The following is a 57671-nucleotide window of genomic DNA, read 5'->3' on the forward strand; positions in this document are numbered from 1 at the left end:
GAGCCAGCTATGGCCGGTAACTGGTCGCAAGCAGGCGCAGTGGCCAGACATGGCCCAGCGGGCTATTGGTGGGCAGCCATCCCGCAAGACCGTTGGCCGACGGATCCCGAGTCCGTCGAGGACATTCGCGCTAAATGGGAAAAGGACGTGGGCGACGCACGACAAGAGCTCGTACTCATCGGCATGGACATGAATGAGCCAGCGCTGCGAGCCAGCTTTGATGCATGCCTCCTCACAGATGATGAGATGGCTCTAGGCCCGAAGGGCTGGATGAAGCTTAAAAACCCGCTTCCTGGCTGGAATTAAATTGTAAGAGCCCTCCCGTGATTGGGAGGGCCAGTAACCTGCGGATAAAGAACATGAGTGCAGCACTTCCCGACGTTTCCGTCACCGACATTGCTCCGACACTTGGCCCCCTGGAGTGGGTTGGTATGCAAGGAATCGACCTCCCAGTCACGATTGACGAGCCAGGCTATCATCGCGAGCTTCACGCCAGAGCAGACGTGCAAGTCGACTTGCCTGCGCCCCAGGTGAAAGGCATCCATATGTCTCGCCTCTATCGATTGCTGGACAGCTGGGGACAAGAGGCGCACATCTCGCCGGAGCATGTGCATACATTGCTGAGCAGCATGATCGACAGCCACCACGACTGTGATAGCCGAAGTGCACGGCTTCGGCTCGATTTTGATCTTCTCATCCGCCGCCCAGCGCTCGTGACGGAAGGTTTATCGGGGTGGAAGTCATACCGTGTTCAAATGAACGCATCGCTGGTGGGAGATAAATTTGCGCTGAGCGTTGAGTGCACTGTTGGCTACTCGTCTACATGCCCTTGCTCCGCGGCGCTGTCTCGCCAGCTGATTGAGGCGAGTTTCCTCAACTCATTCTCAAACCAGCCACTCGTTGACCCGGCAACCGTCGCGAAATGGTTGCGAGCGAACGCGTCAGTTGCAACGCCGCACAGCCAGCGCAGCGAGGCACGCGTATGCGTTTCGGTTGAACGCACTTCCACCAGCCTAGGGTTGCTATCTTTGATTGAAGCTGTTGAGAATTCTCTAGGTACTCCAGTCCAAACCGCAGTCAAACGGGCTGATGAGCAAGCATTCGCAGCACTTAATGGCCAGAACCTGATGTTCGTCGAGGATGCCGCTCGCCGGATTCGCGCAGCACTCACCGAACACCAGAATCCTAAAGTTCATGTGCGGCACCTGGAGAGCCTGCATCCTCATGATGCAGCTGCCTGGTCTTCACCTTTTGACCAGGGTTCGCACCATGAGCAGTGAAGCACGCAGCTCGCTGATCCCCGTCACACTGCTGACTGGCTTCCTCGGCAGCGGCAAAACGACATTGTTAAACCAGTTGGTGAGACAGCCGGAATTTGCCAACACGCTGATCATCATCAATGAATTTGGGGCGATGGCACTCGACCATCTTCTCGTCACCCACAGTAACGAGAACATCGTCATGGAATTGGGCAGCGGCTGCGTCTGCTGCACAATTCGTGGAGACCTCGTCCAGACATTGCGGGACATCACGTGGCGTTTCTCTCGGGAGGGGAACCGCCAGTTTGACCGCGTATTGATTGAAACCACCGGCCTAGCAGATCCTGCCCCGATCATTCACACCCTGATGACGCATGCACAGATCGCCCCCAAATATCGACTGGATGGTGTGGTAGCGACAGTAGACCTAGCCAGCGGCATGGCTACGCTTGATCACCATCAGGAGGCGATCAAACAAGCTGCTATGGCAGATGTACTGCTGTTGACCAAAGGTGACCTGGTGAGCCCCGAGCATAGGGCAGAGCTTCTCCAGCGCCTGTCAGACATCAACCCTGCAGCACCTCGCTGGGAAATCAAGAACGGCCATCTGGAGGCAAGCAAGATTCTGGGCCTTGGCCTCTTCACTCACGAGGGTAAGTCACCCGATGTTGAAGGCTGGTTAAACGAGCATGCATACGAGGCCACCTCTACCCCTAAATTCCAGATCACGCCTCAACCTGAAAAGAGTACGAGTCAAGGGTTGTTCTCTGCAGGCTTGCGAGCACCGCAACAGGACGTAAACCGTCATGGCGACCGGATTCGTGCGTTCTGCTTCACCATCGACAGCCCAATCAGTGAGCTTGCTCTGGAGTGCTGGCTAGAGGTGTTGATGACGTTACTGGGAAGCAACATTCTCCGGGTTAAGGGCATCCTCAACATTGAAGGGCGCGACACGCCGATCGCCCTGCACGGTGTTCAGCACATCTTCCATCCGTCCGCTCCACTACCCGCCTGGCCGACTGACGACCGGCGTTCCCGTTTGGTTTTCATCACTCAAGACGTCACACGAGAAATGATCGAGGCGACCTTCAGGGCCTTCAAAAACAAGGCGGGACATATCGAAGGCATCAGCGTATGACGTCGTCCATCAAACTTCACAACACGCTCACTCGAGAGAAAGAGGCACTGCGCACTGAGCGGCCTGATCGGGTGACCATGTATGTCTGCGGCCCTACCGTCTACAACTACGCCCACATCGGGAATGCTAGACCAGCCGTTGTCTTCGACATCCTTGCCAGAGTTCTGCGCCATGAATTTAAGGAAGTCGTTTACGCGCGAAACTTCACGGACGTGGACGACAAGATCAACGCGGCAGCAATTGCGTCAGGCTCTCCAATCGGGGACATCACCCGCCGCTTCATCGATGCCTACCATGAAGACATGGCAGCCCTTGGGATCGCCTCGCCCGATCTGGAACCACGCGTTACGGATCACATCCCAGAGATCATCGCGCTGATCAAACGATTGGTCGACCGGGGCCACGCCTACGTCGAACAAGAGCATGTGCTGTTCCACGTCCCTTCCTACCCTGCCTACGGTCAACTGTCAGGACGCCTGCCCCAGGACATGATGGCTGGAGCGCGAGTTGAAGTTGCCCCCTATAAGCGCAGCCCGCTGGACTTCGTTCTATGGAAACCTTCGACTCCTAAAATGCCCGGCTGGAGCAGCCCTTGGGGACGAGGTCGGCCAGGATGGCATGTTGAGTGCTCTGCGATGATTGGGCGACACCTGGGGCACACCATCGACATTCATGGCGGAGGCCAAGACCTTATTTTCCCTCACCACGAAAATGAGATCGCTCAGGGTACTTGCGCCAATGGCACTCTCTACTGCCGCACGTGGGTACACAATAGCTTCGTTACCGTGGATGCGCAGAAGATGTCCAAATCACTCGGCAACGTTTTGCTAGTCCGAGACCTTCTCGCTCAGGCACCTGGTGAAGCTATTCGATTCGCGCTGCTCTGTACCCACTACCGACGCCCAATGGACTGGAACACACAGCGCTTGCACGCTGCCGTACAGACGCTATTCCGATTTTACTCATCGCTGTCGAAAGTCAGCTCTTTGGCTGTCCCTGTCGACGTGGCACCGGATGAACTGGTGCTGGAATCACTTAAGAATGACCTAGGGGTGACCGAAGCACTTGCTCGGCTGCATGTGCTCAGATCGGAGCTCGATCAGGCGGTGACAGATGAAATGCGAATGCTTGCTAAAGCAAGGCTGATCAAGTCCGCCGGACTGCTCGGCCTCCTGCAGCAAGAGCCACATGTCGCGCTGGCTGCGCTTAGGCCTCCAGTACAGCCTGTTGAGCAACCGCTCAGTCATCGACAGCATCTTGAGTCATTGCTGGAAGCAAGAAACCAAGCACGTATTGCGCGCGACTTCTCCAGAGCCGACGCTCTGCGTGACGAGTTGCTAGAAGCTGGCTTTAGCATCGAAGACAGTCCAGAAGGCTCCACGCTGCGCCCGACAGCAAGGAGCGTGATATGAGGCGGTGGCCGAACTCTATTCTGATTGCGTTGGTACGCGGCTACCAACTGTTCATCAGCCCCGTCATAGGCAATCGATGCAGATTTCACCCTTCTTGCTCGCAGTACTCAATCGAAGCACTGCGGACTCATGGCGCCCTGATGGGCAGCTGGTTGACGCTGCGCCGGCTCTTGCGTTGCCACCCACTGCATCCCGGTGGATTTGACCCCGTACCGTCGAAAGGCAACAAGGATAAAGGTGGCCCATGCTGATTCGGAAACTGTTCAAATTCGAAAACGCCCACATAGTTCGAGGCTGTAGCACCCGTCGTTGCTCTCACTCGATTCATGGGCACTCGTACAAAGTCGAGCTGCTCTTGCGCGCCGACGCCCTTGATCACGGCCAGATGGTGTATGACTTCGGGCTACTCAAAGGTGACGTTCGGGACTTGATCGACGCTTTCGATCACGCCGTCGCGATCTGGTCGCAGGATGATCCTGATTACATTGCCTCAATTCGGAGGCATTCAGAGCGCTGGGTACTCATCCCCGTGTCACCGAGTGCTGAGCAGTTCTCCAGATTAATCTTCCGCCTGGTGGAAGCCGCCTTGGAAAACACCCAAATGAAGAACGGTGAATCCGGTGTTCAGCTCCACTCTGTAATCGTGCACGAAACCGAAACGGGGTATGCGCAGTGCTTCCGCGAGGATGTTGTGAACCCCCGTATGGGCTTGATTGACCTCGACCTCATTGAGTTCTCTCCCGCGATTACTGCCCAGTGGGCTGATCCCAAGCTGTACGAACGGCTGAAGCCGAAGCCCACCATGATCCAGACCGAGCTGGAAGGTTTGTGTAGCCGATGCCCTGCGCGAGTAGCTGTGCTCGCAGCTAGAACTTGCAGTCCACCCAATTTATGACCAGGGCGTCCGCTAGCGGACGGCCCACAGTATTTTAAGACCGAGAAGCCTGTAACGATGCCAGATAACGCACACCCCTCCCCTGTTTCCATCACGCTGCCAGATGGATCAATTCGTACCTACGATAACCCCGTCACTGTCCACGACGTAGCAGCATCCATCGGCGCCGGTTTGGCACGTAGCACGGTGGCAGGAAGGGTTAATGGTCGCTTGGTGGACGCATGCGAGATGATTGACCGCGATGCTAAATTGCAGGTAATCACCCCTAAAGATGATGAAGGCTTAGACATCATCCGTCACTCATGCGCCCACCTGGTTGGCCATGCACTCAAACAGCTCTACCCGACTGCCAAAATGGTCATTGGCCCGGTGATCAATGAGGGCTTTTACTACGATGTAGCGTTTGAAAGGCCATTCACCCCGGCAGACCTCGAAGCCATCGAAGCTCGCATGCGCGAGCTGATCGCCAAAGAGTACGATGTCGTCAAGCGCATGACGCCGCGCGATGAGGCCATCCAGATCTTCAAGGCACGAGACGAAGATTACAAACTTCGTCTGATCGAGGACATGCCAGATACCCAGGAGATGGGGCTCTACTTCCACGAAGAATACGTGGACATGTGCCGCGGCCCTCACGTACCCAATACTCGCTTCTTGAAGGCATTTAAGCTGACCAAGCTAGCGGGCGCGTACTGGCGCGGTGATGCAAAAAACGAACAGCTACAGCGCATCTACGGAACGGCTTGGGCCGATGCAAAGCAGCTGTCAGCCCACCTCGTTCGACTTGAGGAAGCCGAGAAGCGTGACCATCGCAAGATCGGAAGAGAACTCGACCTTTTTCATTTCGAGGATGACGCACCAGGATCAGTTTTCTGGCACCCGCGGGGATGGACGGTGTTTCAGTCTCTCATCGCCTACATGCGACGCAGACAGAATGACGCGGGCTATGTCGAAGTGAACACGCCAGACGTCATGGATCGCGGCCTGTGGGAAACGTCCGGACACTGGCATAACTATCGTGATCACATGTTCACGACCGAAACCGAGGATGGTCGCGCCCTAGCTCTCAAGCCGATGAATTGCCCCGGCGGCACCCTCCTCTATCGACACGGCCTCAAGAGCTATCGCGACTTGCCGATTCGCATGGGCGAATTCGGTAAAGTCCATCGGTATGAGCCCTCAGGCTCTCTCCATGGGTTGCTTCGGGTGCGTCACTTCACCCAAGACGACGCGCACATTTTCTGCACCCCCGAACAAATGAACGAAGAATGCCGATCCGTCGTGGGTCTAGTACTGGACATCTATCGCCAGTTTGGCTTCGAGGACGTGCGCATCAAGCTGTCCACTCGACCCGCCAACCGAATCGGCAGTGACGCAACCTGGGATCAACTCGAAGGAGCGCTTATCCACTCCCTCGAAGAAATGAACCTCGAGTACCAAGTCAATCCAGGTGAGGGGGCGTTCTACGGGCCCAAGCTTGAGTTCGTGCTGCGCGACGCTATTGGCCGTGACTGGCAGTGCGGCACACTTCAGGTCGACATGAACCTTCCTGAACGATTCGGTATCGAGTACGTCGACGAAGATGGCCTTCGCAAGCGACCAGTCATGCTGCACCGCGCCCTCTTCGGCTCTCTGGAGCGTTTCACGGGCATCATGCTAGAGCATCACTCTGGCAAGCTTCCAACTTGGCTTTCACCCATCCAAGTGGTCGTTTGCTCTATTTCGCAACAGCATACCGACTATGTTCGAGATGTCGCCACACTGCTGCGCTGCAAGGGCCTTCGGGTTGAAACTGACACCCGCAATGAGAAAATCGGCTACAAAATCCGAGAGAAGACACTTCAACGGATTCCATTCCTCCTTGTCGCAGGCACCAAGGAGCAGGAGCAAGGAACCATCGCAGTGCGCACCAGAGACGGCAACGACCTTGGCGTGATGGACTTAAAGTCCGCAATTGAATGGTTACGAAAAGAAGCTAGTTCGCCGGATGAGCTTTCGTCTGATCACATTGTTGAAGAGGTACATAACCGCATCGCGTCCCGACTTCCATTAAATACCTGCGACGTTTGATTGTAGTTTTCCGCTTTACAAAAAAGCGCAGTTCAGCCACTGAGCTGCGCCTTCACACACGCCTACTGACCTCCTAATAAATCAGCGTTAGTCAATTCGTCCTAAGCCACTTTAAATCTTGATGGAGAGTACTGATCACACGACTGAACTCTAATTCCTCAGGGAAATTTCCCGCACTCTCATCGAGAGAGGGAGAGTTTCATGCCTCAAGAGTAATATTGATCTCCCACAGCCCAAGCAGCTCCGCCTGGGCGAGAATATCTTCTGGCGATGCATCAGGCATCACTATCCAGCTTTCGCTATCACCATAATGCAACTCAATTAGATGAATTGCTGCCTCGTGATCACTAAGAAATTTTTCTTCGAGAACCACCTGATAGCCCTTAGGTTCATCATTCAGGCGGTAATTCAGAGTAAAAATTGTCATCCATAACCTCCTAAAGCGTAAGCATCGTGATAACCGTGCTGAATACTTTTTCTCTCGCTCTGCAGGCAACGCCCGGTTCGGCATAACTGACGCGCGCACCTTTTAGTCCTGCCTTGCAGGGACATCCAACTGGAAGCCCCCTTTTCAAGTTTAGACAGCTAAATAGCTAACGAAGCGTTCTAAGCCATTAGACAAAACATGTTGTTACGTTAGGGATGTACAGCCCAGAGCTCTCCCGACTGAGACGCCGCCTATTCTACTCCCATCACGAATTTGCAGCCCCCAAATGATGAATTCCACCGTCGCTATGGGCAGAGGCGATACTCAACCCTGCGCTCCCGACACCACCTTTGATCCTGGAGAAATCAGAAAAAGTACCTGATCGAAGCACCAAGCGTTGTAGAGGGCTGCGGTACAATCACAAGTCCACCGCTCGTACCATAGGCAACTTCAGTCCCGTAGCGATGCGGTTGGAAGGTACCATATACGCTAAACTGGTAATCGCTATAGTCGTAGCTGGCCCTTAGATCGTAACGGGTATAAGGCGGCATCTCATTTTTTTCAGTCCCTATGTAGTAGGGAATGCCATCCAGGTGATAAACGTCAGCGTTAAGAGTGACTTGACCCGCCATGAATCTGTTGCGGTACTGAACCCCTGCCTTGTAGGTGTGCTCTGGGACTGAAAGGAGTGCACCGGTACCCGGCGAAGGATTATTAATCTTCGCGTCAATTATGCGCCCGTAACTGGCATACGCACTGACTGTCGATGTTGCTTGGTAATTGAAGCTAGTTTCTGCCCCCCTTCGGGTAGTACTGCCGACCTGCTCGTAAACACCTGCTGAGGTCTGAACAGTTTCATTGTCGTTCTCGATGTAGTAGAACTCTGTGGTGCTCGATAAACGGTCAGAAGGACGTACTGTGAATCCAATATCGTAGGACTTTACCTTGCTTGGCCGAACACTGCTATTGACTTGGCCTCCAGTTTCACTAGGCGCTAAGGCACTGCTGCTGCCAGAGCTAATATACTCAGCCGCAGGTGAGCGGAACCCTTGAGCTACATTCGTAAAGATTTCCAGTTCTCGAATGGGTGTCCAAGCCAAGCCAAACTTAGGTGTCGTAACAGAACTATTATAACCCGTGTCAGCATCACGGAATTTCAGATTTTCGATATCATAGTCGAACCGATCATACCGAACCCCTGCCATCAACTTAACTGAATCGGTCGGCTTGTATTGACCTTGTGCAAACACCCCATATGTGATGAGATCCATATCGAAGTCGTAATAGAAATTTGGTGTAGGCTCAAAGTTTCTATACTGCTGGCGAAACGCAATTCCTTTGTCGCGCCGGACATCGGCTCCTACCATCAATGATGCCGATTCATTCGCAACGAAGTTATAGGCTAGTCGACCCCCATATATATCGCGATCATCTTTTCCGTAATTATGAGTATTGGTGCCATTAGAAATTGCTCGAACCCGTCTAAAATCCTCGTAATACGCTGTGTAGTACAGGCCCGCTTCGTCATAAGCCGGAGCACGATTGAATACGTAGGTGTTCCTATTAGCGTTGCCGAAGCCGTACAGATTATCGGTATCTCGGCGACCAATCGTACCTGCTCGAAGCGCGGGCAAGTTGAGATAACCGTCATTTTTGAAGTCCGATTCGTAATGACTGAAGCGCGCAGAATATTTAACGTCGTCGATAACCTTACTCAACTTCCAGAAGTAATTGTCTCGATTGGTTTCAGCGGCCTTGCGGTATCCGTTAGTTTTGTAAATGTCGACGATGAACAGCGATTCTAAGCCCTCATATTCACCGCCCAACACCAGGTTAGTACGACGCCCATCGAAACTGGCAACGTCCAAACCGATACTGGAAGCCACGCTGCCACCATCCAGTGTCTCGATTTCCACCGCTCCAGCCCGATTCTGATCACCATACAGAGCAGACACCGGCCCTTTAATGACATTAGCGCTCCTGATCATTTGGGGGGTCAACCATTCCAGAAATACGGGGCCATGACCTGCTCCGCCTTGGCTGGACGGAATGTTCTGAGGTATACCATCAACGTAAACGGCGACGTCGGCACCGTGCGTACCATTGGTAGCAAAGCCTCGCATGCGAAATCCATTACCGGTATCGCCCTGATCGATGTTGTTGGCCACTACTCCGGGTACACGCCGGTAAATATTGGAAATATCTCGGTCAACGTTAAGCGTTTGTATGTCCTCCTGCGTGATTGAAGTCACACCCGCAGGCAGACTCTCAACAGCATTGCTCACCTTCCCGCGCGATAGTGGCTCGATGGGCTTTCTGTTTCCTCCCTCACCAGTAACCTGGATCGCCTCGAGCTCTGTGATCCCGCTTGCAGCTTCCAATTCTTCAGCCGAAATCGGTTCGGAAACGCCTAAACCTGTGCTCAACGCGGCACCGGTAAAAGCCCAAGCCCAAGCGGGGCGTCTGGAACGATACATAATGACATCCAAATGTTATGTTATAGTGTATCTTTAACCATACAGCATTGCAGTGTGCAGCACCATCGAATCCATGCTTCAAGCTAAGCGGCTGATTTCTTAGGGGCGTGATGTCGCTCATAGGTAGAACGCCTTCCCCAACCACGACAAGGTAGCTCCATGAGACTCCCCCTATCCCTCGCAACCGCCATCAGTTTGCTCAGCATCCAGGCAGTCGAAGCCCACGGCATCTGGACTGAAAAACGCTACGGCCAGCTTGAAGTGATTTACGGCCATGGTGCTGAAGATGACCCGTACGCGGCGGAAAAAATCAAAGAAGTCTGGGCGTATGATCTGAAGGGCAAAACTATCCCCGTTACTGTACAGCGCGAAAGCGATCACGCGCGCTTGTCCCCCCTCAGTAAGCCCGCGGTTTTAACAGTCACGTTGGACAACGGCGTCTGGAGTCAAACAAAAGACGGTAAGTCCGTTGACGCCTCTAGGGCAGAGGTTCCAGGTGCGATCAGCACCTCGCACAGCTTCAAATACAGCTTGGCAATTTTGCAGCCGGATGCCGATATCCCTGCCAACCTGCGTCTGAGGATGGTCATTCGCCCCTTGCGAGACCCAACCGAGGTGGGCGTAGGACATAGCCTTCCCGTGGAAGTAACCATTGATGGAAAGCCAATTGCAGACTTAGCACTGTTTGATGACTATCGAGGCATGCCAGATGCTACACCAGTAAAAACGGATGCAAGAGGCCGAGCGACTGTCACTGTTCGCAATGCCGGCCTTAATGTGATAGCAGCACAAGCCAAACTACCGAATGAGGGCGAAAATCAGGTCTCACAAACGAGCCTGTCTGCTACCCTCACGTTCGTTGGAGAAGCGCACCAACACTGATTGAACCGAAGGGGTGTGGTACCAAGGAACGGCGGAGTGAGCCGAGCCGCACCCCTCCCTAAACCGCAATCAAGTCACGGCATGCCGCAAATTCAGCTAACCCTCATGATTTGCTCAACCGCTCGCTGCAGCATGGACATGTCGATCCGCTTCTTCGACTCAGGATTTCGAAGCGCTCGGGCTGATAGCCCCTCGAAAAGTGCGGCAACGATTTCGCAGCTAGATTTTACCTCGGCGGAACTACCACCAAATAGTTCATTGAAAGACGCACTCACGCTCACATCGTTCTCTTTGAGGAGCGACGCAACCTTGGGGTTGCGAGTAGATTCTGCGAGGATCTCAATCGCCAGTGCTGCATTGCTACTATCCAAGTAGCGCTCAGCGCACTTCGGCACAAGGTTGACCAGGGCCGTGATCGGGTCATTCCCATCACTTGCTACACGCACCTCATCGACGAAATCACCGAGCTCACTATGCTCTCGGGCAACGACCCCCTCGATAATGCCCTCCTTCCCTCCAAAAAAATGATGGATGTGACCAGAGCTCATGCCCGCCGCAGCTGAAATTTGGGACATGCTCGTCCGATGAAAACCCTCTCGGCGCACGCACTCTGCCGCCGCGGCCAGCACCTGCTCTTTACGGCGCAACGCCACTGCGGAATCGCCGGATTTCTTACCAACCATTGAGCTCTCCAACAGTCATTGACCTGCAAGCGGATTCTGAGCTTGCCTCCTACCAACCAGATCAGTGTACACTAAAAATAGGTGGGTCGGGCGACCTAGATTTTTTGAAAACCGCTCTCCTCCTATGAGTGCGCTCGAAGCTGCCATCAAAGGCAGCGGGGTGTAGGGACAAATTATAGGTGGGTCAAGCCACCTAGACTGGTGATACATAAAATGAGATTCGACAAACCGCTGGTCATCGGCATTACCGGCATCGCAGCGTGCGTAATGCTCTCCGCTTGTCGTGAGGGCGAAAGCGTAGCGGCTAGACAACCAGAGCCGGAGGTCAATGCGATAACCATCCAAGCAAGACCAGTCCAGCTCTCGACGACTCTCCCTGGTCGGACACGCGCCAACGTTGTTGCGGAAATCCGTCCTCAGGTTGGTGGCGTTCTGATGAACCGAGCGTTCCAAGAAGGCGCTGAAGTAAAGCAAGGTCAACTGCTGTACAAAATTGATCCCGCTCCATACCGCGCAGCGATGCTGCGAGCTCAGGCAAGCTTTGAATCTGCCAAAGCGCTGTTGAGACGCTATGAGACATTGGTGAAGTCTCGAGCTATCAGCCAACAGGAATATGACGATGCGCGATCGCAGTTCCTTCAAGCGCAAGCAGCTTTGGAGAGCGCGCGAATCGATTTGGGGTACACAGACATTACTGCCCCGATCTCTGGGCGTATCGGTCGATCAACCGTCACTAAAGGAGCGCTTGTTACTGCCAATCAGTCAGCTGCGCTTGCGACCGTTCAGCAGCTCGACCCCATCTATGTGGACATCGTTCAACCATCGATTTCGCTTCTACAACTGAAGCAAGACATTGCTGACGGCCTTCTCAAAACAGATGATGAAGACCGAGCCAATATCCATCTCGTATTGGAAAATGGTCGCAAGTACGAATATACAGGAAAACTCCAATTTTCAGAGGTCAGCGTCAACGAAAGTACGGGCTCGGTCACATTACGCGCTATTTTTCCAAACCCAAACGGAACGCTGCTGCCTGGGATGTTTGTACGTGCCGAGCTTGAAGAGGGTACTCGTGAAAACGCAGTACTCGTGCCGCAGCGAGCAGTATCCCGTGATAGCCAAGGCATGGCTTCAATATATGAACTCAACTCTGACGACACTGTGAAATTAAGCGGCATCAAGACTGAAAGGTCGATTGACGGACAATGGCTTGTATCTAGTGGGCTAGTCCCTGGCGCCAGAGTGGTGGTCGACGGGATCCAGCACGTTCAGCCCGGCATCAAAGTGAAAGTTTCGAATACTGCCCTTGAAAGTAAACTGGCAACCACCCAACACGGTGAATAACGGCGGACTACATGTCAAAGTTTTTTATTGATCGCCCAGTTTTCGCCTGGGTCATTGCAATCGTAGTAATGTTAGCCGGCGGACTATCGCTTCTTAAGCTTCCCGTCAATCAATATCCTGATGTAGCCCCTCCTGCCATCGGGATTATTGCCAGTTACCCTGGAGCATCTGCACAAACCGTTCAGGACACTGTTACCCAAGTCATTGAACAGCAATTAAATGGCTTAGATGGGCTGCGCTACATCCGTTCGGAGAGCAACACGGACGGCAGCGCGACTATCGTAATCACATTTGAGCAAAATGTGAATCCGGATACCGCTCAAGTACAAGTACAGAATAAGCTCGCGCTAGCTACACCGATGCTACCAACATCAGTACAGCAAATCGGTTTGCGCGTAGTTAAGTATAAGCTTAACTTCATGATGGTAGCAGCCTTGGTGTCCGAGGATGGTCGCCTTGATAATTACGCGCTTGGTGATCTGGTAGTATCTCAACTCCAAGATCCTCTGACTCGTACGCCCGGGGTTGGGGACTTCATGGTGCTGGGCGCTCAGAACGCAATGCGCGTTTGGCTCGACCCTATTAAGCTCAACAACTATAACTTGATGCCTGGCGACGTGATTGCGGCTATTCAAGAGCAAAACGTTCAAATTTCCTCCGGCCAACTGGGTAGCCGCCCACTAGCGGGTAAAGTACAGCTGAACGCCACGGTCATTGGAAAATCCTTGCTGCGCACTCCCGAAGAATTCAAACAAATTCTTTTGAAGGTGAATGCAGATGGCTCGCAGGTAACATTAGCAGACGTCGGCGAAGTGGCCCTGGGTGCTGATGACTTCTCCATTAGCGCCATGTCGAATGGCAAACCTACTGCAGGCATTGCCCTTAGACTAGCAGCTGGGGGTAACACGCTCGACGCCGTAGCTGCTGTCAAAAAAACCCTAGATCGGATCGCACCTACGCTCCCTGCCGGCGTTAAAGTCGTCTACCCCTATGATACAGCTCCCGTTGTCAGCGAATCTATCAAGGGTGTCGTCCATACCTTGACTGAAGCGATCGTGCTCGTATTTTTGATCATGTATCTCTTCCTTCAAAATATTCGCGCCACGATAATTCCTACACTGGCAGTGCCTGTCGTACTTCTTGGCACATTTGGTGTCATGGCAGCATTTGGGTTCACGATTAACATCTTGACCATGTTTGGTCTGGTATTAGCGATTGGCCTACTAGTCGACGACGCAATTGTGGTTGTTGAGAACGTAGAGCGCATTATGGAGGAAGAAGGCCTTTCACCATTAGAAGCTACCCGCAAATCGATGGAGCAGATTTCAGGGGCATTGGTGGGCATCGGATTAGTATTGTCAGCAGTATTTATTCCGATGGCGTTCTTTGGCGGATCAACTGGGGTGATTTACCGACAGTTCTCCCTCACTATCGTCACTGCAATGGCCCTATCCGTATTCGTTGCGTTGATATTCACGCCGACACTTTGCGCAACTCTATTGAAACCTGCTCATGGACATCACGAGAAAAAAGGGTTCTTCGATTGGTTCAACCGGATGTTCGAAGAGAGTGCCAACAAGTACGAGCGCGGTATTTCTGGTGTCCTTAAAAGCCCAAAACGGTCACTCAGCGCATTCATCCTAATCGTTGCCGGCCTAGGCTTGCTGTTCCCGCTACTGCCTACCTCGTTTTTGCCGGATGAAGACCAAGGTTTCATCTTGGCTCAGGTAGAGCTACCAGCAAACAGTACGGCAGATCAGACAGACGCCGCGCTGAAGGAGGTAACATCTTATCTTCTGAATGAAGAAGGCGAAACTGTTGATTCAGTGTTTGCCGTAAATGGCTGGAATTTCGCTGGGCGTGGGCAAAACTCAGGTATGGCGTTTGTCATGCTCAAGCCTTGGGATCAACGAAAAACCACCGCAGCCGAACTCCAGGCGCGCTCAATGGCTCGCTTTAGTCAAATGAAATCAGCCGTTGCATTAGCATTCATGCCTCCCGCGATCATGGAGCTGGGCAATGCAACCGGTTTCAACTTCTTTCTGCAAGACTTCAGCGGGCAAGGCCATGAACATTTGATGAAGGCCAGGGCAACGCTATTGGAGGCGGCCTCAAAGCGGCCTGAACTCGCACTAGTAAGGCCAAATGGTAAAGGAGATGAGCCTCAGTATCAGATAACCATTGACGACCAAAAAGCCAGGGCTTTCGGAGTTACGCTCGCGGATGTAAACACCACCATGAGTGCCGCGTGGGGTTCGTCCTACGTCAACGATTTCATCGACCGTGAACGCGTTAAACGCGTATATGTTCAGGGGGTACCGACGTCACGAATCACTCCTGACGACTTTGCCAAATGGTACGTTCGAAACAAGGCCGGGGAGATGGTCTCGTTTGCCTCTTTTGCGAAAGGCTACTGGACTTATGGATCACCTAAGCTTGAAAGGTACAATGGGGCACCCGCTATCGAAATGATGGGCCAACCTGCCCCTGGTTACAGCTCAGGTGAGGCGATGAAAGCTATCGAAGAAGTAGCAGCGACGCTCCCTAAGAGCTTCAGTATCGAATGGACAGGTTTGTCATACGAAGAGCGCCTATCAGGCTCTCAGTCTGTCGCTCTCTATGTACTCTCGGTTATCGCTGTATTCTTGTGTCTGGCAGCACTGTATGAAAGCTGGTCAGTACCGTTTGCTGTGATGCTTGTCATACCACTAGGCGTAATTGGGACAGTGCTTGCCACGCTAGCTCGAGGACTCGAAAATGATGCCTTTTTCCAAATCGGGCTCCTCACTACAGTTGGCCTTTGCGCGAAGAACGCAATTCTTATCGTTGAATTTGCCAAGGAGCTCTACGAGAAAGGCGGTCGTAGCATCCGCGAGGCAGCGATCGAAGCATCACGCCTACGTTTGCGCCCGATAGTCATGACATCGTTGGCGTTCACAATGGGCGTCATCCCGCTTGCAATCTCGCACGGAGCAAGCGCAGGTAGTAAGCATGCTATTGGTACCGGTGTGATCGGCGGCATGTTAACTGCTACGTTCCTCGCGATTTTCTTCATTCCATTGTTTTATGTCGTCGTCTCTACGGCCTTCAGTAAAAACAAAAAACGAGTGGCTAGTCGGGATGAGGAGCACGCTAAATGAGCAACGTTAATACGATTTGCCGATTGGGCTTGGTGGTCTCAAGCTTGATAGCGGGCGGTTGTAACGGAACCCTTGCACCGAATTACGAAAAGCCATCCGCGAAGATCAGTGACAGCTGGAATATTGAACGAGCTCTTAATAAGCCAAACCAAAAATCCATGGCAACCGTAACTCAGTGGAGAGACTTGATAACTGATCAGAAGCTTCGCCGCGTCGTTAAAATTGCGCTCGACAACAACCAAGATCTGGTGATTGCCGCTTTAAATGTAGAACGAGCAAGAGCTCAATACCGCATTCAACGCTCTGAATTAGTACCTACGATGGGAGCTGGCTTCAATGGCACGACAGGCCGAACCCCAGCATCTGTTTCGAGCACCGGCGAGGCAGAAACTAGCCGCGTATACCAACTCGGGGTCGGGATTACGTCATGGGAGCTGGACTTCTTCGGAAAAATTCGCAGTCTTGAAAACCGGGCTATCCAGGATTACTTGTCAACTGTCGCCGCTCGTCGAAGCGCGGAGCTCGCGTTAACCTCAGAGGTCATTCATACGTACCTCCGCCTTGCGGCAGATCTAGAGCAATTGCAGGTAGCCCAAGAAACCGTACGCAGTCGTCAGGATGGATACCAACTTCAAACGGATCTCGAACAGACTGGCTCCTCCTCACAGCTGGAAACACACCAAGCCCTGGCAGAGCTCGAAACCGCACGCGACGACGAGCTCGCTTGGCACACTGCTATTTCTGCCGATGAGAACATGCTGGAACAGTTGCTAGGCCATCCTCTGCCGGCATCCCTATTACCAACAACTAACATAGAATCAATAATGGCGGGCAGCGTCATAAATGAGGGCTTACCATCGGATCTATTGCAGCATCGTCCTGACATAATCGCAGCGGAGCACTCCCTCAAAGGTGCGAATGCGAATATCGGAGCAGCTAGAGCTGCCTACTTCCCGAGCATCAGCCTTACAGCTGGCGTGGGGAGAGCTAGCGATTCCTTAGGCACTTTATTCTCGGGCTCCAACCGATCGTGGTCGTTCATGCCCCAAATCAACGTGCCGATATTCACCGGAGGTGCACTCGACGCCTCCCTGCAGGTCGCAGAAACTAATAGAGAGTTGGCTGTTGCGCAGTATCAAAAAACGATTCAGGTAGCGTTCAGAGAGGTTAAAGACGCGTTAGCTATCCGCGCCAATATTGATGATCGCCTGGAAACCCAGACCGTTCGACTTCAAGCAGCAGAAAACGCCTTTACTCTGGTTCAGCAGCGCTACGACACCGGAATATCGCGCTATCTAGATGTGCTCGACACACAGCGAACGCTGTACACCGCTCAACAAAGCCTGATCGCACTGCGCCTGCAAAAATTCGAAAATCAGGTGACCTTGTTTAAGGCCTTAGGCGGTGAATGGGACGCACCGCTCGCATCTGGAGTCGCTGCAAACCATTAATGACCGAGGGAGGTGGCAACCCGCCTCCCCTCTTTGCCTGTACGCTTCGAACCGCCGAGTAATCTCCGTACAAATAGATCTTCGTGTCCACTGGAACATAGCTTCAAAGTGATGAGCAAGAGGCTTTGGCGCTGGGACAGCAAATGGTTGCGAATATTGAACGAGTGCGTTCTCGACGGCTATCCTCTCACGGCGTACCGTTACTACGCGAGCACCGTTGCCAAGGGCAATCTGATAGTTGCCGATGCCATTGGTGTTTAGCAGCGTTTCTATCGACATTTTGCCGAGTATGCCATGTCACGCGGCTTCGAACGACCCAAGCGATTCGGGCATGTCGAGAAGCTCATATTCGAAGATTGTGGGAATCCGCAGGTGATCAATATTTGAGCGATTGCGCGCCCTACCAAGCGCATCCTTATCATGGTCGATCCCTACGACTTCACCAGTCATCCCAACTATGCCACTCAGGAGAAAGGCGACGTCACCCGAATCGCAGCCGGTATCTAATACACGCATCCCGTTAGCAATGCCTGCGTCAATGAGAAGCTGAGTTGCAAAATCAATTCTAGCAGTCGTTATTCATTTTGCTCCTTGAATTTCCTGCATATATTGAAGCAAGCACACCAATCAACGCAACGAATATCTCAGCTTATTACTTTACACTACCAAGCGTTGACTCACCGCCACCTTCACCTAACTTCAAATATACGTCTCTCCGGGAAGACACACCCACTACCACCTTCCCCACACGCTTATTATCAGAGATGACGCGCTCGTTTCGTGGAGGATAACCGAAGCACTCACGATAACACTTTGTAAAGTGTGGTGTAGAGACAAAACCGACAACCGAAGCAACCTCAACTATTGATATATTTGTTTGCCTCAACAATTGACGAGCACGAATCAATCGTAGTCTTAGATAGTAACGAGATGGAGAGCAACCCAAGTATTTCTGAAAAATCCGCTCCAGCTGACGGCGAGACACTGATACATATTCAGCTAACTCATCTAAATCAATTAGCTCCTCTGTATTAGACTCCATCAACGCAACTATTTCTTGCAGCTTAGGCTGATTAGCACCAAGTATATGCTTCAATGGAACACGTTGATGATCATGTTCATTCCGAATCCGCTCATAGACGAACATCTCGGAAATCGCAGCGGAAAGCTCACGACCATGATCTCGGGTTATTAAGTGCAACATCATATCTAGAGGTGCAGTACCACCAGAGCAGGTTATTCTATTTCGATCCAGGGTAAAAAGTTTGGTACTCAAATTAACATGAGGAAAAGCTTCTTGCATACCAGCTAAGCATTCCCAATGCACGCTGCAATCAAAACCATCCAGCAACCCTGCACACGCTAGAGCCCAGCTACCCGTGCATACCGCACCGATACGCTGGGATCTGCGAGTTTGCGAACGGAGCCACATGATATGATCTCTCGTAACAGTACGCTGTATCCCAACTCCCCCGCATACTATCACCGTATCCATCATCGGTGCATTGCTAACGCCAGTGTCTGGAGTAATTTGAAGTCCATCACTGGCCCATACTTGTCCACCATCGGCACTAAGGGTACTCCAACGATACAATTCCCTACCAGATAGTTGATTCGCCATACGCAGAGGCTCAACAGCAGACGCAAGAGATATCAGAGTAAAATTTTCAAGCAAGAGAAAACCGACGGACTGCATAGGTTCGGAATGCGTAAATTCTCGATAGCCAGTGGATGACATACTAGTACCTCACTACGTCAAGTGTTACCAGCTTAGACACTGTTCTATTTATTATCTCTGCTAGAGCACTAAGCGCTCTAAAACCAATCCGCATCACTGGCAAAATATGACTGCGCAACAAAACTAATCATGGGCGCTAGCCAGCGCCCTTGATAGTCAATTTCAGTCAAGCTACCGCTTTCACCATGTCTTCGATAACTTTCTTCGCATCACCGAACACCATCATGGTCTTGTCCAGGTGGAACAACTCGTTGTCCAGACCGGCATAACCGCTGGCCATCGAGCGTTTGTTGACGATGATGGTCTTGGCCTTGAACGCCTCGAGGATCGGCATGCCGGCGATCGGCGATTTCGGATCGTTCTTCGCCGCCGGGTTGACCACGTCGTTGGCGCCCAGCACCAGCACCACGTCGGCCTGGCCGAATTCGGCGTTGATGTCTTCCATCTCGAACACCTGGTCGTACGGTACTTCGGCCTCGGCCAGCAGCACGTTCATGTGCCCGGGCATACGCCCCGCCACCGGGTGGATCGCGTACTTAACGGTCACACCGTTGTGAGTCAGCTTCTCGGTCAACTCCTTCAGCGCATGCTGGGCGCGAGCTACTGCCAGGCCGTAGCCCGGGACTATGATCACGCTGTCTGCGTTGCTCAGCAGGAAGGTCGCGTCATCTGCCGATCCGGACTTCACCGGGCGCTTCTCTTGCGAGCCTTGCGCCGCGCCGGCACCGGTATCGCCGCCGAAACCGCCGAGGATGACGTTGAAGAACGACCGGTTCATGGCCTTGCACATGATGTACGAGAGGATCGCACCCGACGAACCCACCAGCGAGCCGGCGATGATCAGCATCGAGTTGTTCAGCGAGAAGCCGATACCGGCTGCGGCCCAGCCCGAGTAGCTGTTAAGCATCGACACCACCACCGGCATGTCGGCGCCGCCAATTGGGATGATGATCAGCACGCCCATGACGAAGGCCAAGGCCAGCATTAGAGCGAAAGCGCTGTAGTGGCCGGTGAAGGTGAACAGCAGGCCCAGGGCAATGGTGGTCAGGCCCAAGATCAGGTTCAGCTTGTGCTGGCCGGCGAACTGTACCGGTGCGCCTTGGAACAGGCGGAACTTGTACTTGCCCGACAGTTTGCCGAAGGCGATCACGGAACCGGAGAAGGTGATGGCACCGATCGCCGCGCCAAGGAACAGCTCAAGGCGATTACCAGTGGGGATCGGATCGCTGATAGCGGTGACGATGCCCATCGACTGCGGCTCCAGTACGGCGGCGATGGCAATGAACACCGCGGCCAGGCCGATCATGCTGTGCATGAAGGCGACCAGTTCCGGCATCTTGGTCATCTCGACGTGCTTGGCCATCATCGAACCGGCGGTACCGCCGACCAGCAGGCCGACGATCACGTAGCCGATGCCGTCGGTAGCTAGCTCGGTACCAAGCTTATAGATGAGGCCGATCGTTGTGAGGATCGCCAGCCCCATGCCGATCATGCCGAACAGGTTGCCGCGCCGCGAAGTGGTCGGGTGCGACAGGCCTTTGAGTGCCTGGATGAAACACATCGAGGCGACGAGGTAGAGGAGCGTTACCAGATTCATGCTCATGCTAATTATTGCGCCTCGCTCTTGGTTTTCTTTTTGAACATCTCAAGCATGCGGCGTGTGACTAAGAAGCCGCCGAACACGTTGACCGCTGCCAGGGCCACCGCCAGGGTGCCCATCAGCTTGCCCGCAGTGGTCACGGTCAGGGCCGCAGCCAGCATGGCGCCGACGATGACGATCGCCGAAATGGCGTTGGTGACCGCCATCAGCGGCGTGTGCAGTGCCGGGGTGACGTTCCACACCACGTGGTAACCCACATAGATGGCCAGCACGAAGATGATCAGGTTGTAGATGCCGTGCGAAATCAGCATGTCTTCCATTGTCGTGCTCCTTAGCCGTTCTTGCGGACGACCTGGCCGTCGCGGCACATCAGGCAGGCCGCGACGATGTCGTCTTCGAGGTTGATGACCAGTGCGCCGTCCTTGTCGAACAGCAGCTTCATGAAGTCCAACAGGTTGCGTGCATACAGCGCCGAGGCATCGGCGCCCAGCTGGGCCGGCAGGTTGGTCGGGCCGACGATGGTCACGCCGTTTGCCTGCACCACCTGGTCGGCGACCGTCAGCGGGCAGTTGCCGCCCTGGGCTGCGGCGAGGTCGATAACCACCGAGCCGGGCTTCATCTGTGCCACGGTTTCTGCGCTGAGCAGGGTCGGCGCCTTGCGCCCGGGGATCAGAGCGGTGGTAATGACGATATCGGCCTGTTTGGCCCGCTCATGTATGGCTTGGGCCTGGCGCTGCATCCAGCTGGCCGGCATTGGCCGAGCATAGCCGCCTACGCCTTGGGCGCATTCACGCTCTTCATCGGTCTCGTACGGCACATCGATGAACTTGGCGCCGAGCGACTCGATCTGCTCCTTCACCGCCGGGCGTACATCGGACGCCTCGATCACCGCGCCCAGGCGCTTGGCCGTGGCAATCGCCTGCAGGCCGGCAACGCCTGCACCCAGGATCAACACGCGCGCGGCCTTAACGGTACCGGCGGCGGTCATCAGCATGGGCATGAAGCGTGGGTAGTGATGGGCGGCCAGCAACACAGCCTTGTAGCCGGCGATGTTGGCCTGCGACGACAATACGTCAAGGCTCTGCGCCCGCGAGGTGCGCGGCGCGGCTTCCAGGGCGAAGGCGGTGATGCCGCGTACTGCCATTTTTCCTATCATGAGGTCATCGAAAGGATTGAGCATACCCACAAGTAAGCTTCCCTCACTTATAAAACTCTGCTCCTCATCCGTTGGCGGATGTACTTTTAGTATGACTTCACAGCCGTATGCATCGCTCATAGTGCCTATCGATGCCCCGCATTCCTTGTACGCTGAATCTGGAATTGCAGCACATAGCCCAGCTCCTGACTCAACAATTACCTGATGCCCCTGGAGCAAATATTTTTTTATCGTATCAACAGTTGCAGAAACGCGCGTTTCGCCCGCCAGGGTTTCTTTCGGGATACCAATTCGCAAGGCAATATCCTCACACTCGATGGCGCTACGTATCAATCTCACATCATAGCGCACTCTTATATTTGAAGTTCAGGCTTAGGCTTGCCCGACACGCTGAAATGGAAGGATCTGAGCTGATTCCTGCGGAGCAAGAGTGCCGTCAAGGATAATTTCCGAATGGGCTAACCGAGCTTGGCGCTCCGGTGAGATATCACACAGCCAATTTACGGGGCCATTTAAAACCACCTCTCCAGTGTATGGTCGGATCATAAAATTAGATATCCGAATATCAATATCACAAGAAGTTGTCGTTACATACTTAAATAAAAGCTTTCTCAACGCCTGGGTGCATCGCATCGTCCGAGGATAGATCGGAACATGGTTGAGTCTCGCTAGCAACTTACATTTCTCGCTAAAGGTAGAGTAAATCACCCCTTCTGTAACGCCAGTGAGAATACGTAGTAGATCTTGAACTTCACGAAAGGCTGCAGGGGAACTCGAAAGCGGATGCAATAGTTCCAACTCAGCCAGCCAAAGGTAGTCAGGATAAAAAGCGTCATCTTGATACAGCGCAACAGCACCGAAATCCCTATGTATTCTGGCCACTCCATCTACTGAGTGCTGCTTCGCTTTAACCGAATAATCATGTCCTGCATTGTCTATGGAAAGATGGAATACGGTGTCTGCTTCACTACCCTCAAAAACGAGACTGAAGCTTCCACTACCCAGCAATTTCTTACCCTGCAATAAAGAGGAACTCCTGAGATTCCTAAAGGCTTCCCCCGAAAATATTTGATACTCAACACTATTCATGACCCCTCCGTGCCACAAGGTTCCATATAGATATTAATTATGAACTTTAATATTTAGCCTTCGATCAACGCGCTGGCGTGATGGCGCAAATGATCCTCAATAAACGACGCGACGAAATAATAACTATGATCATAGCCATGATGGATACGAATACTAGCCACATGGCCAGAACGCGACGCTATAGAAGATAACGACCCGGGTTTGAGCTGGCTATGCAAAAACTCGTCCTCAGCTCCCTGATCTATCAACAAAGGCAACCGTTCTTGAGCATTTGACATCAATTCGCAGGTATCCCACTCCCGCCACTTCTGGATATTGTCACCCAACATCTGACTGAAAGCCTTATGCCCCCAGGGCGTTTTAACAGGATTGGTTATGGGCGAAAATGCGGAAACCGAAAGATAACGACCAGGATTTCGCAGCGCGCAAATCAGAGCGCCGTGACCGCCCATGGAATGTCCGCTGATGCCCCGCTTATCTGACACAAGGAAATTGGCTTCGATAAGCGCAGGTAGCTCCTCTACAATATAGTCATGCATCTGATAGTTTTTTGCCCAAGGCTCTTCAGTAGCATTGATGTAAAAACCGGCACCATGCCCAAAATCCCAAGACTTATCTACATCATCGGGTACATGCTCTCCCCGAGGACTGGTATCCGGTGCAACAATAGCCATGCCTAACTCAGCCGCCAGTCGATGTGCGCCAGCTTTTTGCATGAAATTCTCGTCAGTGCACGTCAGGCCGGAAAGCCAATAAAGCACCGGAACGCTTGGCCTCGATTCCATATTGGGGGGCAGGTAAATACCGAAGGTCATTTCGCAACCAAGCACTTGGGATTGATGCTTGAACCGGTTATACGAACCATCAAAACTTCTTTGTGACGAAATCTTGGTAATGCTCATCATCGTAGTCCTATTAGTAGTTACAGAGTAAAGTCGGGTGTCTGAGTAGAATTCTCAAACACCCTTTAGGCTAAGCGCTGACTGGCTTCTCTGAGCTTTCGGATGCTGACGAGGTGGGGAAGACACCTGACATAACAGTGAACCCTGGAAGACGCTTGACACGATCTACCCAGCGACGGATCGCCGGGTAGTCCTCAAGTGATACCCCCCCCTCATCAGCCAATACGATATAAGGGAAGCATGCGATATCGGCAATCGTCGGATGCAACGAACTGCAGATGTACTGTAGCCCCTTCAGATCGCGGAACCAGAGATGTTCATCTAAAATTTTGAGCAGTTGATGAGCGCGATCGCGACAGGACTGAACATCGAACTCGAAGAAAAAAAGATCATGAAGTCGAGCTGCTGAAATAGTGCTGGTTAGACTGTCAGCAAAGGCGATCCACATTTGCACTTCGGCCATGAGATCAGGGCGCGCGATCGGGTACCAGTATCCAGTCTTGTCATATTGAGTAGCTAAATAAACCAAGATAGCTTGGGCATCACGCAGGACTAAATCACCGTCAGTAAGCGCGGGAAGTTGGCCAAGTGGATTAATTTTGAGAAATTTCTCCGACTTATGCTCACGGGAAGGATAAAATTCCACCGGTTCAATCTTGTACTCCAGCTTGAGGATCGACAAAAAAAGTCTCACCTTGTAGCAGTTTCCGGAAAGCTCATAGTCATAGAGTGTGATCACGATTGAGGCCTCACAGGTCGAGAACAATTTTCTTGGATTTGCAGCGCGAAACACACGGCATTATCCACTTGCCACTTTCCCTTTCTTTTTTGGAAAGATAGGTATCGTGGTGTTCGAGATCGCCAGAAAGAACCGCAGTTATGCAGGTGCCGCAGACACCCTGCTCGCAAGAAGCCTCAATCTGCACGTTATTTTCCAAGCACGCCTGTAGCAGCGTCGAGCCAGCAGGCACAATGAAACTTTGACCAGACTTACTCAATTCAACTTCGTACTCTTCGTCTGAAACAGGAGCGTCATTCTTCTTACTGAAGAACTCGAATCTAATTGATTCTTCACTTACGCCATGGGCAATTGCCACCGACGACACAGTTTCTATCATAGGTTGCGGGCCACAAGTGTAGATATCAATGCTTTGAGGCTCATGCTCCCACATGATATCAGCAAGTTTTTCTTTGGTCTCCTCAGGCCCAAGACCAAAGTGCAGGTTCAAATTCTCGCCCAATGCGTTCAGTCGTTCCAGGAAAGGTACGTACTCTTCACCTCGGGCGAAATAATGGATCTCAAATGGCGTACCTTGCTCATCGAGCGCTTGAGCCATACAGAGGATTGGAGTAATACCAATGCCGCCCGCCACAAGGATAGGACGCTTACCCGTCTCTACGAAAGGGAAGCCATTACGAGGCAGCGTTACTTTCAACTGGGTACCGACCTTTACCTGTTCATGCATCGACTTCGAACCACCACGCGACTGTAGTTCTTTTTTAATGCCAATGATGAAAGATTCTTGCTCCCAAGGTGCATTCACCAATGAGTACTGCCGGATACATCCTTCAGGCGTGGTGATGCTGATGTGCATACCAGCAGTGAACGTGGGTAACGGATGTCCAATAGGCTTGAGCCAATACGAGCAGATGTCACTCGTTTCCTGCGATCGGGTTACAACTTCGCAAATATATTCGGCAGGTGGTGCTTTAGTAAGATTTTCTGTCACTAACTCAACGTTGTCGACAGTCTGATCACTAATATCATTGATGTGAATCAAATTCGAAGTCGCCGCCTCTGATAGTCGACGGATCGCGCTCATAGCGAATGCGAAACTCTTCTGGAGCTCATAACCTGAACGACCTGGTGTTAATGCTTGAGCATGAACGAGAGTCTTGGTGACGGTTGCCCGTTGCAGATAGAGGTGGATTGCAAGCGCGCCAACCTTCGTGACGATTATCGCTCGGTCGTGATGCATGGTTTTGAGATGCAAATCATCGACATCAGTCACACCAAAAACATCAACGAATGCTGACAAGTTAGCTCGCAAGACACTGATCAGATAATCACTGTCGGTGCCAATAACGGTAGTGTGAAGATTAGTTTTTACAGCATTGACCAATTGCGCATCATCGAGGATGGAGATTGGCTCTCCCTCAGGCTGGCCCAATGACGTCCAAACCAGCCCATGCTTCTCGCGCGCAGGAAATGTATTCACACGAGCTTTGCTTGGCTCAGTGGCATCTCGATGAGCTGGAACAAATGTACACCCACCTGTCCCAGTTTCATAAGTCCAACCGTGATACTGGCAGCGGACTTCGGTGCCAGTATTTGCTCCCAAAGTCAGTCGAAGGCCCCGGTGAGGACAACGGTTTTCCCAAACGTTGATATTTCCGTTGTCGTCTCGCCAAACCGCCATCTCTTGTCCCATGAGCGTCGCATGATACACGTGACGCATGGGTAGATCTTCAGGAGTAGCGATGGGGAACCACTGGTTCAAGTCAATTTTATTCACGGCGCTTACCTCTTTATTGATTCTTGTTATTCAGTCCCGCAGGGTTCCGTACTGCACGCCTTTCTCACGCATCCATCGACGATAAGCGGTCGCTAAAACGTCAGCGCGAACTGGACTTTCCCGACTAGCAGCCAAAGGGAGACGCTTGGGTACCTGGTTAATCAGGATCATCAGGTCTTGGCCAAAGATCGTTTGTTGGAAATGTCGAAGCTGCTGATCCGAGTTAACCTCATCGACGTAACACATGATGGTGTGAGCTATGCACCAATCTTCATCGACAGGCTGGATAAAGAGCCCCAAAGCATCCCAACGATCCGGCTGTGGGGGACAAGTTTTATAAAGAATTGCTGAATATGGCCGAGTAACTCTGTAAATGTACTGCATATCAATAGGCTCTACCGCTGTAGCAGAACCCTTGGGCTGAGGAAATCGACATTCTGTCGCGAATATCTCATCTCTCTCTTCATCGTGGTGAACCTTGTAAGGTTCAACCTCGGTCAACGGCTCAGCTCCCAGAATATCGGTATGCACAAATGGGAAGTGCGCCATATCCAGAAAATTCTCGATGGCACGCAGACCGGACACATTGACACGTACAGAACCCGCACTGACAATACGGCGATCCGCCTCGTTGAATTCCGGAATGTCAAACATTTCCGTGGGCTGCTCGGCAAATGACAACCAGAGAACTCCATAAATTTCCCTGGCGTGGATGCGGGACACGGATTCTGCACTTTGCTCCCATAAGGCGTTCACACCCTCAACGCTTTTTACGTAGCTGACAGTTCGCCCGAGCAATCGGCAACGGTAGCGCTTTTCCAGAGCCACATCATCCAAAGCAGCGACTGGATGCCAATCATTAAAGATTACTTCATCGGAAGACATTTTGGCACCTTTGGTTTTTCACATTGCTCATCTGGTATACCAGGTTATAGCTCGAGAATTGACTGGAAACGAGATCCAGGATCTCTACAATTCCCGAGCAAGTAGACTAAACAGTGATGACTTGGCCCTTGGCAAAATACAAGGGGGTGATCAAACCTGATTCCGATATTGGTTTACGAAATCGTTACCCTGTTCGTTTTTGGCAAGGTGGATAGCCATGCGCTCCGCATAGAGCTCTCGAACAAACTGAGCGACCAAGCAGCTGTCAGCATACATATCGTACTTCCAGCCAGTGCCGTAAGCCGCAAGGTTAATATTGTCGATAGTCATCAAACGGAGACTAGAGTTTTCCTCGGCAATATAGCTATCTATGACTTTCCGAATCAACTCTTTGGTTGGAGCAAGTTTATGAGCGTGCCAAAAATCTGTGTGCCATTCGCCTGATTTTGGATTGCTGAACGGGTATTGGATTGAGCGACCTGGTCGATCATAGCCTAGGCCATCCCATGGGCCAGTTTCACCTGCCCACCAGTTACGTGGCCCATTGGGCGCTGCTGGCCGCACTTGGGCCCAATGCACAGTATTACGAGCAAGCCATTCGTCCGCGTAGCTGTCGTCATTAAATGGATCAAGTCTACGGGTGCCTTCCTGATCACCGCGTAACTGGGCAACGGCGATCTCCACCTCATTCTCAACCTTAAAAATGCAATGGCTATAATCCATACAGATATTGAATGGTATTCCATGACGTTCGACCATATCCGCAACTTTTGCAACTCGCCGCGGGTCTTCCGACCACATATCGACATGATTCTCAAAAGTAATAATTACTCCTCTTTTTTCAGCGTATTCATACGCATTCAGATAAGAGATCGCAACCTCTTCATCAGTAATATAATGCCCATCGGCGTGTTTCGCCCAGACCATCAAATTATGATATTTCGCTCCAACTGCGATCGTCTGATCAATATTCTCGCGGATTCGTTGTTCATCTGCACCCAAGGTATACGTCCAGCTCCCGCTATAGACTGGCAGCGAGTAAGTCTGGCTTGCTTTAATATACTCGTCTAATTCAGAAGTACCCACTGGAATCCGATCTACGAAGTCCCAGAGCCCCGACTCCTTCTGGAGCCGGAACTGCTCCATGATGGGAAGCTCTTTGTCAGATACAGGCTTATGAATGGACGAAGGTTGAACCCCACGACCTGCACAGCCAAGCAAGAACATCTTTTTCATTATTCTTCTCTCTTAGGGTTGGTGTGAAATCAGACTTCAGCTTCTTTCGCAGCAGTTAACAGTGAGTTCTTTGTCTCCTCCGCACTACCGAAACCATTGAAGAAGACATTCAAAACAACAGCGCAGATGGCTGTCAGGAGCACTGGGCTTTCAAGAATTGGAGCCATATCTTTAGGCAGCTTGGCAAAGAACTGGGGCGAAACCACAGGAATCATTCCTATCGCCACACTGATTGCTACAACATATAGGTTTTTATTATCAGCGAAGCTAACCCGCGAAAGAACCTTTATACCGCTCGCAGCTACCATGCCAAACATTACTAAACCTGCACCCCCGAGCACGTACGGCGGAATGGACGCAATTATCATCGCAACCTTAGGAAACAGCGCCAGAAGCACTAAAAAGAATCCAGCCAGGGCACACACCCACCTGCTTTTCACGCCAGTTATACTGATTAAGCCAATGTTCTGAGCATATGAGGTATAGGGAAATGTATTAAATACACCCCCCAGCATTGTACCAACACCATCTGCTCTGAAGCCCCTAACGAGTTCCTTTTCCCCTACCGGCTTATCGACGACCTCTCCTAGCGCCAGGAACATGCCGGTAGATTCGATAAATGTGACCAACATAACGATGCACATTGCAACAATAGGCCACAGGCTAAACTGCGGGACACCGAAGTGAAAAGGCACAACGATCCCGAACCATGGAGCCCGACTTACGTCGCTAAAATCGATCTGTCCAGCACTTAAGGCCAAAAGAAAGCCGAACATCATACCAAGCAGAATCGAAATGTTGGATAAGAACCCTCTAGCGAATCTAACAATGATTAAAATTGCTACTAAGACTGCAGCAGCTATCGACAAATATAAAGGATTTCCGAAATCTGGATTCCCATATCCACCCGCAGACCAACTGGCCGCTACCACCATCAGCGACAAACCTACAGCTAAGATCTCCGTTCCTGTCACAACAGGTGGAAAAAATCGGATTAATTTTCCAATAAAGGGTGCTACCAGGAACCCAAATAGACCGGCAGCTATGGTCGCCCCAAAGATTTGCAGCAGACCTGCCTGGGGATCGGTACCAATTGCAACCAAGGGCCCGATAGCTGTAAAGGTAACACCCATCATTACAGGTAGTCGGATGCCAACATTCCCGAACCCGATGCACTGAATCAGCGTTGCAATACCGCACGCGAATAGATCAGCATTAATCAAGAAGGCCACTTGGTCTTTAGGCAACTTAAGTGCCGCGCCCAAAATCAGCGGTACAGCGACAGCACCTGCATACATCACAAGCACATGTTGCCACCCCATGAACATGACCTTATAAACGTTTGTTTTTTTCCGCAGGGCAAGAGATTGCATGAGCATCACCCAAGCTAATAATTATAATGTCTCGCGTTCTGGCTTCTGCCTATGCACGAGGAAAGTGTCGCACCATCGGCGCGACACGTAATACTTTGTATTACTGCTCTTCTTCAATAACCGTTGTCAAAACCGAGCTGCGAAACGCTTCACGCCCTTCAACTGCAGCAACAGACAATTCCTTATGCCATTTGCGGAACTGGATAGAAACCTTATCAGTAGCCACAGAGACCTCAGACGTTTGAATCTCCAGAGGCCATTGAGACTCAATTACCGGCTGATCCTCATCCAGCACCCGCTTCTGGAAAGCCAGGTGCATGTGATCTGGCTGATTGTCTTTCTCGCGAACTATGATCATGAAATTGCGGCAGGTTGTGGCATCAACCGGGCTGGCGGTAGTCCACAAGATGAAACGCGAGTCATCTTTCCACAATTTGATTTCGAGGTTTACGGAATAAGGCATGGTGCAGCGGTAGGTGAAATCCCCCATAGGCGCTTCAGGGGGTATACCTTTCATTTCTCGCGGTGGCGCGAGATTGAACTGCATTTCCCCACCAACTCGGTTTACATATACCGTAGGATGACTAGCGAAAAATGGATCGTACAGAGTACCTGGATGAACAAACGCAAAATGGGAAAAGTCAGTAAAGTTCTCCCAACGTCGCTCAGCAACAGTATTCCAAATGTACGAATCTGCAACTATCACTTGCATATCAGGGTTTTCGTAGTCACTCAGATAGGGAATCTGAGTACAGTCAAAGCTATTGTCTAGTCGAACCCAGACAATGCCGTATCTTACTTCACAATCGTAGGAAGATATTTTGGCACGAGGAGAAATACTCTTATCTGGGCAAGCAGGAATGAGCTTACAAGCGCCCTCTTGATCATAACGCCAGCCGTGATAAGGGCACTCCAAATAATCTGTCCCAGCATGGCTACAGACTCGCCCTATAGATAGCTGGGCCGATCTATGTGCACATCGGTCAGCCGCAGCAACAATATTCGAGTTCAGCCTGGCGATCACCAACCGTTCTCCTAGCAAGGTAACGCCCATAGGGCCATGCCCGCTAGGGTTAGCACGCTCGAACTCGTTCAGGGTGCATACGGGATGCCAGAAGTGACGGAGGTAGGTTTTGTCGTCCAAGAGAGGCTTGAGTTGTTGGTTCACGTGTGGAGTCCTCAGGGCTAGCGATTGCCAATGTTATTTTTGTGTGCCAAAAAACCTGTCAGGCTTCCCAGATCGCCTATCTGGTATACCAGTTTAGCCGGTTTTTTACGACGGATAGTTTTTTTGTATCCGCTTGCAGGTACGTGGTTGAGCCAAAAACAGGGCAGATTCCGTGCCAGATCGATCCATCGGAGGTGTGCTTACTCTGTTATCCTATTGTTTAATAATGCATTTTTCTGACCTAAGGGTCAGAATAACTCACGAATCTGTATACAATGCGTTCAATTTTTGTGTACGGCGCGTGTTTCAAACGGTGACACAGTTGGTGTCGTGTTACATTTTGGTGCTATGTTCGCAACCCGTGCACGCCCAACGAACGAGAGGGCTAAGGTAGATCATGCTGACCCAGACAATTGTCGCCGCTATTTCAGACGCCATTTATCACCGCCGACTGCCCCCAGGGACAAAGCTGAACGAGCGTGAGATCGCTGAGCTTTTTAACGTAAGCCGCACCGTTGTGCGCCAAGCGTTGATCCGCCTATCCCAGGACAAGCTTGTCGAAATTTCGCCTAAGCGCTCGACCAGCGTTTGGTGCCCAACCTTCGATGATGCCTTTGAGCTTTATCAAATGCTGCTTGTGCTAGAGAGTGGTGTCATCGATCAGCTCATCCAATGCATTACAAGTCAGCAGCTCGACGAGCTGCGTGTCCATACGCATAAAGAGCACACCGCGCACCAATGCGGGCTTGCTGATGAAGGAGACAAGCTAGGCCGAGGATTTCACTCGTTGCTGATTTCCTTTCTGGGTAATAACACAATCGATCAGATTCATGCGCAGCTGCGCCGGCGGGAAGCATTGATCAATGCTCTATACCGTGTAGGTTTTGACTACTGCAAACTGCGTAATGAGCATGCCGAGCTTGTTGGCTGTTTAGAGCGTAAAGATGCTGTTGCGGCTAAAGAACTACTGGCATCCCATTATAACCTAGTGATCAAAGGGTATAAGTTCGACGCCGCGCGCTCGCCTGACGTAAATCTTAAGTTTGCACTTCAGATCTAATGCGGGGGCTACGCCCCCGCATAAGCACATTAAAAGTGATACTTGATCATTGCGCTGGTGACGCTCTGGTCAGTTTTATACTGCGCCGTGTTCTCTATCCCATACTTGTTAGACCAGTAGTCATACTCCACTCCGACATAGAGCTTCTTCGGCGCCCCCCACAGCAACTTCCCGATATCGTATTTGACTTGAGGATTGAAGTGAAAGTTGTGCTTTAGCCCGTACTTATCACCTATCACCCAGTCGATATAACCATCGACTAAAATATCGCTTCTTCCTACAGGTATCGTATACGACCAAACGGGTGTGACCTGCCAACCACCCATCCCCTCCCCGCCTTCCGGCTTCCGGTAGTAGAAGTTCAGCATGAAATAATCAAACCCAGGGATAGATAAGTCGAAGCCTGGCCCTATAAGATAGTTAACTTGATCATCGCGACCTTTGCTTCGATTATTATCCCATTCAATCGTCGTCGCAATTAAGACATCCTTCACAATACCCCAACTAAATGAGTTGCCCGTCATTTTGGATAGAGAGAACCGGGGAGAGTATTCAGAATAAATTCCGTGATGACCGTCATAGTCAGTTTGTGAGCCGGGATACCAGTAATTATCAATGAAGAAGAAGAAGTCCCCCCACGCCCAGCCACTGGTATGCTCGAATGTTATGATTTGCATTCGCCTCGGATCTACCTTGAAATCCTTCCCATACTGATAGCTGACGCTCTCTTGATGCCAAAGCAGCATATCTCCAGCGTAAGCTGAGGGTGTCAACACGGTCGCAGCCAAAATTCCCAAACATTTTTTTGTTGATTTCACTCGACGAGCTCCTCATCACCTGACCTACGAGTCAGGTTCAGCTGAGAGCAAAAATTACGCCAAACGCTTTAGTCAAGATTCGTTAGCTATACATCTAAAATTGTATACATCTTAAGTCTGTTACTCAGGGGAACACAATTCCCTGCATTAGCGAATAAAATTTGAATTTTGATACTTAGCGTCGTTACTTACGGCGCTATTTGATCAATTACACCTACAGAAAAGTCATTAAAAAGGATGGCTTTGGTACTTTATATTCCACAATGCTTTTTAATAAGAGGCTATGAATGCCCGAAAAATGTGCACGCTTCGTACTAAACGTAACGCATTGGTGCAACGTAAACGTCTCAATGTTTCCTTCCCCTACCTTTTAATGAGCTCCAGATTGCTACTAGTCGAGGCAAATTACTTAGTTAAAGCTCTAATTCAGACCTGCTTATCAAGAAGCATTCTCCCCGCCAGCACTGCTGGGAGTTGACAGCATTCCAAAAAATGCTCTACCTTTTCTGGTGTACCAGATCTTAGATCTGACGTACCAGCCATACGAATGGTGTCAACACATAAATAGAGTGTGTTTAACCTTTCTGTGAGTAGAAGTAGGAGACATGGCAACCCGATCGTGGGGAGCTGCTAACAAAATAACGTCATCCACAAAGGCTACATACATGGAACAGGCAATCATTAATAATGACCGTGAATATCTCCGCCACTTTTGGCATCCCGTTTGTACCGTAACGGAACTGGAGAAAGCTCACCCCTCGAGTCTTGGGCCAATGGCCGTTACGCTTCTCAGTGAGCAGTTGGTAGTGGCAAAGCTAGGTGGTGAGTATGTTGCTATGCACGATCGGTGTGCGCATCGATCCGCGAAGCTCTCGTTGGGTACAATTGCGAACGACCGCCTTCAATGCCCGTATCATGGATGGCAGTACGACAGCGAGGGCGCTTGCAAACTGGTGCCGGCTTGTCCCAATAGCCCAATTCCAAACCGAGCAAAAGTGCAGCGATTCGATTGTGAAGAGCGCTATGGTCTGATTTGGGTCAGATTAGACTCAAGCTACGCATGCACTGAAATTCCTTATTTCAGTGCTGCAAGTGATCCCAGGTTGCGAATCGTTATCCAAGAACCTTATTGGTGGAACGCAACAGCGGAGCGCCGCTGGGAAAATTTCACTGACTTCTCACACTTCGCTTTTATTCATCCAGGCACGCTGTTTGACCCAAATAATGCCGAGCCTCCAATCGTCCCAATGGACAGATTCAACGGTCAGTTCCGCTTCATTTATGATACACCTGAGGACATGGCCGTCCCGAACCAGGCGCCCATCGGCTCGTTTTCCTATACCTGCAGCATGCCATTCGCTATCAACCTGGAAGTAGCGAAATACTCAAGTAAATCACTGCATGTCCTGTTTAACGTTTCGTGCCCAATAGACGATACTACGACCAAGAACTTCCTGTTATTTGCGAGGGAGCAAGCTGACGATTCTGATTATCTGCACATTGCCTTTAATGACCTGGTCTTCGCCGAAGACAAACCAGTGATTGAGTCTCAATGGCCCAAGGATGCTCCTGCTGACGAAGTCTCAGTAGTAGCTGACAAGGTGTCTATCCAGTACAGGAAATGGCTTCGCGAGCTGAAGGAAGCTCACAAGGAAGGGGCTCAAGCCTTCCGAAGCGCTCTTCTAGATCCAGTAATCGAAAGTGATCGTAGTTACACATAGCTGGCTAAAATAAGGTGGCGCATAGCGCCACCTTATTTTTTGCAAAAAAAGACGGCCTCCTAAGAGGCCGTAAAACTCGCTACGTCCAAATCTTTAAGGCTTCTTAAATGAGTACACAGCCAGTTTATTACCGTCTAGGTCGCGTACGTAAGCGGCATAAGCATTTTCAGCCCAACCGCGCTCACCTGGCTTGCCTTCATCCTTGCCACCTAACTCTAGAGCTCTAGCATGGAAGGCATCGATTGCCGCTCGACTTGGAGCTTCGAAGCTTATAGTCACTCCGTTGCCAACAGTCGCCGGCTGACCATTCGCGGGTTTAAGCACAAAAAACGAAGGATTATCAACGCCCCAAATCGACCCATTGTCTCCGAGATCAGCCAGACGTTGGAGACCAATCTCGCTCAGAACCTCATCGTAAAAAGCTCTAGCCTTATCAAGAGAGTTAGTGCCAACGGTCACATGTGTAAACACGCTCATACTTACCTCGTAAATTGCTGTTTAGAAGTGAATCACTGTTCTTATACTTTTACCTTCGTGCATGAGATCGAATGCTTCATTGATTTTTTCAAGCCCCATATTGTGGGTAATAAACTTATCGAGCGGGATGTCGCCAGCTTGCGATCTGGTGACGTAAGAGGGAAGCTCAGTTCTTCCTTTTACTCCCCCAAAGGCGGAACCGCGCCATACACGACCGGTGACGAGCTGGAACGGTCTGGTCGAAATCTCAGCGCCAGAAGGCGCAACACCGATGATAACCGACTCGCCCCAACCCTTATGGCAACACTCGAGAGCGGCGCGCATCAGATTAACATTGCCGATGCACTCAAAAGAGTAGTCAACACCGCCATCTGTAAGTTCAACGATGACGTCTTGGATTGCGCGATCGTATTCTTTGGGGTTGATGAAGTCAGTTGCGCCAAGCTCTTGGGCAATTTCAAATTTTGCAGGGTTGATATCCACAGCAATGATACGACCAGCACCTGCCATTTTGGCCCCGATTACCGCAGCCAACCCGATTCCGCCCAACCCGAAGATAGCGACAGTTGCGCCCTTCTCGACTTTCGCAGTGTTGAGAACGGCCCCGATACCTGTAGTCACTCCACAACCAAGCAAACATACCTTCTCGAGCGGCGCGTCTTTCGGGATCTTGGCCAGGCTGATTTCGGGCAGAACGGTATATTCAGAAAATGTCGAGCAGCCCATGTAGTGATAGATCGGCTCTCCTTTGTAGCTGAATCGAGTGGTTCCATCTGGCATCAATCCTTTGCCTTGAGTAGCACGTACCGCTTGGCAGAGGTTTGTCTTACCAGATTTGCAGAACTTACATTCCCCGCACTCTGCCGTGTAAAGGGGAATTACATGATCGCCCACGGCCAAGCCTTTCACGCCTTCGCCCACAGCCTCGACGATGCCGCCTCCTTCGTGCCCAAGAATGCAAGGGAAGACCCCTTCGGAATCTTGCCCGGAGAGCGTGTACGCATCTGTATGACATACCCCGGTCGCTACGACACGGATCAACACCTCACCGGCTTTCGGAGGCTGGACGTCAACCTCAACAATTTCCAGTGGCTGCTTGGGCCCAAATGCTACAGCTGCTCGTGATTTTATCATTGTCATCACCTTTGGTTACGGGGAGGTTGTGATCGCAGCTTACGCCCTCCCCCACTATCTTGAGTCCACAAGCTCCGTCGATGTCGGCCAAACTGCCGTCGATTTGGGACATGGGAGAAAAACGAAATGCTCTTAGACGACTACCAGACCAGGTCAATTGAGCTGGTTATCTACCGAGGTTTCAAAGCCTTTGAAGCAATCGGCCCAATGACCGTATTCAGCTATGCCAATAGGATTTTGGAGTCTTACGGCTATCCGCCGGGCTACAGGGTCGCTATCCGTTCAAGCAAAATCGGCCCTGTACCATCAGATACAATCATGACCCTGGATGCGACAATTGACCTAGAAATGTCTACCGATGCCCACTCAATTCTCGTCGTGGGTGCTCACTACATCGAGAATGCAGTAATCGAAAATCCATCGATTATCGAGTGGATCCATCGAGCCGCACCCAGCACTCCACGCTTCGCCGCACTATGTTCTGGCGCATTTTTCCTTGCAGCTACAGGATTATTGAATGGTCGACGAGCCACCACACACTGGAGGATGAATGATGCTTTTGCGAAGAAATATCCGGAAGTGAAGCTAGATATTGATTCCATCTATATCAGAGACGCGAACTTCTGGACATCTGCAGGGGTCAGTGCATCGATTGATTTAGCGTTAGCGTTTGTAGAGGAGGATCATGGTCATCGGCTAGCACTTGAAGTTGCTCAGGATCTAGTAATCTTCCTTAAGCGGCCTGGTGGACAATCACAGTTCAGTGCAAATTTAGTTTCACAAAGAACGCAGAACACAAGCATGCGTGAAATCCAAAATTGGGTAATTGAGAATCTCAATAGCAAAATGTCCGTAGCCTCTATGGCTGAGCGCTCGGCTATGAGCACAAGACATTTCACCAGAACATTCAGCAAAGAAGTGGGCATGTGCCCATCCCAGTTCCTAGATCAAGCCAGAATTGATCATGCCAGGCGGTTGCTAAGCGGTGGAAGCCTGCCCATCAAAACAGTATCGTTCATGAGCGGCTTTACTAGCGCTGACCATATGCGCCTTGCTTTTAAAAAGTTTCTATCAGTAACGCCCAAAGAATACCGCGACCGGTTTACAAAAACGTGACCTAAGCAGTGCGCCATTTACATCAGAAACGCTCGCTGTGTCGCACGCGGAGATCTCATTAGCCGAGAGAACTCCGTGTGCCTAAATCACAGCATAGTCGCCCGCACTATTTGTCGCGTATTGTATTCCATCAGCTTAATATAGTTTGATGCGGGGCCATTCTCATCTGAAAGAGATTCCGGGTAAAGAACACCACCTGTCTTAGCTCCAGTGGCATTCGCAATCTGAGACACAAGCCGAGAGTCATTTGAGTTCTCAGTGAAATATACCCTAACCCCCTCTCGTCGAATTTGGTCAATCAACGTAGCTATATCAGCCGCGGATGCTTCTATCTCAGTGGAAAGGCCCAGAGGTGAGAGGAAACTCACTCCGTATTCCATTGCATAATATCCAAACGCATCATGACTCGTTAACACTCTTCGTTGCGCAAGTGGTACCTCAGCGAGCTGTATGATAATGAGCTGATTTAAAGCATCAAGCTTAGCTAGGTAAGAGTCCGCATTATCACTAAATTTCTTCGCTTGATTAGGATCTGCTTTGGTTAACTCCGCCTCAATCTTAGTCACCCAGAGTTTAACATTTGCCACACTGTTCCATACATGAGGATCTATTTTCGTTTTTCGGCCTTCAGAAAAAGTGATTGGCTTAATTCCTTCGGACACAACGACCGGTGGATTTTGATTTCCTGAGGCCAGAGCTAGCCGTTCAAACCAACTTTCTAATCCTAAGCCGCTGATGAATGTGATATCAGCCTCCTTCAGCGATTTTGCGTCAGCTGGTGAGGGCTCAAATTTGTGGGGATCGCCATTTGGAGGGACAATGCTCCTCACCTTGACACCATCACCACCTACGTTTTTGATAACATCGGCAAGTACGGTAAAGCTTGATACAACGTTAAGCGTATTCGCGCATGCCACTGAACTACCGAACAGCCAACCAATTGAGCTCATTAGTGCAACCACAGCACGAGACAGTCTCATTTCACTTCCTTCTATTCACATCATGCTAGAAGAGATTTACTTATCAACCACAGCCCCACACATACCCACCAATATAAATTTGAAGTACTCAAGCTTACACGCCGTTACATTCGTTAGCTTTGAGTAGAACCAAAGACAACCCCCCCAAACTTTCCGCCACTATCAGCCACCACAATCACTCGATAGTAGACGAAGCAAAATAATATTATAATTAAGCACGCACGCAATCGCTACACAATAAACTAAAGCTTCGAGATAGAAGCGATATAAACCAGCCTCCACTCACAGAAGTTCAACCTTACTTTCTTCTGACGACATATTGCCAGACAACATATCGCACCTAGGAAATGACCTGCAATTCAAATTATGTGTACAAAATACTCACACAGGGGAAAAATAGAAAAAACATCATCCCTTTATTTTTCATCAGTTGTTTGAGATGAGCGTATTCCCCCTGGAGATGGCGCTGCCCTTCAGCCTTCCTGTCGCACCTCTAGTGTGAACACTCTTGCGGGTTAGAGGTAGCGGTGGCGGGTTACTAAAGGTTTTACGCGCCGCTTCGATCCCTTTTCATTTACTGACTCAGTGGCGGTCGCTTTTTAACCCGACTGATGGATAACTAGATAGCTTATGATAAGAAACCACCCTCCCAAGAAAACTCCCGCACCGACTAACTGGCGATTATTCAAGGAGGTCAGTCTCAAGCTACACTTCTCTTTTGTGATTTGCTTCATTGCATTACCCTCACCGACTCAGGCCATACGGTTGACTCAAATTATCATTAATATATATAGAATTACGACATCACAACAAGCAGGTCTAACCCAACGAGAACGGCCCTGCCTTAGACAGGGCCGCTCTATATTCAAGCAGGTGTATGCTTCAGTTCCGGCTTTGGAATCACGCGCCCGTTACGATCAATGATCACTCCAGGCAAATCATGGCTAAGTGTCTCACGCTCTTGGTAATGGATTACCGAACGAATCGCCTCACCACGCTTCAGAAGGTCAAATGCATGGTTCAGTGTTTCATGATCCATATTGTGAGTGATGTATGGATCAACGTTAATCTCACCACGAAGCCATTCATCAACCATGCCTGGAAGCTCAGACCGACCCAATACCCCGCCAAAAGCGCTCCCCTTCCACACTCGACCAGTCACTAATTGGAACGGTCGGGTAGCGATTTCTTCTCCAGCGCCGGCCACGCCGATGATGATACTTTCTCCCCATCCTTTGTGGCAGCATTCAAGCGCGGCTCGCATGAGTTCGACATTACCCACGCATTCAAAAGAGAAATCTACACCACCATTCGTCATGTCAATGATGACGTTTTGAAGTGGCTCGTTGTAGTCCCTAGGATTTACGCACTCAGTCGCTCCAAGAGACATGGCTAATGGGAACTTGTTGGGGTTAACGTCAATGCCGATGATACGTTTCGCCCCTTGGAGAACAGCTCCTTGGATAACTGCCATTCCGACAGCGCCCAGGCCGAATACAGCAACGGTATCACCCGGACGAACCTTGGCAGTGTTCCGGACAGCACCAATGCCCGTCGGAATCGCACAACCCATAATCGAAGCCTTGGCCAGCGGAGCTGCAGGATCGATTTTAGCAACGGCAATTTCGGGCAAAACGGTGTACTCACTGAATGTGGATGTACCCATGTAGTGGAAAATTGTCCGTCCCTTATAGGAAAAACGACTTGTGCCATCAGGCATTAGTCCTTCGCCCTGGGTCTTTCGAATAGACTGGCTAAGGTTGGTCTTACCAGATTTGATGAAGGGGCAGTTTGGATCTTCTGGCGTATACAGCGGAATGACATGATCGCCTGGCTTCACGGACGTAACGCCGCGGCCTACGTCCTCAACAATACCCACCCCCTCGTGACCGAGGATGCAAGGAAATTTCCCTTCAGGATCTCGCCCGGACAAAGTGAAGACGTCCGTGTGACAAAGGCTGGTCGTGACGATCCGGACGAGCACTTCCCCGTCTTTTGGGCCCTCAAGGTCAACTTCTTCAAATTCTAGTGGCTGATTAGGCCCCCAAGCGATAGCGGCACGTGTTTTCATTGTTGTACTCCGTTAGGTTATAACGTATCAAAAGATACAACAGCTGATTGCGTCTGCAAGACCACCCGCCTCAGGTTGGCCACATTCGCTTGAAGTCTGTCCGATTGCCACAGCCAAGGAACCTATCCAATGAGGCTAACCGATGCACCGGCCCTCCACACCGTACACATTGTCATTTATCCCGGCTTCAAGTCCCTCGAAGCTGTAGGTGCGCTCACGGTGTTTGACTACGCCAATGCGCATTTGACAGCGAGCGGCGAGCCTCCCCTTTACGACCTCCACTTAGTCGCGCCAGAGGCGGGCTCGATTCAATCCGACACGTTAGCCAGACTCGATGCGGAATCTCTGCGGAGCAGAATCCTGCCTAACACCGCGCTGATTGTTGGCGCCCGTGACATTACAACAGCAGTACATCAGCATCGCCCTATCGTTGATTGGTGCAGACACGCAGCATCCCGGATTGATCGGCTCGTGGGCGTCTGCTCTGGGGCTTTTTTTCTCGCGCAAGCGGGTGTCCTGGATGGCCTTGACGCAACCACTCACTGGAGCGTTGCTACCCGGCTCGCTACCGAATTTCCGGAAATCAATGTCAACGCTGATGCCATTTTCATTCAAAACGGACGGATTTGGACGTGTGCCGGCGTATCGGCGGCTATAGATTTGAGCCTAGCTTTAGTAGAGCAGGATCTCGGACAGGATCTGGCATTAACCATAGCGCGAGAGCTAGTCGTCTATCTAAAGCGTCCCGGCGGGCAGTCTCAGTTTAGCCAGCATCTCGGTAGCCAGATGACTCCGCATTCCGGAATAAGAGAATTACAGATCTGGATTCTTCAAAACCTTAGCCGGGATCTTACTCTAGAAACACTTGCATCCCAGGCGAACATGAGCACTCGCAACCTGCGGCGGGTCTTTCAACGTCAAACCGAAAGCTCGCCCTCTGAATTCATAGAGCGCGCGAGGCTCGAGCGCGCACGACGTTTGCTAGCTGATGAAGACGTAGCTTTGAAGCGTATCGCCGCACAATGTGGATTCGGCTCAGAAGAACACATGAGGAGAGTATTTCAGCGGCACCTAGGTGTCACACCGAAAGCATACCGCGATCAATATGAAGCGCACTGAAGGCCTGGTGGACTTATGAGATGAAGCGGGGGACGGCACGAACGTCCGAACGCTAACGGTGTTCTGCGTGGTTGGGCCCGAAAGCGTAGCGACGATGCAGCATACGCACGCTATGTATCATTTTTCGGGCCAAGCTCAGACTTAACTGCGGTAGATGAATACGATAAAGAACATCCCACCTATCGCTGCAGAGACAACACCGATTGGCAAGTCCTGAGGAGCGATCACAGTCCTGGCGACGATGTCCATACACACCACAAGCAAAGCGCCGAGCAACCCGCAGAGCGGTATTAGGCGTCGATGCTCGGCGCCCACCAGCCGGCGGGCTATGTGAGGAACCATAAGCCCCACAAAGCCGATCGACCCGCTTAGTGCCACCATTACACCCGTCATGCACGAGGTCATGACAAATACACTAATCCGCACTCGATGGACGTCCACGCCCAGACTGACAGCCGTCTGTTCACCAGCCATAAGCGCATTCAGAGAACGCCCACACGCCCAAAGCGCGAGACCTCCCAACACAATCACACAGAGCGGCAGCCACAATAGCTCCCAGCGAGCCGCACCAAGCCCACCCATCATCCAGAACAGAACTGATGAACTCGCACGATGATCACCCAGAAACAACAGGAGATTAGCCGCGGCCATCAAAACAAACGACACCGCTACACCGCTCAGCAGCAGCCGATCACTCGTGAAAGTGCCGTGCTTCCGAGCGATTGCCATTACAAGCAAAAGAGAAGCTGAAGCTCCCAGAAACGCGGCGAGCGGCAAAGTGAACTGACCCAATAGCTCCCCTACGTACATAACGACAACGACAGCCCCAAGTGCTGCACCGGAAGTCGCTCCCAGGAGATGCGGATCCGCCAAAGAGTTTCGTGTAACAGCTTGGAGAGCAGCACCAACCATTGCGAGTCCCGCTCCGACAAGAACAGCTAGGACAACCCTCGGCGCTCTGATCAACCAGATGATGTGATCCTGCCCAGATGTGGCATCCAGCGGCTCAGCCCCAAGTAGGTGACTTTGAACAACCTGCCACGCGACCTTGAGCGGTACCGGTGCAGCTCCGATAGCGAGCGCCGTTAGACACACAAACACAATCAGGCTTGCGAGCAATACAAGGAGCCCGGCGTAAGCATCTGGGGTCTTGATCGGAGCCATGATCATCGCTCTTCATCAAATGCGGCTGCCAAAGCTTCGATTGCACCGAGGTTCTGAATTCCCGGCGTCATGGCACTGTAGGGAAGCACCACGAATCGCTTGTTTTGAATTGCCTCAATAGACTGCAACGCGGGGTTCTCACGTAGAAATTGAATCTTCTCCGCCGCGCTTCGCTCACCGTAGTCAATAATGACGATGAATTGCGGGTCTGCCTCCACCACGCTCTCCCATCCGATCTGCGTCCAACTGGCACTAATGCCATCCAGAACGTTCCGCCCTCCAGCCGTCTCAATCAAGGCTTGAGGGATAGCCTGTCGGCCCGCAGTGAAGGCACGATCTTCCCCACTGTCATAAACAAACACTCGAGGCTTCTTCTTTCCGACCACCCGATGAATAACCGCCTGCTGACGCTTGCGTAGCTGCGTGATCAGCAATTGCGCGCGATCTTCGACATCAAAGATTTTGCCGAGGTTAGCCAGGTCGGTGTAGACCTGCTCCAAGCTAGCTGTAGCACTTGGTTCAATGAGCGAGCAGGATTCAGTCAGCTCATAAACTTGGATACCTAGAGGCTTCAGCGTCTGAGGCGTGACATCACCTCCGACCATCATTCCGTAGTTCCAGCCAGCGAAGAAGAAATCTGCGTTCACGTTCAGCAGTGTTTCCACGGTTGGATAATGCGTGGCCACCTCCGGTAATCCCTTGAGGGCGGTCATCAATCCGCCGGTGGGTTTATTCCAGCCCGTGACGCCGCTATAGCCGACCATGTGCGACTGCAGCCCCAGAGCGACCATCATTTCTGTCAGATTCACGTCCTGGCTGACCGCCCGCGCAGGTGGGTGAGTGAAGACGACGCTTCGGCTGCAGCTTTTAACGGTGACTGGATATGAACTCGCTTGGGCAGTGATCGAAGCCAACAAGCTGACCAGCAAAACTGCCATCGTAAAGATAGGTTTCACACGATTTTCCAAGTAATACGGGGCGTCCCGATTTGGGGATGCGCATCGACTAAGGCTTCAACGCCGTAGGTCTCGAACAAATTATCTGGCGTGAGGACATCCCACGGGCGTCCTTGGGCAGTGATCCGACCATCCTTGATAACGTAAAGACGGTCGCAAAACGCCGCGGCTAAATTGAGATCGTGAAGACTCGCGATCACCGCCACGCCCAGCTTCTTGACATGAGCCAGCAACTCAACCTGATGCTTGGGATCAAGGTGGTTGGTGGGTTCATCCAGGATGAGTACCTGGGGATCTTGAGTCACAGCCCGGGCAAGCAACGTCCGCTGTTTTTCTCCACCGGAGAGCAGCCCAAAGTCGTGATCCTGGAGGTGGACTAAGCCCATTGTCTCGAGCGCATCATTGACCGTTACCCGATCCCTGGTGCTTTCGCTCTGAAATCCCCGTTGGTACGGAATGCGCCCCATCGCCACCACTTCCCGCACGCTTAAACCGTAGGTTGAAGGAAACTCTTGCCCAACGACAGCAATTCGCTGGGCACTCCATCGCGCAGACTGCGCCCAGAGGTCATCTCCTGACAGACCCACCACGCCACTCTCTGGTTTGCTGTAGCGCATGGCGCAGCGCAGTAAGCTGGTCTTTCCTCCTCCGTTAGGCCCGATAAGCCCCACGAATTCGCCTGACTCGATGCGCATGTAGATGTTCTTGAGCGTGAATGGCTCAACGCCAGAGCCACTCCTTGGTGATGTCCAGCCCACGTCCCTGATAGTTAATAGGGCGCCTGTCATATTAGAAGTCGATGTCGGCAGTCAGATAGAAGGAGCGAGGCTCACCCAGGATCCACTGCTGCCCCTCGTTGTATTGCGTGCTCGCATACTCTCGGTCGAAAACGTTCCTGAGCTGCAGACCCAATTTTGTGTTCTTCAAGGCTTTCCAGGAAACGGCTGCATCGACGACGGTGTAGGAGGGAAGCTTGTTCATGTTCGCGATGTCGGCATAGCGAGCATCGACATAGCGCAGGCCCGCCCCTGCATTCAAGTCCTGCGAAAACGCCTTATCCAGCCAGAGATTGGCAGTGCGTCGCGGTACATTAATCGGTCGATTGCCGCTGCGTGACACCGCAACGCCATTCACCGCCTGATCAAAATCGTCGTACTTCGCCTTTACCAGAGCGGCATTTGCTTGGAGCTTCCAGTCATAGGGCAGTTGAAGATCCAGACTGGCTTCGACTCCGTTCGACGACTGCTGACCCACCTGTAATGACGACCCAGGCGCTTGCGGATCTGCGGTTAAAAGTTTCTTTTTAACAATGTGATAGGCAGCAACTGTCCAAGACCCCTTTTGATCCCAAAACATTTGCTTGAAGCCCATCTCGGTCTGACGGGCTTTGGCTAGGTCAAACTGTTGCTGGCTCGGGCTCAGGCTGATTAGCCCCCCTACCCCGTCGGTGCTGGTCGACTGCTGACCATAGATGGACATATCAGGCGTTAACTCATAGACGATGCCGACCTTCCAATTATTTCCAATCAGATTTTTTCCGGAGCTCGAGCCGCTTCGCAGGTCGTCTCGGTTGATATCCACATAATCACGTCGCAAGCCGGTGATGAGAGACAGGCGTTCCGTCAATTCAGTCCGATTTTCTGCAAAGAACGACGCTTGGCGGGTAACGCTTTTCGACAGTGGAAGGTATTCCGAGGCACTGTGGAATCCGTCCCGGTTCGGGTGGTGCAGATCGATCGGCTCGCCAGCTGTCACCACATCATCGTAAGGAGAGTTATTGGTCAGCTTGAAGCGAATACGGTTGACATCAAACCCTACAAGACTCTGACTGTTCAGCCCGAATAAGGAGTGCTGAATCGTGAAGGTTTGTCGGTCGCCAACCTGCTCCTGATTGTGCTTGATACCGTAGAACCCGCTACGCAGTAGCTGCTGGTTATCGGTGTCCCAATTGTAGTTTTCCGCGTTAGCCCATCGACGCCGCGACTTCAGGTAATACAGTTCATTGGTAGAACTGACCGCATCGGAAATCTGCCAGGTAGCCGTCAGCCGCGTCCACTGGTCATCGTAATGCTGCTTAGCCCCGCCAACGTTATAGTTTTTGTATCGCAAACTGCTCTTGTAGTGACCATCAACGAGGGGCACACCGAAATTGTTCATCGGGGTGTGGTCACCCGAATCATGCGATAGCTGAAGCGAGAACGCCTCGTTTACCTGCCAGCGAAGCGAGCCACTAATGAATGTGCCTTGAGAATCGCCGTGATCGATCCATCCATTGCTACGCAGCTGATTCAGATTCAGTCGATACGTGAATGTATCGCTTAGTGAGCCACCACTGTCCAAGGCCGCCTGCTGGCTGTCGTTGGAACCGTAACCCAGGCGAAGCCGATTCCGGATCTCTCCATCAAACGGCTTCTTCGGGATGACATTCACTACAGCACCAGTGGCGCCTTCACCGTAAAGAACCGAGGCAGGGCCTCGGAGCACGTCGACACGCTCGACCGCCCAGGTATCGACGGGGAATGTCGAGGAGCCCATTCCCGAGTACAGGCGAGTGCCGTCAAAAAGCTGCATCACAGATCCCTGCCCCGTGAAGCCGCGGGCAGATAGCGCCGTTCCGCCATCGCCGGGCGCACCTATACTCGTAATGCCAGGACTGCGCGCGACAGCATCCTGCACCGTAGTGTCGCCGTGGCTTCTGATGCTCCCCCCCGTCAGAACCGTTGTACTCGCTGGCGTCTCCAACGCGCTGAGCCCCAAGCGGCTTCCGGCAGTGTTAGACACATCAAGCCCGATCTGCGTCTCATCAGCGATGAGGTCAGCAGCAATAGTACTAGCGGGAAGGGAAATCGAGGTTGGTTCTGCGGCGTAAGCACTTGAGTCAGCAATGGCAAGCCATAGCGCAGATACGAGAAACGGAGTGGATGCTAAGGAGTTCATGGATGTCATTCGAGTTCATGGTTAACCCGAGCGTCAGAACGCACAGGCCTAAAAGATACGTTATAACATATCCATAATCGAAATGCGGGCGATCACCGCTTGAGCCCTCCTCCACGCTGGACTGAAAGAAGCTCAAAGGCTCTTCGCAAGCCTCCTCAAACCGGAATCATTAATGGCCATTTCAGTCCTATTCGGCGCCGTTCGCTCCCACCTGTGGGTGATCTCTCGCACGCATCCTTTTCGCCAACTGCTGAAGAAAGGTGCTCTGCAAAGACGACGTCCCAGGCCAGATGACTCGTGAACATTATGACTCGCAAGCTTGACCTCAAGCGCGCAGCAGATTTATTTCGCATCAGCATCGAGCCTGATCGCCTAGCCGAGATCGAATCAGCACTACGTGTCAAGATTGATGAAATGGAGGTTTACGAGGACGAACTGCTAGTGGTGAGCTATTACAGCAGCAAGGCGTCCGATTCCGTACGGGTTCGAATCCAGCAGCGCCTTACTCAAAAACGATTAAGAGGCTGTATCCAATGCAGGATGCATACGTCTTGGCATCAGTGATTGCTACGCCGAAAGCACTCCAACACTGACCAAGCTTTTTAACTTCCCCAGCGACCTTAGCCTGTATCGCGGAGGCTATTGCAATCAATAATTTTACCGAGCATTTCACCAGCTTAACCAGCGGAAAACAGAGGCTCCCGACTAATAGATCTTGGGGGCAACGCCTGAATAGCGTTACCCGTACCAAATTTATTTGCAATAACAATTTACTCGAACTTTTTTGTTAGCCGACGTTCTCGCAGGACGAACCAGAGAAATTTAACCTTTCTGCAGTACGCCAGTTGGTAAAATCGCAGAACACCATGGCAGTCCTCTAAGCTTTAGGTGTACGTACAGAAACCAAACATAGGAACTATGGATGTACCTCCGCCATACCTTCACCACCTCCACCTTAAGCATTCTTGCCCTAATAAATCTTTACACTCCTCAGGCGCTTGCGCATGAACCACTCTCGCCCTCTTCGCCTTGGATGCTCGGAGACTGGAACGGCTCCCGGGGAGAACTTGCTGATCAGGGTGTTGATCTAGAATTCAGCTACCTGAGTGAAATTGCAGCGAATGTCCATGGGGGCGCCTCCCACCATACCGCCCGTTATGCAGATCAGTGGTCAGCAGGTGCAAAGCTAGATCTTTCGGAATTGCTGTCCTGGAAAAATGCGGAAGCGGAAATCCGTCTATCAAATCGCAATGGTCGCGGCCTGGATGAGGATGCTCTTAACGACCGTCGCGTCGGTGGTTTCGGAGCGACTCAAGAAATCCACGGCAGAGGAAGTGTTACACGGCTAAGCCAATTCTGGCTGTCGAAAGGCTGGATCGACAACAAACTGAACGTAAAGATCGGGCGTTTCACAGTAGGCGATGAGTTCGCCACTGCAGATTGCGCATTCCAAAATTTATCGTTTTGTGGTTCGCAGCCTGGCAACTACGTCAATGACATCTACAACAGCCCTATCAGTTCGTGGGCAGTTCGTCTTCAGTATGCATTGGCAGATGACCTTGTCGCCAAAATCGCTGCCTACAACGTTGATCCCTCGAGCCTGGACAACGACAACGGTTTAAAGCTTCGAACACACGGAACAAGTGGCACCATGGTGCCGGTGGAGCTTGTCTGGACACCACGTATCGGGAAATTACCTGGTGAGTACCGTGTTGGATACTTCAAGAATACGGTCAACCGTCCTGACGTACTCAATGACGTCAACGGTCAACCAGCAGCGCTCACTCAGAATCAGTACAGAGTCCATGATGGTCGCAGCGGCTGGTGGCTTAATGCAAAGCAACAGATCTGCAGCAAGAACAACGATCAAAGCCGAGGTCTAGTGCTTGCAGCAAGCCTTAGTTTTCAAGACCAAGCAACTACTCCCGTCGATAGCTATATGCATATCAGTTTGGTGTATAAAGGGCCTTTTGATTTCCGCCCGCTTGATCAGCTAGGGCTTGGCCTGTCGCGCGTACACGCTAGCGATCAATACCTAGAAAACGCCCAATTCAAGAACCAGGTTAACGGAGTGTATTTTGACAGCCCTTCGTACATCCCAGAGCAGCATACCAGTTACCAAGCCGAGCTAAACTATCGAATCCAAGCTACTAACTGGCTTCACTTGATGCCTAACATCCAATACATCCGTAACCCTGGAAACGTCAGGGAAGTAGAAAACGCGGTAGTGATCGGCCTGCAGGTAGGGTCAAGTTTCTAACTTTCCTCCCAGCTTCCCTTCGCTGCGCGAGTCACTCGCGCAGCGACCCTCGACAGCAGAATTTTTCTACTCACGTGCAGAGTTTGAAACCCGCGCTCCTCGAGTTCATAATTTTTGCACTGCATCCGATATCTTTGAGCTCCCGCCTCAACCTAGTCAATTGCACATCTACTACTTTTGTTCCAGGGTCAAATTTAAGTCCCCAGACCTCATCCAGAAGTTTCTCTCTAGACACGATGCTTTCACAATTCTTTGCTAGCAAAACCAATACACCGAACGGTATGGAGGAGAGCCTCACACGGCTGCCCCCACAGCTAATCTCTCGCTTATCAAGATCGACATTCAAATCCAAAACCTGAAACTGCACAAATGTCTCCCCCGTGATTGGCAAAGACAGCCACAAGCCCTGGTTCATCTTCGAACCTAGGGGTGGCATTCATGGAGCTGCGGAAAGTAACCAAGGCATCACAATGCAAAGACTGCGACACCTTGGTATTTGGGGGCTTATTCAGCTTTCGACTTCAGGGAGTAAGCAATCACGTAATCGCCGCGATTCTTGTTGGTACCAGTACGAGTGGCCCCACCAGCAACAACCACGACATACTGCTGGTCGTCATTGCCTACGTAGGTCATCGGGACACCCTGGCCGCCAACCGGCAGACGGTCACGCCACAGCTCTTCACCAGTATCGTTGTCCAGTGCACGCACATAGTAGTCGAGCGAACCGTGGAAGAACGTCAGGCCACCTTTCGTGACGAGTGGGCCACCCAGGGTTGGCATGCCGATTGGCAGATACACGCCCGGGGCGATGCCTTTTATAGGCGCATCTTGAATGCTACCCATCGGCACCTGCCACTTGACCTTCTGGGTCGCGAGATCGATGGCAGTCATCGAGCCAAACGGAGGCTTGAAGCACGGCGTTCCCAGAGGCGACAGGAACATCGAGCGCTCAACACCCCACGGAGTGCCCAACTGCTCGGAGTATTCACCTTCGGTTGACGGCACCAGGCCGGCTTTGTTGGCCTCTTCACGCTTGATGAATTTGCCCCACATCGCCATACGAATATCGTTGACGATCAACGTACCAGTACGCGCATCCAGAGCACCACCACCCCAGTTAAAGCCACCGTAGTAGCCTGGCCAGATGAGCGTTCGTTTCTGGTCGGAAAGCGGAGTCCATTCACCTTCCCAGCGCATCTTCAGGAAATCGATACGGCAGAGCATCTGATCGAACAGTGTTGCACCCCACATGTCCTTTTCCTTCAGTGGCTCTACGCCCACTGAAAGTGCGGAGTATGGCTGGTGGTCAGCCACCTTCATGCCTGGCATAGCATCCGTAGGTACTTTCTTGTACGTAACGGGTACAACTGGCTCGCCTGTTGCGCGATCCAAGACGAAGATCTGACCACGCTTGGTTAGCTGAATGACCACTGGACGCACGGTGCCATCTGGCAGCGGGAGGTCATACAGGATCGGTTGCGACGATACATCGTAGTCAAACTGGTCGGTGTTAGCCGTACGGAAATGCCAGCGTTCTTTGCCTGTTTTCAGCTCAATGGCAACGATCGAGTCGTTGTATTCATCCGAGTAGCTGTGACGGTTGCCAGTCCAGAAGTCCGGAGTCTGGTTGCCGGTCGGGAAGTATGCCAGGCCCAGCTTCGGATCGTACGAAGCGGTACCCCAGAAATTCGGCGACTCCTTGGCATAAACCTCACCCGCTGGCAGCGGGCTGCTGTCCTCGGCACCGCGGGAAGGATCCCACGCCCACAACAGCTTGCCAGTGACCGCGTCGTAACCACGAACTACACCCGAAGCCTCACCAACGGTCATGTTGTCGTTGAGCTTGCCCCCCACCATGATCACTCCATCAGCAACCAGCGGCGCAGAGGTGAGATAGTAAGAGCCGGCTGCAGTGTCACCCAGACCGTCCAGCAGATTCACGAAGCCGTTGTCACCAAAATCGGTGCACGCCTTACCAGTCTTGGCGTCCACTTCGAAGAGTCGAGCATCGTTCGTTGTGCTAACGATGCGCTTCTCACAAGCCGCAGGCTGTGGAGTGGTGGGCTGAGAATTGCCGTCGGCACCTGCAGATGGGGCCAGGTCGATGTAGCTGACACCTCGGCATCGTTTCCAACCCTTATTGCCACGAGTGACCTCCATCTTAGGATCGAAGCGCCAACGCTCAGCACCGGTCACCGGATCAAGAGCGATCACCTTGTTCAAGGGAGTGCATAGGTACAAGGTGTCATCGATTTTGATTGGAGTTACCTGGTATTCAGAACCGTCGACCGACAGATCGCCTGTTCTGTACGTCCAGGCGACCTTCAGATCTTTCACGTTCTGCTTGTTTACCTGATCGAACTGGGCAAACTTATCGCCTGCCAAGTTCCGACCCCATGCCGGCCAGTCTTTGCCCTCTGCATCACCCGCTTCAGGATGAATAATCGGGAACTTGGCGTCAGCTTGAGCTTCTACCTGTGCGTGTGGGCGGAACATGGATGCGAAGGTCGAGATCAAACCAACGGCAACTATTACGCTCAAAATAGTGGCCGGAGCACGCTTGATGCCACCTTGCTCGCTTGCATTGAGCTGAGGCGCCAGAGCGGTCAACACCAAGCAAATCACACCGAAAATCATGACGCGAGAAACAAGCTGCCAGAAATCGCTGCCTACTTCCCAGTAAGCCCAAATAGCAACGATCACGAACATGAGCCAAGCGAGCCAGAATGCTCCGGGCCGACGCTTCAATGTCAGCCACCCTGTGCATAGCATGAGCAGACCAATAGGAAGGTAGAACCACGAACCTCCCAGTGTGATGAGATAAAAGCCTCCTCCCGCCAAAGCAGCTCCCGCCAGCCCTAGCAAAACGCCGACCACTCGGATCAGCAGTATCAACCATTTCTGCATTTCTTTTCCTATCCACAAACCGGCAGTACATCCGGTGTAAGGTATTAGCGCCGATTAGAGCTCGAGCAGATGCCATCCGCCGCAAAAAGCAGAGAATTAGCGATATCAAGCTCATAAATTAGGGTTGCGCTAAACCCATCGCGAGAGTGCGACAAGTTGAAGCAGGCGCGATGCAGATGGTAAGCCTGTCGCTTCAGAAGACAGCCCAAAGACAAGGCGTTTTTGACCGATTTCGGTCAAAAACCAAGCGGCATTGTAAAAAAAATTTACTGAAGCACTTGTCAGCTCAGGCATGGACTACCCGCACGTGAATTACGTGATCACAGACAGCTGGGACGGATGCTGCAGCTAAAAGATGCTAGGGCAAGCGCGCTGGGTTCACTGGGAAAAACCTAGTTTCTTAGTCGACCAAGGGAAGATCGCTCCAGTTTTCTGCGCTAACAAGTCGAAACGGCATTCGAGCTCGAGGGGCCGCGGCAATCTCACCGTGTGCATGCAGTATCAGCTGGAGACCAGTTAGCGCTTGGGCAGAAGGATCCTGATCGATCAACAGCGCAACTTGTCCGCTGCGAAGCAGCTTCACATGCCGCGGGCTCGCTTCATGCGTAATCCAGATAGGATTGCTCACCCTATCGATCGCCTCCAAGGCCTGTCGGATGCCCTCATTCGCACCGCCGCTGTTGTAAATAGCCACGGTAGCTACCTGGCGAGAAAACGCCTGGCGCGTGGCCGTAAGAGCTCGATCATTCATGTCTGCAACATCGATCGGCCCCACAAGCTGCAAGTGAGGTGCATACTCCGCCAGGGCGTCCTCAAACCCCTTGGTTCTTTGCCGGTGAACCTCATAATCCTGCGAGCCTGTAATCATGAGAACCCTCCCACGATTGTGCACAAAGCGGCTGATCATCAAAGCAGCCGTCCGCCCCGCCGCCTCGTTATCAATGCCGACGAAGCTTCTCGGTGTCTTGAGCCTGATGTCCGTGGTTAAGGTAACGATAGGAATTTTTTGACGACCCAGTCGTTCAAGGGCGTAGCGTACTTCCAGGGTGTCGAAGGCAAGGACGATTGCGCCGTGCGGACGAAAATCTAAATTTCTAAGCCGCTCGCTTAGCTCAAATGGCGAGAGGTTTGTCAGGCGCACCAGCTCAATCTGGCTGGGAAGCGACTCTGCAGCTTGATCCAACGCCATGTCCATACGCTTGAAGTACGGATCATCGTCCAGCCCCATGCGGATCACCAAGACCTTGAGACTATGCCCTTCCGGCAGCACAGGAAGCCGGCTTGCCCCCAGCTCACGAACGGCCTCAAGCACCTTTCGCCGTCTCTGCAGCGACACGCCGGACGCGCCATTCAACACGCGACCAGCCGTGCTCACGCTTACGCCTGCAGCGGCTGCTATTTCAACGATGGTTACCTTCTTACGCACTAGCGACTCTCTGGTGATGGCTTTCTAAAAGCCGTGTATGAGCGCCCTTTCCGACACCAAGTCGCAGCCAGGTGCCGGCGACTCTTTGGATGTGCTCATTCACGGAAACGTAACGCAGGTCACGGTGAAATGGCCGACCTATGATCTTGGTTACTGCTCGGAATTTGTTCGAGCTGTCGCTCAATGAACCGCATTGATGCGATCAGGCTGGCTGCCGCGCCGATGGATTTCAACATCCGTTGATTGCACCGGATTACGCCGAAGGCTCAGGGCAGATAAGAAGCAGCAGTTCCGAAACCAACTCTCGCGCATCCTGTTCATACCCTTCACGCCAACGGTGCGACCAATGCTTAGGGTATCCTTCCTCCTCCCACTCGGCCAATGCAAGGCCATTGACGATCTCCATCTCAAACCAGAGGGCCTGCCACCTTCCACCATTTTTTACCAGAGTGGGTTTTTGCCAGACGAATTCAATCTGCGCCACGAAGCTCGACCAGCGCCTCAGATTCTGAGGTGCCTCCTGCGCCAGTATCAGCAGCTCCGAAGCTGTCAGCATGAATTTCCTCCAAAGACCGCGATTGATAGATCGACAGTTTGCCAGAGTACGGTGGCCGCCCGTATAGAGCACATAGGATCTGTGCCGCTGCTGAACCGACCTCATCCAGCGAAGTCACATGGGTCACAGTAAACGTTGATGGAGCCAGCATTTGCTTAGATTAGCCACCCTGTCATTGTCGTTGTCGTTGCTACTCGCTGCCTGCACGCAGTACCGCTACATCAACCCAGACACTCCCGAAGGCCTGGATTGCTTGAAGAAGCTAGACGCAAAGGTCAGTGCGTGCGAAGCCGATGTCAAAAAACTGCAAGACAATTTCGACTCGCTTCATGAAACACAGGCACGCTCCACTCAGCAGTGCGAGCACTTCAATACCTCCAATGCACCAAATGCTTGCCCGCCTACACCAAGCCTCACCAAGGTAGATAATTATTGCCGCTCAGGTTATCGCGAGAAATTCGCGGCGTGCGGTGGTCGAGTGGAGGAGGTTGAGCCTTAGCACTCCCTCCACTAGCTCGGGAGCGCTAGGACTTTCAACACAGAGGCGCGCCTACTCTGACATTCTCAGAAACTACCCCAAGGCGGCGAGCTAGATGAAGCGGTCTACGCGTCTTGAAAGGGAATTTGTCAGGAGGCAAGGATGTGACATCGCGCGATGTGTTTGGGGCGTGGGCTGATCCGGATCTCAAGCATCATTCCCATGAGGAAGTACTTGTCGATGGAGCGCTGCAGGATACTCAGGCGGCCCACAGACAGATCCGCCAAGCCTCAGGCACCTATATCATGAGCTAACAGATCTTCAGCGAGCGCTTCTGACCCCCGACCGCTTGCCAGGATCTGACGCTGTAGTCTTCGCTGGAGGAAGCCCAACAACCTCCTACGCAGTTCCATGTGCCATCCATGGTCGTGGTACCAAACGTGCCTCCTCGACTTCTCCAGCAGCGCCTCACGCAGCGCCGCATAGGCCCGCTCTCCGACACAGTCCGGCGTCATTCTCACCAAGTCATCCATACCCGACTTGCGGACATAGCTGTCTAGCCAGGTACTGAGTACCGGCGCCAGGCACTCCATCTCATTAGCAATACGCCAAACCTCCTGATCAACCGCTTGCATCCGGATGCCGCCCCTCATCACACGTACACTGACTGGCAGCCCGAAAGGGCATTAGGCCATCAATATACCTGCAACTCATCACCTCTACATGCTTGTCGAGAAGTGCAATGGTCGCGTGTTGGCGGTCGCTCATGGATACCGCTAGGTCAGCCAGGAGAATGAGTCGGTAAGGAGTTGGCACTCGGCTTAAGCGAGCTCGTTGCGAGCGATTTCAGGAGCTATCGCCATAGGAGAACCAGGATCGCTCATCGTCGCTAGCCTATGCGTCAATGAAACCCATCAGGATCCTTCAGTGGCTGTTGCCTCCAGCGTGGTGAGGCCACATTCAGTAACTGCCTCGGCCTACATGGTCACGCAGAGCAGTGATGGCTGGCAGGCTGACGCATTTCCGACCTCCAGGGCCGGCCAAGATGAAAGTGGTGTCATCAGCTCGAAAGAGCCAACCGTAGGACTCTGACTCGTAACCCGAGATGATGTCCTTTCCACCCCGCATGTGTGTGCGACTGTCATACACGATACTGTTGGCATACAGAACAGTTGCTTGCAATCCCTCACGCTCTAACTGCGACTGCTCACCTTCGGGCAACAGGACATCAAGCAAGAGCCAATGCCTGACGACGCATACCTCCTGCCCGGCATAGTCCTCTCCAGCAACGCGCGCGAGACCCTCATCATTGAGGCCTGACCCACTCAGGCTTTGCGCTGGCCCATACAAAATATCGGAGATGAGATGTTCGTCCACTTGCTTGCCCCACTGAAATGACGTTACGGCGCAGCTTAGCGCTGGCTTGAAAATGTCACGGTTTGATTGATCGTTCACAGGAATAGACCCACGATCCGAATGCATCCGCGACGCGCAGCAGTGCTTGCCTTGGAGGTATCCCCTCAGCTCGCATCTGAAGAAGGCCATTCCGAATGTAATCCATGTACGCCTCCATGCCGACTGTGTCTACATCCCCCCAGGTATCGAACCGCTGATGATTCTGAGGACGCGTTACGAACACCGCGGCGTGCCTTCTAGCTTCAAGATAACCCGGCTGGCCAAGCACCTCTGACGGATTGATCGACACCCTCCCCTCGTGAACCTCCAGGGTTTTAAGCGCCTTGATTGATTCTGTGATCATCTGCTCCGATTCGCTCAAAGGCGACCGTCGCCAAGGCATCCACATGTGCAACCTCCGAGCGTTCAACCGCTATTGCAATGAGTAAAACGGGCCAAGCTCTCCGTTCTCGTGGTACCAGTGCGCTACGACAAACAGTCCACCGGTTTCGGCCTCTACTACCAGATAACCCCTCCGGTGGAAGCGGTTTACGATTGGGGGGGTACGCATGGGAAGGCCTTCTGGAAAGGTATGCCTGTGATCGCAGAAGATGAGACCGGTCATTCGCGGAGGCTGTTCTAACGCACAGGCAAGAAAACCGACAATGTCCTCTGACGGAATCGCCTCTATCGCTCTCTGGACAACCTTGGGAAGTCGGTAGAACTCACAGGCATCCAGTGAGGAACCGAAGGTCTTAATCATGTAACACGCGTACCCCGGAGCACACGCACATCCACCCTCGTCGGCCATCAGATCTCGATCACCAAAGACGGATCGAATCCGCACGCTTCGCCGGGGTAACCCCTTGGATTCGAGACGACTCGGCACGTGCCCACAACAGTATCGATCCGGCGATGCGTATGACCGAAGACCCAAAGGTCTGCCATGTCTACTAGATCACCCCATTCGTTGGTGTATGCCGCCGTCAGATGGCTATCAAGCTTGTCACCAGCGACCTTGCTGACAGGACAGTGATGAGTAATGACCACTGTTTTACCTGGAAACGGCTTTTTCACCTCCTGCTCAAGCCACTCGCGCGCAACGAGGTTGCGCAGTACAAGATCGCCCGGGGTCAGGCGACGATAGCTTTCGCCCGTGCGGATCACGCTGAAGTCATTCATCCACTCAAGCGCCATGCGCTTAGCCGCGGTCACGTCACCCGTGCTTGAAAAGTCAGTCCAAGCTGTTGTTCCCAAGAACCGCGTGTCGTTCAACACGAAACTTTCGTTCTCAAGCACATGGACATATTGGGTCTGGATCGCCTTCATTTTTTTGAGCGTATTTTCCACGTGGCCGCCGTAGAACTCGTGGTTGCCCGCAACGTAGAGCACTGGGCAGTCGAAAGACTCATCGGCCCACTGGACACCCCGCGCCTTGGCAATATCGCCAGCTAAGAGGACGATATCAGCGTCGCATGGCGGCGGGGTGAAAGGCGCGAACTCAAGGTGTAAGTCAGAGAAAACACGTAGCTTCATCGTCCGTTCCTGTGCGCTGGCTCAACGATTTTGAGCACAATTGAAGACCTCACTTTTGAAGCGGCAGCCTCAACTCCACTCTCCTGTAGCCGCCCGATCGAGCAAATCCCCACACGCGCTCGATTTACATCTAAATTGATCTGCATCCCAGGCGGGCGCTGATAGCGCTTGAGCATCCGACTAATGACCCGGCTCGCAAAGAGTCACCACGCAGCCCATATTCCGAATGGCAAGACTATACAATGTAGAACCGGAATACTCAACATGGCTACATGCTTGGCTTTGGGCGCTGATAACGCATGAGTCTTAAGCTGGCACTGGCAGCCGTTTTACGAGCGCTTCGAGCGGCCAAAGGGTTGAAGCAGGAAGAATTGGCGGATGCCGTGAGTGCTGACTATCTCAGCACGCTGGAAAAAGGCGCAGCCACCCCTACCCTGGATAAGCTTCATGCTCTCAGCGCCGCGCTGGGCGTCAGCCCGACAGCCCTCATGGCACTCACGCAAGGCGTAGAAGCCAACGAGCCACCGTCGGCGATGCTTGAGCGAGCCCAGCAGGAAATCCTCGAGCTCCACCGGCATGGCATTACTGACCTTTTGCAGGCTCAGATTGTGGCTGGCGAGTTGATAAAGCGGCCTGCCGGCAAGCGGTTTGATGAAACCAAACTCAAGAACGTTCTGGCGTGCAAAGCCGAAGGCCTGACACAAACGCAAACAGCGAAA

The 57671-nt window shown here is 52.1% G+C and carries 47 protein-coding genes and 1 pseudogene (2 of these 48 running past the window's edge); 17 read left to right on the top strand and 31 right to left on the bottom strand.

Features of this window, described 5'->3' with window-relative positions; all coding sequences use genetic code 11:
• The 7 genes in view from zigA to thrS are tightly spaced (at most 57 nt apart) and all read left to right on the top strand, a layout consistent with a single transcriptional unit that may run on beyond the window.
• Positions 1–306, top strand: partial view of a zinc metallochaperone GTPase ZigA gene (gene zigA / locus IAE36_RS02645; RefSeq protein WP_117139617.1) — the 3' end only. 912 nt of this gene lie to the left of the window's left edge; only the last 306 of its 1218 coding nucleotides appear in the window; the start codon falls outside the window, past its left edge; its stop codon occupies positions 304–306.
• A gap of 53 nt (positions 307–359) precedes the next feature.
• A complete protein-coding gene (folE2, locus tag IAE36_RS02650) occupies positions 360–1280 on the top strand; it encodes a GTP cyclohydrolase FolE2 (RefSeq protein WP_117139642.1) in 921 nt (306 codons plus the stop codon).
• Positions 1270–2397, top strand: a complete 1128-nt coding sequence (locus tag IAE36_RS02655; protein WP_201162915.1) for a CobW family GTP-binding protein — start codon at positions 1270–1272, stop codon at positions 2395–2397. Before folE2 ends, IAE36_RS02655 begins: the two co-directional genes overlap by 11 nt.
• Entirely contained in the window at positions 2394–3809 is a 1416-nt protein-coding gene (gene cysS, locus IAE36_RS02660; RefSeq protein ID WP_201162914.1) for a cysteine--tRNA ligase, read from the top strand. Before IAE36_RS02655 ends, cysS begins: the two co-directional genes overlap by 4 nt.
• On the top strand, positions 3806–4060 hold the full coding sequence (gene yidD, locus IAE36_RS02665; RefSeq protein WP_201162913.1) for a membrane protein insertion efficiency factor YidD: 255 nt from the start codon (positions 3806–3808) through the stop codon (positions 4058–4060). The genes cysS and yidD overlap by 4 nt, the downstream gene beginning before the upstream one ends.
• The gene (locus IAE36_RS02670; RefSeq protein WP_201210067.1) at positions 4054–4704 is read left to right on the top strand and encodes a 6-pyruvoyl trahydropterin synthase family protein; all 651 of its coding nucleotides are present in this window, start codon (positions 4054–4056) and stop codon (positions 4702–4704) included. Before yidD ends, IAE36_RS02670 begins: the two co-directional genes overlap by 7 nt.
• A gap of 57 nt (positions 4705–4761) precedes the next feature.
• Entirely contained in the window at positions 4762–6774 is a 2013-nt protein-coding gene (gene thrS, locus IAE36_RS02675; protein ID WP_201198365.1) for a threonine--tRNA ligase, read from the top strand.
• Positions 6775–6973: 199 nt separating this feature from the next.
• Here thrS and IAE36_RS02680 read toward each other — a convergent pair whose 3' ends face one another.
• Together IAE36_RS02680 and IAE36_RS02685 are read right to left on the bottom strand one after the other, a co-directional pair.
• Positions 6974–7201 carry a hypothetical protein gene (locus tag IAE36_RS02680; protein WP_201162910.1) on the bottom strand — a complete coding sequence of 76 codons (228 nt, stop codon included), beginning with the start codon at positions 7199–7201 and terminating at the stop codon, positions 6974–6976.
• A 365-nt stretch (positions 7202–7566) separates the two neighbouring features.
• On the bottom strand, positions 7567–9678 hold the full coding sequence (locus IAE36_RS02685; protein WP_201198354.1) for a TonB-dependent receptor: 2112 nt from the start codon (positions 9676–9678) through the stop codon (positions 7567–7569).
• Between the two features lie 159 nt (positions 9679–9837).
• Between IAE36_RS02685 and IAE36_RS02690 the strand changes: the two genes are divergently transcribed.
• On the top strand, positions 9838–10560 hold the full coding sequence (locus tag IAE36_RS02690; protein ID WP_201162908.1) for a DUF4198 domain-containing protein: 723 nt from the start codon (positions 9838–9840) through the stop codon (positions 10558–10560).
• A 92-nt stretch (positions 10561–10652) separates the two neighbouring features.
• On the opposite strand, the gene IAE36_RS02695 is transcribed toward IAE36_RS02690, so the two are convergent.
• Entirely contained in the window at positions 10653–11243 is a 591-nt protein-coding gene (locus IAE36_RS02695; RefSeq protein ID WP_201162907.1) for a TetR/AcrR family transcriptional regulator, read from the bottom strand.
• 213 nt (positions 11244–11456) lie between these two features.
• Here IAE36_RS02695 and IAE36_RS02700 point away from each other — a divergent pair, with 213 nt between their 5' ends.
• The 3 genes from IAE36_RS02700 to IAE36_RS02710 are packed head-to-tail and all read left to right on the top strand — an operon-like array spanning position 11457 to position 17178.
• The gene (locus IAE36_RS02700) at positions 11457–12587 is read left to right on the top strand and encodes an efflux RND transporter periplasmic adaptor subunit (RefSeq protein ID WP_201198352.1); all 1131 of its coding nucleotides are present in this window, start codon (positions 11457–11459) and stop codon (positions 12585–12587) included.
• Positions 12588–12598: 11 nt separating this feature from the next.
• Positions 12599–15727 carry an efflux RND transporter permease subunit gene (locus IAE36_RS02705; RefSeq protein WP_201198350.1) on the top strand — a complete coding sequence of 1043 codons (3129 nt, stop codon included), beginning with the start codon at positions 12599–12601 and terminating at the stop codon, positions 15725–15727.
• Complete coding sequence (locus IAE36_RS02710) at positions 15724–17178, top strand: efflux transporter outer membrane subunit (protein WP_201198348.1); 1455 nt, start codon at positions 15724–15726, stop codon at positions 17176–17178. The genes IAE36_RS02705 and IAE36_RS02710 overlap by 4 nt, the downstream gene beginning before the upstream one ends.
• 297 nt (positions 17179–17475) lie before the next feature.
• On the opposite strand, the gene IAE36_RS23970 is transcribed toward IAE36_RS02710, so the two are convergent.
• The 13 genes and pseudogenes from IAE36_RS23970 to IAE36_RS02775 all read right to left on the bottom strand — a co-directional run bounded on the left by IAE36_RS23970 (position 17476) and on the right by IAE36_RS02775 (position 30841).
• Complete coding sequence (locus IAE36_RS23970; RefSeq protein WP_394342720.1) at positions 17476–17757, bottom strand: methyltransferase domain-containing protein; 282 nt, start codon at positions 17755–17757, stop codon at positions 17476–17478.
• Between the two features lie 190 nt (positions 17758–17947).
• Positions 17948–18916 (bottom strand): annotated as a pseudogene (locus IAE36_RS02720) (GlxA family transcriptional regulator); the annotation flags it as partial.
• Between the two features lie 166 nt (positions 18917–19082).
• Positions 19083–20519, bottom strand: coding sequence for an NAD(P)(+) transhydrogenase (Re/Si-specific) subunit beta (locus IAE36_RS02725; RefSeq protein ID WP_117139632.1), 1437 nt, complete (start codon positions 20517–20519; stop codon positions 19083–19085).
• Between the two features lie 5 nt (positions 20520–20524).
• On the bottom strand, positions 20525–20836 hold the full coding sequence (locus IAE36_RS02730; RefSeq protein WP_117139633.1) for an NAD(P) transhydrogenase subunit alpha: 312 nt from the start codon (positions 20834–20836) through the stop codon (positions 20525–20527).
• Positions 20837–20847: 11 nt separating this feature from the next.
• Positions 20848–21969, bottom strand: a complete 1122-nt coding sequence (locus IAE36_RS02735; protein ID WP_201198344.1) for a Re/Si-specific NAD(P)(+) transhydrogenase subunit alpha — start codon at positions 21967–21969, stop codon at positions 20848–20850.
• A 75-nt stretch (positions 21970–22044) separates the two neighbouring features.
• The gene (locus IAE36_RS02740) at positions 22045–22761 is read right to left on the bottom strand and encodes a hypothetical protein (RefSeq protein ID WP_201210069.1); all 717 of its coding nucleotides are present in this window, start codon (positions 22759–22761) and stop codon (positions 22045–22047) included.
• Positions 22762–22814: 53 nt separating this feature from the next.
• The gene (gene fghA, locus IAE36_RS02745; protein ID WP_201198341.1) at positions 22815–23663 is read right to left on the bottom strand and encodes an S-formylglutathione hydrolase; all 849 of its coding nucleotides are present in this window, start codon (positions 23661–23663) and stop codon (positions 22815–22817) included.
• A 70-nt stretch (positions 23664–23733) separates the two neighbouring features.
• Positions 23734–24402, bottom strand: coding sequence for a glutathione S-transferase family protein (locus IAE36_RS02750; protein ID WP_201162898.1), 669 nt, complete (start codon positions 24400–24402; stop codon positions 23734–23736).
• Between the two features lie 10 nt (positions 24403–24412).
• On the bottom strand, positions 24413–26179 hold the full coding sequence (locus tag IAE36_RS02755; RefSeq protein WP_201198339.1) for a Rieske 2Fe-2S domain-containing protein: 1767 nt from the start codon (positions 26177–26179) through the stop codon (positions 24413–24415).
• A 30-nt stretch (positions 26180–26209) separates the two neighbouring features.
• Positions 26210–27064, bottom strand: a complete 855-nt coding sequence (locus IAE36_RS02760) for an aromatic ring-hydroxylating oxygenase subunit alpha (protein ID WP_201162896.1) — start codon at positions 27062–27064, stop codon at positions 26210–26212.
• A gap of 150 nt (positions 27065–27214) precedes the next feature.
• The gene (locus tag IAE36_RS02765) at positions 27215–28300 is read right to left on the bottom strand and encodes a sugar phosphate isomerase/epimerase family protein (protein ID WP_117182408.1); all 1086 of its coding nucleotides are present in this window, start codon (positions 28298–28300) and stop codon (positions 27215–27217) included.
• A gap of 29 nt (positions 28301–28329) precedes the next feature.
• Positions 28330–29673: a nucleobase:cation symporter-2 family protein gene (locus IAE36_RS02770; protein ID WP_201162895.1), complete on the bottom strand. Its 1344-nt coding sequence runs from the start codon at positions 29671–29673 to the stop codon at positions 28330–28332.
• Between the two features lie 100 nt (positions 29674–29773).
• Entirely contained in the window at positions 29774–30841 is a 1068-nt protein-coding gene (locus tag IAE36_RS02775) for a Rieske 2Fe-2S domain-containing protein (RefSeq protein ID WP_201162894.1), read from the bottom strand.
• A 397-nt stretch (positions 30842–31238) separates the two neighbouring features.
• On the opposite strand from IAE36_RS02775, the gene IAE36_RS02780 reads away from it, so the two are divergent.
• Positions 31239–31901, top strand: coding sequence for a GntR family transcriptional regulator (locus IAE36_RS02780; protein ID WP_201162893.1), 663 nt, complete (start codon positions 31239–31241; stop codon positions 31899–31901).
• A gap of 29 nt (positions 31902–31930) precedes the next feature.
• Here IAE36_RS02780 and IAE36_RS02785 read toward each other — a convergent pair whose 3' ends face one another.
• Complete coding sequence (locus tag IAE36_RS02785) at positions 31931–32719, bottom strand: outer membrane protein OmpK (protein WP_328822848.1); 789 nt, start codon at positions 32717–32719, stop codon at positions 31931–31933.
• A gap of 665 nt (positions 32720–33384) precedes the next feature.
• On the opposite strand from IAE36_RS02785, the gene IAE36_RS02790 reads away from it, so the two are divergent.
• Positions 33385–34440: an aromatic ring-hydroxylating oxygenase subunit alpha gene (locus tag IAE36_RS02790; RefSeq protein ID WP_201162892.1), complete on the top strand. Its 1056-nt coding sequence runs from the start codon at positions 33385–33387 to the stop codon at positions 34438–34440.
• Between the two features lie 93 nt (positions 34441–34533).
• Here the strand turns inward: IAE36_RS02790 and IAE36_RS02795 are convergent, their stop codons facing one another.
• The gene (locus tag IAE36_RS02795; RefSeq protein WP_201162891.1) at positions 34534–34917 is read right to left on the bottom strand and encodes a VOC family protein; all 384 of its coding nucleotides are present in this window, start codon (positions 34915–34917) and stop codon (positions 34534–34536) included.
• A gap of 21 nt (positions 34918–34938) precedes the next feature.
• Positions 34939–36051, bottom strand: coding sequence for an S-(hydroxymethyl)glutathione dehydrogenase/class III alcohol dehydrogenase (locus IAE36_RS02800; RefSeq protein ID WP_201210071.1), 1113 nt, complete (start codon positions 36049–36051; stop codon positions 34939–34941).
• 126 nt (positions 36052–36177) lie between these two features.
• Here IAE36_RS02800 and IAE36_RS02805 point away from each other — a divergent pair, with 126 nt between their 5' ends.
• Positions 36178–37167: a GlxA family transcriptional regulator gene (locus IAE36_RS02805; protein WP_201198337.1), complete on the top strand. Its 990-nt coding sequence runs from the start codon at positions 36178–36180 to the stop codon at positions 37165–37167.
• An 86-nt stretch (positions 37168–37253) separates the two neighbouring features.
• Here the strand turns inward: IAE36_RS02805 and IAE36_RS02810 are convergent, their stop codons facing one another.
• Both IAE36_RS02810 and IAE36_RS02815 read right to left on the bottom strand, forming a co-directional pair.
• Positions 37254–38147, bottom strand: a complete 894-nt coding sequence (locus IAE36_RS02810; RefSeq protein ID WP_236404041.1) for a metal ABC transporter solute-binding protein, Zn/Mn family — start codon at positions 38145–38147, stop codon at positions 37254–37256.
• Between the two features lie 865 nt (positions 38148–39012).
• Complete coding sequence (locus IAE36_RS02815; protein WP_201162888.1) at positions 39013–40218, bottom strand: S-(hydroxymethyl)glutathione dehydrogenase/class III alcohol dehydrogenase; 1206 nt, start codon at positions 40216–40218, stop codon at positions 39013–39015.
• A 129-nt stretch (positions 40219–40347) separates the two neighbouring features.
• Between IAE36_RS02815 and IAE36_RS02820 the strand changes: the two genes are divergently transcribed.
• A complete protein-coding gene (locus IAE36_RS02820) occupies positions 40348–41337 on the top strand; it encodes a GlxA family transcriptional regulator (RefSeq protein WP_201162887.1) in 990 nt (329 codons plus the stop codon).
• Positions 41338–41478: 141 nt separating this feature from the next.
• Here IAE36_RS02820 and IAE36_RS02825 read toward each other — a convergent pair whose 3' ends face one another.
• Genes IAE36_RS02825 through IAE36_RS02840 form a run of 4 tightly spaced genes read right to left on the bottom strand, consistent with a single transcriptional unit; the run spans position 41479 to position 46394 of the window.
• Positions 41479–42501: a FecCD family ABC transporter permease gene (locus IAE36_RS02825; protein WP_201198335.1), complete on the bottom strand. Its 1023-nt coding sequence runs from the start codon at positions 42499–42501 to the stop codon at positions 41479–41481.
• A gap of 2 nt (positions 42502–42503) precedes the next feature.
• Entirely contained in the window at positions 42504–43439 is a 936-nt protein-coding gene (locus IAE36_RS02830) for an ABC transporter substrate-binding protein (protein WP_201210108.1), read from the bottom strand.
• A 14-nt stretch (positions 43440–43453) separates the two neighbouring features.
• Positions 43454–44245 carry an ABC transporter ATP-binding protein gene (locus IAE36_RS02835; protein ID WP_201198333.1) on the bottom strand — a complete coding sequence of 264 codons (792 nt, stop codon included), beginning with the start codon at positions 44243–44245 and terminating at the stop codon, positions 43454–43456.
• A 1-nt stretch (position 44246) separates the two neighbouring features.
• Positions 44247–46394, bottom strand: coding sequence for a TonB-dependent receptor (locus IAE36_RS02840; RefSeq protein ID WP_201162884.1), 2148 nt, complete (start codon positions 46392–46394; stop codon positions 44247–44249).
• 922 nt (positions 46395–47316) lie between these two features.
• On the opposite strand from IAE36_RS02840, the gene IAE36_RS02845 reads away from it, so the two are divergent.
• Positions 47317–48654, top strand: a complete 1338-nt coding sequence (locus IAE36_RS02845) for a carbohydrate porin (protein WP_201198331.1) — start codon at positions 47317–47319, stop codon at positions 48652–48654.
• 70 nt (positions 48655–48724) lie between these two features.
• On the opposite strand, the gene IAE36_RS23975 is transcribed toward IAE36_RS02845, so the two are convergent.
• The 6 genes from IAE36_RS23975 to IAE36_RS02870 form a co-directional block, all read right to left on the bottom strand.
• Positions 48725–49090: a winged helix-turn-helix domain-containing protein gene (locus IAE36_RS23975; protein WP_442967436.1), complete on the bottom strand. Its 366-nt coding sequence runs from the start codon at positions 49088–49090 to the stop codon at positions 48725–48727.
• A 68-nt stretch (positions 49091–49158) separates the two neighbouring features.
• On the bottom strand, positions 49159–51561 hold the full coding sequence (locus tag IAE36_RS02855; RefSeq protein ID WP_201162881.1) for a membrane-bound PQQ-dependent dehydrogenase, glucose/quinate/shikimate family: 2403 nt from the start codon (positions 51559–51561) through the stop codon (positions 49159–49161).
• A 400-nt stretch (positions 51562–51961) separates the two neighbouring features.
• Positions 51962–52987, bottom strand: a complete 1026-nt coding sequence (locus IAE36_RS02860) for a LacI family DNA-binding transcriptional regulator (RefSeq protein WP_201198327.1) — start codon at positions 52985–52987, stop codon at positions 51962–51964.
• A 253-nt stretch (positions 52988–53240) separates the two neighbouring features.
• Positions 53241–53543, bottom strand: a complete 303-nt coding sequence (locus tag IAE36_RS02865; RefSeq protein ID WP_201198325.1) for a hypothetical protein — start codon at positions 53541–53543, stop codon at positions 53241–53243.
• Positions 53544–54981: 1438 nt separating this feature from the next.
• Positions 54982–55566 carry a DUF6957 family protein gene (locus IAE36_RS23980; RefSeq protein WP_442967437.1) on the bottom strand — a complete coding sequence of 195 codons (585 nt, stop codon included), beginning with the start codon at positions 55564–55566 and terminating at the stop codon, positions 54982–54984.
• A gap of 660 nt (positions 55567–56226) precedes the next feature.
• Entirely contained in the window at positions 56227–56952 is a 726-nt protein-coding gene (locus tag IAE36_RS02870; RefSeq protein ID WP_201198321.1) for a metallophosphoesterase, read from the bottom strand.
• Between the two features lie 299 nt (positions 56953–57251).
• On the opposite strand from IAE36_RS02870, the gene IAE36_RS02875 reads away from it, so the two are divergent.
• Positions 57252–57671 carry the 5' portion of a helix-turn-helix domain-containing protein gene (locus tag IAE36_RS02875; protein WP_201198319.1) on the top strand. 63 nt of this gene lie beyond the right edge of the window, so the window shows 420 of its 483 coding nt (coding positions 1–420); it begins with the start codon at positions 57252–57254; its stop codon lies beyond the right edge, outside the window.

The sequence above is a fragment of the Pseudomonas sp. S36 genome (assembly GCF_016647875.1).
Lineage (GTDB): Bacteria > Pseudomonadota > Gammaproteobacteria > Pseudomonadales > Pseudomonadaceae > Aquipseudomonas > Aquipseudomonas parafulva.

What these genes read in the sequence shown, in the direction of transcription:
- IAE36_RS02790 (WP_201162892.1), top strand. Translation starts at nt 33,385, where the DNA reads ATGGAACAGGCAATCATTAATAATGACCGTGAATATCTCCGCCACTTT.
- IAE36_RS02760 (WP_201162896.1), bottom strand. Translation starts at nt 27,064, where the DNA reads ATGTCTTCCGATGAAGTAATCTTTAATGATTGGCATCCAGTCGCTGCT.
- fghA (WP_201198341.1), bottom strand. Translation starts at nt 23,663, where the DNA reads ATGAGCATTACCAAGATTTCGTCACAAAGAAGTTTTGATGGTTCGTAT.
- IAE36_RS02670 (WP_201210067.1), top strand. Translation starts at nt 4,054, where the DNA reads ATGCTGATTCGGAAACTGTTCAAATTCGAAAACGCCCACATAGTTCGA.
- IAE36_RS02825 (WP_201198335.1), bottom strand. Translation starts at nt 42,501, where the DNA reads ATGGCTCCGATCAAGACCCCAGATGCTTACGCCGGGCTCCTTGTATTG.
- IAE36_RS02840 (WP_201162884.1), bottom strand. Translation starts at nt 46,394, where the DNA reads ATGAACTCCTTAGCATCCACTCCGTTTCTCGTATCTGCGCTATGGCTT.
- IAE36_RS02725 (WP_117139632.1), bottom strand. Translation starts at nt 20,519, where the DNA reads ATGAGCATGAATCTGGTAACGCTCCTCTACCTCGTCGCCTCGATGTGT.
- IAE36_RS02870 (WP_201198321.1), bottom strand. Translation starts at nt 56,952, where the DNA reads ATGAAGCTACGTGTTTTCTCTGACTTACACCTTGAGTTCGCGCCTTTC.
- IAE36_RS23980 (WP_442967437.1), bottom strand. Translation starts at nt 55,566, where the DNA reads ATGGCCTTCTTCAGATGCGAGCTGAGGGGATACCTCCAAGGCAAGCAC.
- IAE36_RS02685 (WP_201198354.1), bottom strand. Translation starts at nt 9,678, where the DNA reads ATGTATCGTTCCAGACGCCCCGCTTGGGCTTGGGCTTTTACCGGTGCC.
- IAE36_RS02780 (WP_201162893.1), top strand. Translation starts at nt 31,239, where the DNA reads ATGCTGACCCAGACAATTGTCGCCGCTATTTCAGACGCCATTTATCAC.
- IAE36_RS02700 (WP_201198352.1), top strand. Translation starts at nt 11,457, where the DNA reads ATGAGATTCGACAAACCGCTGGTCATCGGCATTACCGGCATCGCAGCG.
- cysS (WP_201162914.1), top strand. Translation starts at nt 2,394, where the DNA reads ATGACGTCGTCCATCAAACTTCACAACACGCTCACTCGAGAGAAAGAG.
- IAE36_RS02710 (WP_201198348.1), top strand. Translation starts at nt 15,724, where the DNA reads ATGAGCAACGTTAATACGATTTGCCGATTGGGCTTGGTGGTCTCAAGC.
- thrS (WP_201198365.1), top strand. Translation starts at nt 4,762, where the DNA reads ATGCCAGATAACGCACACCCCTCCCCTGTTTCCATCACGCTGCCAGAT.
- IAE36_RS02805 (WP_201198337.1), top strand. Translation starts at nt 36,178, where the DNA reads ATGCTCTTAGACGACTACCAGACCAGGTCAATTGAGCTGGTTATCTAC.
- IAE36_RS02705 (WP_201198350.1), top strand. Translation starts at nt 12,599, where the DNA reads ATGTCAAAGTTTTTTATTGATCGCCCAGTTTTCGCCTGGGTCATTGCA.
- IAE36_RS02690 (WP_201162908.1), top strand. Translation starts at nt 9,838, where the DNA reads ATGAGACTCCCCCTATCCCTCGCAACCGCCATCAGTTTGCTCAGCATC.
- IAE36_RS23975 (WP_442967436.1), bottom strand. Translation starts at nt 49,090, where the DNA reads ATGCCACCCCTAGGTTCGAAGATGAACCAGGGCTTGTGGCTGTCTTTG.
- IAE36_RS02820 (WP_201162887.1), top strand. Translation starts at nt 40,348, where the DNA reads ATGAGGCTAACCGATGCACCGGCCCTCCACACCGTACACATTGTCATT.
- IAE36_RS02655 (WP_201162915.1), top strand. Translation starts at nt 1,270, where the DNA reads ATGAGCAGTGAAGCACGCAGCTCGCTGATCCCCGTCACACTGCTGACT.
- IAE36_RS02795 (WP_201162891.1), bottom strand. Translation starts at nt 34,917, where the DNA reads ATGAGCGTGTTTACACATGTGACCGTTGGCACTAACTCTCTTGATAAG.
- IAE36_RS02830 (WP_201210108.1), bottom strand. Translation starts at nt 43,439, where the DNA reads ATGGCAGTTTTGCTGGTCAGCTTGTTGGCTTCGATCACTGCCCAAGCG.
- IAE36_RS02845 (WP_201198331.1), top strand. Translation starts at nt 47,317, where the DNA reads ATGTACCTCCGCCATACCTTCACCACCTCCACCTTAAGCATTCTTGCC.
- IAE36_RS02835 (WP_201198333.1), bottom strand. Translation starts at nt 44,245, where the DNA reads ATGACAGGCGCCCTATTAACTATCAGGGACGTGGGCTGGACATCACCA.
- IAE36_RS02740 (WP_201210069.1), bottom strand. Translation starts at nt 22,761, where the DNA reads ATGAATAGTGTTGAGTATCAAATATTTTCGGGGGAAGCCTTTAGGAAT.
- IAE36_RS02770 (WP_201162895.1), bottom strand. Translation starts at nt 29,673, where the DNA reads ATGCAATCTCTTGCCCTGCGGAAAAAAACAAACGTTTATAAGGTCATG.
- IAE36_RS02800 (WP_201210071.1), bottom strand. Translation starts at nt 36,051, where the DNA reads ATGATAAAATCACGAGCAGCTGTAGCATTTGGGCCCAAGCAGCCACTG.
- IAE36_RS02865 (WP_201198325.1), bottom strand. Translation starts at nt 53,543, where the DNA reads ATGCTGACAGCTTCGGAGCTGCTGATACTGGCGCAGGAGGCACCTCAG.
- IAE36_RS02815 (WP_201162888.1), bottom strand. Translation starts at nt 40,218, where the DNA reads ATGAAAACACGTGCCGCTATCGCTTGGGGGCCTAATCAGCCACTAGAA.
- IAE36_RS02680 (WP_201162910.1), bottom strand. Translation starts at nt 7,201, where the DNA reads ATGACAATTTTTACTCTGAATTACCGCCTGAATGATGAACCTAAGGGC.
- IAE36_RS02695 (WP_201162907.1), bottom strand. Translation starts at nt 11,243, where the DNA reads ATGGTTGGTAAGAAATCCGGCGATTCCGCAGTGGCGTTGCGCCGTAAA.
- IAE36_RS02810 (WP_236404041.1), bottom strand. Translation starts at nt 38,147, where the DNA reads ATGAGACTGTCTCGTGCTGTGGTTGCACTAATGAGCTCAATTGGTTGG.
- yidD (WP_201162913.1), top strand. Translation starts at nt 3,806, where the DNA reads ATGAGGCGGTGGCCGAACTCTATTCTGATTGCGTTGGTACGCGGCTAC.
- IAE36_RS02855 (WP_201162881.1), bottom strand. Translation starts at nt 51,561, where the DNA reads ATGCAGAAATGGTTGATACTGCTGATCCGAGTGGTCGGCGTTTTGCTA.
- IAE36_RS02765 (WP_117182408.1), bottom strand. Translation starts at nt 28,300, where the DNA reads ATGAAAAAGATGTTCTTGCTTGGCTGTGCAGGTCGTGGGGTTCAACCT.
- folE2 (WP_117139642.1), top strand. Translation starts at nt 360, where the DNA reads ATGAGTGCAGCACTTCCCGACGTTTCCGTCACCGACATTGCTCCGACA.
- IAE36_RS02730 (WP_117139633.1), bottom strand. Translation starts at nt 20,836, where the DNA reads ATGGAAGACATGCTGATTTCGCACGGCATCTACAACCTGATCATCTTC.